This window comes from Phytopseudomonas daroniae (genome assembly GCF_004327285.1).
GTDB classification, from domain to species: domain Bacteria; phylum Pseudomonadota; class Gammaproteobacteria; order Pseudomonadales; family Pseudomonadaceae; genus Aquipseudomonas; species Aquipseudomonas daroniae.
On the sequence record NZ_QJUI01000007.1, the window covers coordinates 1 to 57,671 of the forward strand.

A 57,671-nucleotide genomic window follows, 5' to 3' on the forward strand; every position below is an offset into this window, starting at 1 on the left:
ACGGCAGTGTTCCGGCGTTGGTTACCCTGGATGACAAGGTCAAGGTCGGCGACACCCTGTTGGTGACCGATAAGGATGGCAACACCCTTCTCGAACGTCCGGTAACCCAGGGCGACCTGGACAATGGCGTGATCGTAGAGGTGCCGGTGGCACCGGGTGATACCGATGTCAGCGTCACTGCCAAGGTTACCGACCCGGCAGGTAACAGCGGCACCGACGATGACGAAAAACCGGTGGACAACGACGTCCCTGGCGTCACCGTCGAATTGCAGGGCGCCGGCCCGGACGGGGTGTACAACGAAGTTGAGATCGGCCCGGACGGCAGTGTTCCGGCGTTGGTTACCCTGGATGACAAGGTCAAGGTCGGCGACACCCTGTTGGTGACCGATAAGGATGGCAACACCCTTCTCGAACGTCCGGTAACCCAGGGCGACCTGGACAATGGTGTGATCGTAGAGGTGCCGGTGGCACCGGGTGATACCGATGTCAGCGTCACTGCCAAGGTTACCGATCCGGCGGGTAACAGCGGCACCGACGATGACGACAAACCGGTGGACAACGTGCTACCCATGGGTACGGTACCGAACCAGGTCGACGAGGATTCCGATGTCATCGACCTCGACCTGGCCGGGCAGATCAGCGACAACAGCGGCGGCCCGCTGACCTATAGCGCCAGCGGCCTGCCGGATGGCCTGAGCATCGACCCCTCTACTGGCAAGATCAGCGGCACCATCGACCGCTCGGCCAGCCAGAACGGCCCGAACGACGACGGTCTCTACCCGGTCATCGTCACCGTTACCGACCCAGCGGGCAACAGCACCGACATCACCTTCACCTGGACGGTGGCCAACCCCGTACCACTGGCCAATGACGACAACGCGACCACACCGGAAGACACTCCGGTAAGCGGCAACGTACTCACCGGCGCCGGTTCCTTCGATCCTGCCAGCGCTACCGACAGCGACCCGGATGGCGACCCGCTGACCGTGACCTCGTTCGTCGTCGCTGGAGATCCCGGCGTGCATCTGGCTGGCAGCACTGCGACGATTCCCGGCATCGGTACCCTTGAGCTGAACCACGATGGTTCCTACACCTTCACCCCGGATCAGGACTGGAACGGCACGGTGCCGGTCGTGACCTACAGTATCAGCGACGGCGAGGGCGGCACTGACACGGCAGAACTGGTCATCGTCGTCACTCCGGTCAACGACGCGCCGGTGGCAGAGCCTCCGGCAACCCCGCTGGATCAGACCAACCTGGATGCCGACAGTGTCACCACGGTGACCCTGGATCTGCCGAACCTGTTCAGCGATGTCGATGGCGACACGCTCATCTACAGCATCGCCGGCCTGCCGCCGGGGCTGAGTTTCGACCCGCTCACCGGCCAGGTTACCGGCACCATCGACCGTTCTGCCAGCCAGGGTGGCCCGGATAGCGACGGCGTCTACCACGTGACCCTGACCGCCACCGACCAGGATGGCGAAGAGGCGACGCAGACCTTCGCCTGGGCCGTGAGCAACCCGCCGCCGTTGGCCAACGACGACAACGTCGAGACCCTGGAAGACACCCCGGTCAGCGGTAACGTGCTCACCGGCGCCAGCTCCGACAATCCGGCCGGCTCCGCCGACAGCGACCCGGACGGCGACCCGCTGACGGTGACCACCTTCGTAGTTGCAGGCGACCCCACCGTGTATGACGCCGGCAGCACTGCGACGATTCCCGGCGTCGGCACCCTTGAGCTGAACCCCGATGGTGCCTATACCTTCACCCCGGAAGCCAACTGGAACGGCACGGTGCCGACCGTGACCTATACGATTTCCGACGGCGAGGGCGGCACTGATACGGCGGAGCTGGTGATCGTCGTCACGCCGGTGGATGACCCGATTCTCGTCGACGTGCCGACCGACCATACGGCCAGCACTCCAGACGGCAAGATTGACGATCAGGTGGTATTCGAAAGTGGTCTGGTGCACGGTTCCAACCCGGATGACGACGACATCACCGTTGATGCCAGCTTCACCATCAGCGCGCTGGACGGTCTGGCCAGCGTCACCATCGGCTACACCGACGCCAGCGGCGATCCAGCCAGCCTGGTGTTGAGCGCCACGCAAGTAGAGGCGCTGGGCACAGCGAACCAGACCATCGCCACCGAATATGGGAACCTGGTGCTCGACGGCTACAGCCTGGGCACCGATGGCATCATCACCATCGACTACACCTATACTCTGGTCAGCGCCCCGCAAGTCAGCGGCACTCACACCAGCGACAATTTCACCATCACCGCCGAAGATGCGGACGGCGATGAGGAAAGCGCAACTCTGGTGATCCGCATCGTCGACGACGCGCCATTGGCGGTGAGCGACATCAACGCCATCAGCGAGGACGCCACTGCGCCGGTGATTGGCGAACTGATCGGTGGCACCGCCGGCGCCGGCCAGGACACCGAGGGCGCCGACGGCGCGACGGTGAGCAAGATCGTCGCGGGCACTGACAACACCCAGATGGGCAGTACACCGACCGTGGCGGGCATCTTCGTCACTGGCCAGTACGGCAGTCTGACTCTCCATGCCGATGGCAGCTACAGCTACCAACTGGACAACGTCAATCTCGATGTTCAGGGGCTGATCGTGGGCGAGCAACTGGAGGAGGTATTCACCTATACCCTGACCGACGCCGATGGCGACTCCAGCGTGGCCACACTGACCATCATCGTCAATGGCACAAATGATGGTGTGACGGTCGACGTGCCGAACGACAATACTGTCACCACCCCGGACGGCAACACCGGCGACCAGGTGGTGTTCGAGAGCGGTCTGGGCAACGGCTCCAATCCGGATGACGACGACATCACCGTCGATGCCAGTTTCACCATCAGTGCGTTGGATGGACTGGCCCCGAACGGCGCGGTGACCATTGACTATATCGACGTCAACGGCGATCCGGCCAGCCTGGTACTGAGCAAGGCGCAAGTCGAGGCGCTGGGCACAGCGAACCAGACCATCACCACCGAATATGGCAACCTGGTGCTCGACGGTTACAGTCTGGGCATCGATGGCATCATCACCATCGACTACACCTACACTCTGGTTAACGCCCCGCAAGTCAGTGGCACCCACGTCAACGATGTCTTCACCATCGGCGCCAGCGACCGTGACGGTGACAGCAGTATCACCCAGAACCTCACGATCAAGATCGTTGACGATTCCCCGCAGGCGGTGAGCGACATCAACAGTGTCAGCGAAGATGCCACTGCGCCGGTGACCGGCGAACTGATTGGTGGAGCCAGCGGCGGCGCCGGTCAGGATACCGAAGGCGCCGATGGCGCGACGGTGGGCAAAGTCGTTGCCGGTACCGACAACACCCAGGCGGGCACTGCGCCGACCGTGGCAGGTGTCAATGTCACCGGACAGTACGGCACCCTGACCCTCCATGCCGACGGCAGCTACAGCTACCAGTTGGACAACGCTAACCTCGATGTCCAGGGCCTGATCGTGGGCGAGGAACTGGAAGAGGTATTCACTTACACCCTGACCGATGCCGACGGCGACGACAGCGTGGCCACCCTGACCATCACTGTCAACGGCACAAATGATGGTGTGGAGGTCGACGTGCCGACCGATCATACGGCCAGTACACCGGACGGCAAGATTGACGACCAGGTGGTGTTCGAGAGCGGGCTGAGCAATGGCTCCAACCCGAGCTTCAATGACACCGTGGTCGATGCCAGCTTCACCGTTTCTGCACTGGACGGTCTGGCCAGCGTCACCATCGGCTACACCGACGCCAGCGGAGATCCAGCCAGCCTGGTGTTGAGCGCCACGCAAGTAGAGGCGCTGGGCACAGCGAACCAGACCGTCACCACCGAGTACGGTACCCTGGTACTCGACGGCTACAGCCTGGGCACCGATGGCATCATCACCATCGACTACACCTACACTCTGGTCAACGCGCCGACGGTGGCGGGTGACGACACCAGCGATAGTTTCGCGATCACTGCCCAGGATCGTGACGGCGACGACAACAGCCAGGCCCTCAACATCAAGATCGTCGACGACGCCCCGGTCGCATCCGACCAGAACCCGATAATCCTGGGCGAAGGTGGGCAGACAGTGGGCACCGCCACCGGCGAGGCCAATCTGCGGGACAACGACACTCTGGGGGCGGATGGTGCCCGCGTGCACAGGTTCAAGTATATAGACGTCGATGGTGTCGAGCAGGAGTCCGGGCCCATCGCCGCCGGCGACTTTATCACCGTCATCACCCTGGACGGTGGCTCGCTGACCGTGCACAGCGACGGCGACTGGAGCTACACCAGCCCGCCGGCGAGCGACACCGGCGCTTCCGCCGGCCATGGCGCGCCAGGCAGTGCGACCGACGATAATCTCGCCGCGGATTTCCAGTATCAGTTGATCGATGGTGATGGCGATGTCAGCGGCTGGGCCACCCAGCCGATCACGGTCACCGACACCGAGCCGAATGTCGCCGGTACGCCGCCAGCGGGCATCGTCGAGGAAAAGTATCTGCCCAATGGTTCGACGCCGGATGCTGGCAATCACGCGCTCGGCGCCAGCGGGGCACTCGGCGTGGTGAAGGGCGCCGATGCCATCGACGTGACCTTCCCGGGTACGCTGGTCGCTCCGGCCGGCCTGAGCTCGGGCGGCGTGCAGGTGGTCTACGTCGTCAGTGCGGACGGCCATACGCTGAGCGCGACGGCCGGTAGCGGCGGGCCAGAGGTATTCACCGTCACCATCACCGATCCACACAGCGAAGCCGCGGCCTATGAGTTCATCCTGGCCGGGGCACTGGATCATGTGGTCGATGACGATGAGATCGAGCTGTCCTTCCCCTTCGTGGTAACCGATGCCGACGGCGATACCGCACCCGGCTCGTTCAGCGTGACCGTGGTCGACGATGCGCCGGTAACCGCCAAGGCCATCGAGGTCGACGAGGACGCTTCCGTCAGCTTCACCACCAGTGCGGACGCAACAGGCAACAACATCAGTATCGAGTCTGGCGATGGGCCGCAGCACGGCACGGTCACGGTCAACCCCGACGGCAGCATCACCTACGTGCCTGCCCCGGATTACAGCGGTGCCGACAGTTTCACCTACACCACCAGAACCGACCACGACAGCGTGGGCCAGCAGGTCACCGTGACTGTGACCGTCAACCCGCTTGCCGATGCGCCCGCCCTGGCCCACGACGCCTCGACTGACGGTGGGGCCAGTGCCAGCGTCTCTACCCCAGAAGACAACGATGTCACCCTGGGCCTGAAACTGCCGGTGATCACCGATAACGCCGACCAGAACGGCAGCGCTACTCTGGGCGATCACCCCGAACGTCTGGGCGCCATCACCCTGACTCTGTCCGGCGACGGCGCGATGGCGGGGGCGATCCTGACCAAGGCCGATGGCACACCGCTGGTCGCCAGCGGCGGCAGCTATACCATTGTCATCGTCGAGACCAGTGGTGACAGCGACGTGGATACCGACTTGCACGTCAGCGATGGCCTACTGACGGGGGCGGGCGTCAACTACCTGACCGCAGCCGAGTACGAGGCCCTGAAGGCCACTCCAGCCGAGCACCACCATGAGAACTTCACGGTCGGCGTCAGCGTCACCAGCTACGAAGTCGACGACAGCGGCGTGAAACTGGTGGATGTGGAGGGTGCCACCAGCACCCAGACCATCACCGTCTACGTTCAGGCGGTGACCGACGATGCGCAACTGCTGTTCGACACCAGCGTGACCACCGGCACCAACATCGACGGCGTAAGTTATACCGGCAACACCGAGGCCACTGTCACCCTCAAGGAAGACACCGACTTCAACGTGAAGGATATCCTCAGCGCGTCGTTTCAGGATCTGGACGGCTCCGAGGTGCGCTCGATAACCGTCACCAATAACACCGGGCAGGCCATCCTGGTCAATGGCACGCAGTTGGCGGTAGGCGCAAGCCGCGATATCCCCGCACAAACTGGCAGCGATGGTCAGACCGGTGATATCGCCAGCTTCCCGGCTATCAACATCGGCGCGGTCGGCGACTACAGTGGCGATCTCAACGGCATCGGCATCCGTATCAACGCCCAGGACAAGGACGCAGACGGCTTCCAGGGCACGCCGGGCAATTCGGGCAATCCGCCGAATGGCGTTGTCGAGGCCGATACCAGCAACAACAGTGTGATCCTGAACCTGCACATCACCCCGGTTGCCGGCGATGTGGCGGCGGGGAACGTGACCACCGAGGAAGATACCGCGGTAGCCTTCCTGCAGCATGTGCAGGTCACCGACACCGGCACCGGCACCGAGGTCATCGACAAGGTGGCTTTCGAAATCCCGAGTGGCTGGCAGGTGACCGAACCAACCAACAACGGTGGCTGGAGTGTTTCCGGCGACGGTTCGACCGGCGACCCCTACACCATCACCTTCGACGGCAGCCTGAGCGAAGCTCAACGTGAGGCCGTGCTGGATGGCTTCATGATCAAGCCGCCGGCACACAGTAGCAAGGATGCGGAGATCATATTGAAGGTCACCTCGACCGATACCAATGGCACCGACAGCCATCAGGTCGAGGATCAGGAACTGAGCGTCCGGATCACCGTCACCCCGCTCGGCGAGCGTGTCGACAGCGACTCGAATGGCCAGAACGGCAACGACGTGACCATGAGCGGCGACCACCTCTATACCGACCATGGCAAGGAAGACGAGTGGTTCGAGTTGAACTCGGAAGGCTTCGACCTCAAGACGCCCTGGAGCAACGAGGACGGCAATGGCACCGTCAATGGCGGCCCCGTTGGCGGCAGCGAGGAAACCTTCGCCCGCTTCACGCCTTACACGAATGCCGACGAGGAACTGGATGGCTCGTACTTCCAGTACAGCGATGGTGCCGATTGGATCACCGTGCCCTACAACGGCTCGCCGGTGGACATCCCGATCGAATACCTGGACACCGTGCAGTTCAAGGGGCCGCACAACTTCAAGGGCGTGGTCAAGATCAAGGTCGAAGCCGTCACCATCGACCATGATGAAGACGACAACAACGCTACCAATACCCAGGTCTCGGGCGAGTCCTGGCTGACCAACCTGATCCTCGATCCGGTGGCCGACCAGGTGACCCTGAAGGTGGATGCGCGAATTACCGCCTACGAGGATGCCGGTCGCGATGGCAGCGCCCCGATTCAACTGAACATCCGTCCGACCAGCGATGACCCGAGCGAGACCTTCAACATCACCATCAAGGGGATCCCGGACGGCGCCAGCATCACTTACGACGGTGTTACCTACGCAGTGGGCAGCGGGCTGACGCCGGACGGCAATGGCAGCTACCAACTGGAGCTGATCGACTTCGACAATAGCAAGCAGCCAACGCTGATCCCGCCGAAGGACAGCAACCAGACCATCAATCTGTCGGTCGAGGCGGTCTCCGTCGATACGCTGACCTATATCGATAAAGATGGAATAGAGCAGACGATCACTTCGTCGCCGAGTGCTGCGCACATCCTGCCGATCACCGTCACCCTGCTGGGCGTACCGGACGAGCCGTCGATGACCATCGACAACGATCAGGTCTATGTCGAGGACAACCTCGACAACAACGGTAACCAGGTGGAGCTGCGTGAGCTGATTACCTCGCTGGCCTCCGGCGAGACCTCAAACGACGGTTCGGAAACCATCACCCTGCGCATCAGTGGCCTGGCCGATGGCTTCAGCGTGGTGGGCGCCGGCCCGGTGGTCGGCAATGCCAGCGGCACCGACCGGGTCTGGGTGGTGACGCCCGCGCAGATCGCCGATGGCTCGGTGAAGATCCAGGTGCCGGCCAACTATAGCGGCACGGTGCAATTGACCGCGCAGCCGGTAGTGACGGAGAGCGACAACCCGTCGGAGACCTTCTTCGCGCCGCAGAACGTCGAGTTTCAGGTCACGTCGTCACCGGAGGCGCAGCTCAACATGAGTTCCAGCATGATCGAGGATCAGCTCGGCCGGCTCGACCTGTCGCCCGACTACAAGAATGGTGATACCGACGAAGAGATCAGCGCGGTGCGCATCGAGGCAGTGGATGGCGTCACCTTCTACAGTGATGCCGCCGGCACCCAGCCACTGGTCGCGGTGGGTGGCTGGTACGAGATCAGCGGTGTGGATGCGGTGAAGAGCATCCATGCCAAGGCGGGTGCCAACTTCAGCGGCGATATCGTGCTGAACGTGCAATACAAGGTCACCGATACTGCCCAGGACGGCACCACCGGGCCGGTGGAAAGCGGCTGGCAGAACACCAGCCATACCCTTGAAGTGCAGCCGGTGACCGACCCGGTCGACCTGGCCCTGACAGCGATCAACGGCCAGCCGGGTGCTGCCTATCTGCTGACGGCAGAAGGCACGGTCACCGTCAGCCTGGACATCGCCAAGGAGCCCGATGCCAACGCCGGCAACGCCAGAGACTACGATGGCAGCGAGCGACTGACCCATATCCTCATCCAGGGTGTGCCGAACGGTATGGCGGTGCAGGGCGGGATATTCACCGGTGCTGGCCAGTGGTTGCTACCGGTCGGCGAGCAGTTCAACGGAGATATCGCCAAGAGCATCGTGTTCAGTGTCAACGGTAATAGCGGCGCGCTCGACAACGTGCCGATCACCATCACTGTGGTGACCCGCGATGGCAATGCCGAGAGTACCGAGGAGGCCAGCATTACCTGGTACCTGAGCACCGACTTCGCCCTGGGCGAGGAAGGCAAGCTGCCGACGGTGACCCTGGGCGAGATCATCGCTCCGCAGAGCGAGGATGGCCCGTTCACCCTGGATCAGGTGGTATCCGCCACAGTGGATACCAGCGGCGCCGATCAGGCCAGCTTCGATATGACCATTACCCTGCGCACTGCGCCAGGCGACGGCACCACGTTCCCTGGCATGACCCAAACGGAAGCGGTCGAGAACGGCCAGCCGGTGGTGCTGTGGACCACCACAGTGACGGGCGTGACCAACGCCACCGTCCAGGATGTGCTGAACAATGCGCTGGCGGGCATTACCGTCATCCCGCCGACGAATGCCAATGGCAACGCCAACAACCTCGGCGGCGACCTGCCGCTGGATGTCACCGTGACCCTCCACAACAACGGCGTGCATAGCGAAGGCCACGTCGAGCCGCAGGTCGAGCTGGCGCCGGTCACCGACAAGGCGACAGTGTCGATCGTCGCCGCGCCGGTAACCGAGGGCGAGCCGATCGATATCGCTATCACGGTTTCCAACCCGGCCGATCAGGGCGGCGACTGGAGCGTCGTCGACGGCAAGCTCTATCTGCAACTGGATGGCACGGGTATCCCAGGCGAGCTCAGCCAGGGTGCTGCGCCGCTGGCCCTGCAGGATGTGAGTGGCGTACCGGGGCTGAGCGATGGCCAGTACTACGTCATCGACGGCGTCACCCCGGACACCGTGCTGAACCTGACCTATACCCCGGCCGGTACGCATGACAGCGGCAGCGTCCAGCTCCAGGCCTGGGTGCAGAATCAGGAGAACGGCGGCGCGGCGATGATTTCCGCAGGCCAGGGCAACCTGACGGTCAATCCGACCAACACCGCCCCGGAAGTGACGATAGCGGCCACTGGCACCGAGCATGACGGTGTGACCAAGACGCAGGCGCAGTTGAACATCACCGGTACGCTCCTGCCGGACAGCGGTGAGACCCTGCAATCGGCCTTCATCGAGGGGCTGCCCAAGGACTTTACGGTCTGGTATGGCAACAACGCGGATGGTTCGGGTGCCGTGCTGGCCAGCAACGCCGGAGGCAGTACGACCAACACCTGGTCCATCCCCGTCTCGGGCAATGCCCTGCCGGCCTATATCGGCATCCAGGCTCCGGCCCACTGGAGCGGCACGCTGGAAGACCTCAGGTTGTACCTGGTCAGCGGCGAGCCAGGTAACGAGCCGACTGCCTGGCCGGTCGAGTTCGACCTGAGCGTGGCACCGCAGGCGGACGGTATCGAACTGCGACCGACTCTCAGTTTTGGTACGGCGGGCGAGGTGATCGCCCTGAACCTGAACGCAGAGATGAAGGATCCGGTGGCGGTCAACGCCAACGATAGCCATCACGAGCTGACTACCCTGGAACTGAGCGGCTTCCCGGATGGTAGCAAGGTGGTGTTCTATGCCGACGGTGTCGAGCTGGTATCCACGTATGACGCAGACACCAATCAGCACACTCTCGCGGGCCTGACACAGGAGCAGTTGAATGGGCTGGGCTTCCTCCATCTGGGCACTGGCGGTGTGAAGGACATCACCGTCACGGCCTGGACCCAGGAGGTGGATGCCAGTGGCAACCCGGTGGGCGTGGTCAGCAGCGAAGCGTCGACGACGCTGCAGATCAACGTCGCCGACAAGCTGCCGACCAACAACGCTGACAATCTGCTATGGAGCGGCGAGGCGATCGACGGTCGTGGCGGCGAGGACACCATCCAGCTGCGCTACGGCGAAAGCCTGAGCGGCACCGAGCTGGCCAGCAACCTCAGGAGCATCGAGGTGCTGGATCTGTCGGCCAAGGGCGCCAACGCGATCACCGGACTGACCGCCCAGGACGTGCTGGATATCGCCGGCGGTAACCTGCTGACGATTTTGGGTGACGACGAGGACTCGGTGGCGCTGGGCAGTGGTTGGATGCCAGGTGCCGATGTGAACGTGGGCGGCGATCTCTATCATGCCTACACCAACGGTGCCGCTACCCTGTACGTTCAGGAGCACGTACAGGTCATCGATTAGCCGCGGTGGGTTAGACGCACACCATCAGGGCTTGCCGTTCGACGAGTGACAGACGCTGTAAACCCACTGAGCGGGGCGCTGGACTCCGCTTGGCGCTCGGTGGGTTACGCATCGCTGTAGGGGTGGTAGGTTTGTGGTCTGGTCATTTGCGGATTCGCCGCTAATCCACCTTACGGGCTATTGGTCGTATTGAGTAATTCTCATTGCCGACGATCGAGGCTCGCTATCGTCGCCATGCGGTGGGCAATGGTTGTCCTACCTCGACCGAAGTAGGACAATTGGCGGCTTCCACCCCCTGTCAGCGACGTGCATGGCCTTTATCGCCCTCGGTATCAACCACAAGACCGCTTCGGTGGATGTCCGCGAGCGCGTGGCTTTTACTCCAGAGCAGCTGGTAGAGGCGTTGCAGCTGCTTTGCCGGCATACGCCAAGCCGTGAGGCGGCGATTCTGTCGACCTGCAATCGCAGTGAGTTGTACCTGGAACAGGACGGCCCGGGCGTCGATGCCGTACTCGGCTGGCTGGCCGATTATCACCATTTGAGCGTCGACGAGCTGCGTGCCTGCGCTTACGTCCACGAAGACGATGCGGCAGTTCGTCACATGATGCGCGTGGCCTCCGGCCTCGATTCCATGGTGCTGGGCGAGCCGCAGATTCTCGGCCAGATGAAGTCCGCCTTTGCCGTTGCCCGCGAGGCCGGCACCCTGGGCCCGTTGCTCGGGCGTTTGTTCCAGGCCACCTTCAGCACCGCCAAGCAGGTGCGTACCGACACCGCCATCGGCGAGAATCCGGTATCGGTAGCGTTCGCTGCCGTGAGCCTGGCCAAGCAGATATTCTCCGACCTGCATCGCAGCCAGGCGCTGCTGATCGGCGCGGGCGAGACCATCAGCCTGGTCGCCCGTCACCTTCACGATCAAGGAATCAAGCGAATCGTCGTGGCCAACCGTACCCTCGAGCGTGCCAGCAGCCTGGCCGAACAGTTCGGCGCGCACGCCGTGCTGCTTTCCGATATCCCGCAGGAGCTGGCGCACAGCGATATCGTCATCAGTTCCACCGCCAGTCAGCTGCCGATTCTCGGCAAGGGCGCGGTGGAAAGTGCCCTGAAGCAACGCAAGCACAAGCCGATCTTCATGGTCGATATCGCCGTGCCGCGGGACATCGAGCCCCAGGTTGGCGAGCTGGACGACGTCTATCTGTATACCGTCGACGACCTGCACGAAGTCATCGAAGAAAACCTCAAGAGTCGCCAGGGGGCTGCCCAGGCCGCAGAGGAACTGGTCTCCGTCGGCGCCGACGACTTCATGGTGCGCCTGCGCGAACTGGCCGCAGTGGATGTACTTCGGGCATACCGGCAGCAGGCCGAGCGCCTGCGTGACGATGAACTGGCCCGCGCCCAGCGCATGCTCGCCAATGGCGCCGCTGCCGAAGACGTACTGGCACAGTTGGCCCGCGGCCTGACCAACAAGCTGCTGCACGCGCCCAGCGTGCAACTGAAAAAATTCTCCGCCGACGGGCGCGTCGATGCGCTCGGTGTGGCCCAGGAGCTCTTCGCCCTCGAAGAAGGCGCGTCGTCCAATAAAGGCATGCAATGAAAGCTTCGTTGATCAACAAACTCGACATGCTGCAGGATCGTTTCGAAGAGGTCACGGCCCTGCTCGGCGATGCCGAAGTGATCGGCAACCAGAACCAGTTTCGCGCCTACTCCAAGGAATACGCCGAGATCGAACCGGTGATCATGGCGTTCCGCGAGTTCCGCAAGGTGCAGGCCGATCTGGAGGGCGCCCAGGCGCTGCTCAAGGATAGCGACCCGGACATGCGCGAAATGGCCGAGGAAGAGGTCGACACGGCGAAGGCCCGCCTGGTCGAGCTGGAAGACAGCCTGCAGCGGATGTTGCTGCCCAAGGATCCCAACGACGGTCGCAACGTGTTTCTCGAAGTGCGTGCCGGTACTGGCGGCGACGAGGCGGCGATCTTCTCCGGCGACCTGTTTCGCATGTACTCGCGCTATGCCGAGAGGCAGGGCTGGCGCGTCGAAGTACTGTCGGCCAACGAAGGCGAGCACGGCGGCTTCAAGGAAGTGATCGCCAGGGTCGAGGGCGACAACGTGTTCGCCAAGCTCAAGTTCGAATCCGGCGCGCACCGCGTGCAGCGTGTGCCGGAAACCGAATCCCAGGGGCGCATCCATACCTCGGCCTGTACTGTGGCCGTGTTGCCCGAACCGGACGAGCAGATGGCCATCGAGATCAACCCGGCCGATCTGCGCGTCGATACCTATCGCTCCTCGGGTGCCGGTGGCCAGCACGTCAACACCACCGATTCGGCGATCCGCATCACCCACATTCCCACCGGTACCGTGGTCGAGTGCCAGGAAGAGCGCTCGCAGCACAAGAACCGCGCCAAGGCCATGGCCTGGCTGGCGGCCAAGCTCAAGGATCAGCAGGATGCCGCCGCGCACAAGGAAATTTCCGACACGCGCAAGCTGCTGGTCGGTTCCGGTGACCGCTCCGAACGCATCCGCACCTACAATTTTCCTCAGGGCCGGGTCACCGATCACCGTATCAACCTGACCCTGTATTCGCTCAATGAAGTGATCGCCGGTGGCGTCGACGCGGTGATCGAACCGCTGCTCGCCGAATACCAGGCCGATCAGCTGGCCGCGCTCAGCGATTGACCACCGTAGCGGCAAGCTGCAAGCCACAAGCCGCAAGTGGGTGCGCGGGAGCTTGTAGCTTGAGGCTTGCAGCTTGAGGCTTATAGTGATGGCGACCATCGAATTTCTGCTCAATGCCGCTGAACTGCCGGACTCGCCCAGTGCCCGCCTGGATGCCGAGCTGCTGCTGGCCCATGCCCTTGGCAAGCCGCGCAGCTATCTGCGCACCTGGGCGGATCGTGAGGTCGAGGCCGACGCGGCTGTGCGATTCGCGGCCAGCCTGGCGCGCCGACGTAACGGCGAGCCGGTGGCGTACATTCTCGGCCGGCAGGGTTTCTGGAGCCTGGATCTGGATGTCGCGCCGCATACCCTGATCCCGCGGCCGGATACCGAGCTGCTGGTGGAGACCGCGCTGGCGTTATTGCCTGGCGGCCCGGCGCGGGTACTCGACCTCGGTACCGGTACGGGCGCTATCGCCCTGGCGCTGGCAAGTGAACGCCCGGCCTGGCAGGTGACCGGGGTCGATCGGGTCGACGAAGCCATTGCCCTGGCGGAAGGCAATCGGGCACGCCTGGGTCTGGCGAACGCCGCGTTCGGGTCGAGCCACTGGTTCGACGGGCAGTGCGGCGAGCGCTATGGACTGATTGTCAGCAACCCGCCCTATATCGCCAGTGACGACCGCCATCTGGACGAGGGCGATGTGCGTTTCGAGCCGAGCAGCGCGCTGGTTTCGGGCCTCGACGGCCTGGACGATATCCGTCTGATCATCAGGCAGGCGCCCGATTATCTGGCGGCTCCCGGCTGGCTGTTGCTCGAGCATGGTTTCGATCAGGCCGAGGCGGTGCGTGATCTGCTGAGCCAACGCGGTTTCGCCGAGGTTCACAGTCGGCGCGACCTGGCCAATCATGAGCGCATCAGCCTGGGGCGGTGGCCGCATGAATGAACACTTGAACGATGAGGAGCTGCTGCGTTACAGCCGGCAGATTCTGCTGTCGCAGATCGATATCGATGGCCAGTTGCGACTCAAGAGCAGCCGCGCACTGATCGTCGGCCTCGGTGGGCTCGGCTCGCCGGTAGCGCTGTATCTGGCGGCGGCCGGAGTCGGTGAGCTGCACCTGGCGGATTTCGATACTGTCGACCTGAGCAACCTGCAGCGGCAGATCGCTCACGACACCGCGAGCATCGGGCAGAGCAAAGTGGATTCGGCGTTGGCTCGGCTGGCGGCGCTCAACCCCGACATTCGTCTGCATGCCCATCGCCAGGTGCTGGACGCGGACTCCCTGGCAGCAGCGGTGGCGGCGGTCGATCTGGTGCTCGATTGCTCGGACAACTTCGCCACCCGCGAGGCGGTCAATGCCGCCTGTGTCGCCGCCCGCAGGCCGCTTATCAGTGGCGCGGCGATCCGTCTGGAAGGGCAGCTTTCGGTGTTCGATCCGCGTCGTGCCGACAGCCCCTGTTACCACTGCCTGTATGGCCATGGCAGCGAAGCCGAGCTGACCTGCAGCGAAGCGGGTGTGGCTGGGCCACTGGTCGGCCTGGTTGGCAGCCTGCAAGCGCTGGAGGCCCTGAAGCTGCTGGCCGGTTTCGGTGAACCGCTGGTGGGGCGGCTGCTGCTGATCGATGCTTTCGGCTCGCGCTTTCGTGAACTGCGGGTCAAGCGCGATCCGGGTTGTGCGGTCTGTGCGGGCAACGCCCATGAGTGAAGCGCCGATAGGGGTGTTCGATTCCGGCGTCGGTGGCCTCACGGTGTTGCGAGAGATCCGTGCGGTGCTACCGCACGAGTCGCTGCTTTATGTGGCCGATAGCGGTCACGTGCCCTATGGCGAAAAAAGCGCCGAGTACATCCGTGAGCGCTGCCGGGCAATCGCCGAATTCCTCCTCGTCCGGAATGCCAAGGCCCTGGTGCTGGCCTGCAATACCGCGACGGTGGCGGGTGTCGCCGAGCTGCGGGCGCTTTACCCACAGCTGCCTATCGTGGCCATGGAGCCTGCGGTCAAGCCTGCCGCCGCGGCGACCCGATCCGGCGTGGTCGGTGTGCTGGCTACCACCGGCACGCTGAAAAGCGCTCGTTTCGCCGCGCTGCTCGATCAGTTCGCCAGCGATGTGCGGGTGGTCACCCAGCCTTGTCCGGGGTTGGTCGAGTTGATCGAAGCGGGGGATCTGGACGATCCGGCGCTGCACGAGTTGCTGCGTGGCTACGTCGAACCACTGCTCGCCGAGGGCTGCGATACGTTGATTCTCGGCTGCACCCACTACCCCTTTCTCAAACCATTGCTGAGCCAGTGGCTGGATCCGTCGATCAGCCTGATCGACACCGGCGCTGCCGTAGCACGGCAGCTACAACGGCTGCTGAGTGAACGAGGGTTGCTGGCCGCAGGGCCGGCAGCGCCAGATCGCTTCTGGTGCAGTGGTGAACCATTGCTCATGCAAAGGATTCTGCCGCGGCTGTGGGGCAGCGCCGAGTATGTAAACAGTTTTACCCAAGAGCGTTAGTGGGCTATTGGCCATTAAATATTTTTAGAACAAATGGAACTCAGAGCAACTCTGTAACTATAGTTTTTCCGTGCTTCACTTAAACAGAATCCGTGATCCCTATAAAAAGGATGTTTCCAATGAAGAAGCTGGTTGGCTTGGCCGCTGCAGTTGCGTTGTCTCTTGGATCGGTAACAGCAGTTCAGGCCGCGGGAGTGACCTTTTCTGCAGGTCAGTCAGGTGATTCCACCATGGTTTACCGTCTCAGTGCTCAGTTCGATTTCAACAGCCGCTGGTTCGAAAGTAGTGTCGGCCACTTGGGCGGCTACTGGGATGCTGGTTACACCTATTGGGAGGGTGATGATACGTCCACCAACCACAGCATCTCCTTCGCGCCGGTATTCGTCTACGAATTCGCCGGGCAGAACGTCAAACCCTACCTGGAAGCCGGTATCGGTGTGGCAGCGTTTTCCAACACCAAACTCGAGTCCAACGATCTGGGTTCCTCGTTCCAGTTCGAGGATCGCATCGGCGCTGGCCTACGGTTCGCAGGCGGTCACGAAGTCGGTATTCGTGCGATTCACTATTCCAACGCCGGCCTCAAGAACCCCAACGATGGCGTCGAGGCTTATACCGTACATTACCGCCTGAATTTCTAAGTCGGTCGCGTTGCCACATCCTGAACCGGGCCTCACGCCCGGTTTTTTATGCCTGCAGTAAGTTCGTGGCGAGGCCGCGGAGAGCACTGTCAGCGATAGGCATCGCGGATGCCGCGGCGTTCCTCCAGGCATTCGGGAGCGCCCAGTTCGAACTCGCGGCAGATCAGTGGACGTACCGAATAGATGGTGCAGCGCATGGTGTCGCGATCCAGTGCGGCGCACCAGCCGTCATCCAGCCTGCGCATCACCTCGCCGCCCCAATCGTCGTTGTCGATAAAGCGCCGTGGCACGCCGGTATCGGTGATCAGCATCACTTCCAGCTGGCAGCAGCAGGCCGCGCAGGTGCTGCAACTGACCTCGGTGTTTTCGGCAATCTGGGTATGGGGGATGTAGTGGTTGGCGCTCATGGGGTTAGTTTACGCCAGGCGCCGTTGCTCTGAGAGGATTCAAGCCGGGCGGTCGTTCGCCGTGTGGAGCCTGGCGAAACCGTGCAACACCGGCAGCACTACCGCCCAGATCAGTGCCAGCAGGGCCAGCGTGACCTCGGCACCGTAAGGGAAACTCGCTCCGGTCAGAGCGGCGCTCGCATAGTAGGACAATGGCGCGAAGCAGGCGCCGAGCAGGCTGGCGCGCCACCAGGGCCGCGCTGTCCAGGCCAGACAGTGGCACAGCGTAGTGCCGAGCAGCAGCCATAGCAGCGCCAGCCACAAGGGGATGAGCTGGCGAGGTTCGCCGAAATAGAAGACGCCGAATTGCAGCAGAAAGCTGTCCACCGCGCTGCCGAACAGGAACACGCTCACCAGCAGTTTGCCTTCGCGCTGCCAACTGCCAATGTAAAACAGGTGCACCAGCATGATCACCGCCACCAGCCACAACCAAGGGCCGCCACCGAGTACACAGGTGAACCAGCCGATTTGAAAGAGGATGGCGTTGAGCAGGTTTTTAGGCACCGAATCGTCCGAGCAGCTGTTGGGGGGACGCTGCCGGTTTGGCCAGCAGCATTTGAGCGGTGTCGATGGTGCGCTCGATAAAGCCGCCTTCGCAATAGCCGCGGTAGAAGTCCCACAGTCTGAAGACGAAATTTGTCGGATCCTGGATGCGCCCGTAATGCAAACGATGTAGCCCGCCGAGACGATCCAGGTTGTGCTTGCCCAGACTGGTGAGGCGCTGCAGGAATTCGTTCACGAGGGCTCGTTTGCCGATGGCAGGTTCTTGAACGCGTCCAGAGCACGCTGGCGGCTGGCGCGTAGGTCGACGATTGGCAGTGGATAGTCCAGGCCTGCTGCAAACAGACCGTCCTGCCCTTTGCGGCCGGCATGAGGATCGTGAATCGCCTTGTCGCTGAGCGTGGCCAGTTCCGGCAGCCACTGACGGATGAAGCGACCATCCGGATCGAAGCGCTGGGACTGGCTGACCGGATTGAAGATGCGGAAGTAGGGCACCGAGTCGGTACCGGTCGAGGCGCTCCACTGCCAGCCGCCATTGTTGGCAGCCAGATCGCCGTCGATCAGGTGACGCATGAAGAAGCGCTCGCCTTCGCGCCAGTCGATCAGCAGGTTCTTGGTCAGGAACATCGCCACTACCATGCGCAAGCGGTTGTGCATCCAGCCGGTGGCCAGCAACTGGCGTATCGCTGCGTCGATGATCGGAATGCCGGTGCGTCCTTCCTGCCAGGCTTGCAGGTCGCTCCTGGCATCACGCCACGGCAGGGCTTCGGTTTCCGGGCGGAACGCGCGGTGCATGGACACGCGTGGGTAGCCGACCAGGATATGGGTGTAGAACTCGCGCCAGATCAGTTCATTGACCCAGGTGACGGTGCCCTGATTGCCGCTTTCGAACTCGCCCTGATTGATGTTCAGCGCCGTGTGCAGGCACTGGCGTGGGGAAACCACGCCGGCGGCCAGGTAGGCCGACAACTGGCTGGTGCCGGGGCGAGCCGGGAAGTCGCGGTTGTCGTGATAGCCCTCGATCCCTTCACCGGCGAAGCGCTGCAGCCGCTCCCGAGCGGCTTGCTCGCCAGCCGGCCAGGCATCACGCAGCGCCTGGCTCGGCGGCTCGAAGCCGGAAACGCTATCCGGCACCTTGTCGCCGTTGATCTTCAGTCTGGCTTGCGCCTTTGGCAGTGCCACCAAGGGCGGCAGGGCGTTGTGCAGACGCTGGTAGCAGATCCCACGGAACTGGCTGTAGACCTTGAAGTAAGTGCCCGTGCGCGTCAGCACGCTGCCGGGCTTGAACAGCAGACGATCGAGGTGGCTGTGAAAGTTGATGCCGAGCCCATCCAGTACGGCTGCGACGCCATGGTCGCGCCGGGTTTCATTGACCCCATATTCCTCGTTGACGTGTAGCGCGCTGGCCTCCAACTCCTGAGCCAACGCGCCCAGGATTTTGGGGACAGCGCTCCACTCATCGGCTTCACGAATCAGCAGCGGTACGTTGAGGCGCTGCAGCTCCCGGCTCAGTTCAGCCAGGTTGCGCAGCCAGAAGTCCACCTTGCTTGGCGCATCGTCATGCCGTTGCCATTGACCGGGGCTGAGCAGAAATACGGCCACCGTCGGCCCGGCCCGCATGGCGGCGGTCAGCGCGCCGTTGTCGGTGACGCGCAGGTCGGTTCGGAACCACATCAGTTGCAGCATGGGGCGTCCTATTCGAGCAGATGGCGGTCGGCGAGTGTTTGCAGCGCGGCGAGGGGATCGGCCATGAAGGCGATATCCGCGCCTTTGGGGGCATTGGCGAGCAGTTGCCCGCCGCGGGCTTCGTCCTCGATGCCGACCAACAGGCAGGGCACGCCGTGGTCGCCCAACCAGTCATGCAGCGACGACTCGGCATCGGTATTGGAGTCCGCCTCGCAGAACAGCAACAGGGCACGGGGTTGCAGTCGGGCGATGGCCAGCGCTAGTTCGTTGGCGGGGATTGGCCCATCGAAGGCATCCACCGGGCAACCGGCGGTGCCGATCAGCCAGGCGCACAGCCACAACTGCGGCGACATCGGCACCTGGCACAGGTTGATCAGCAGCAGCGGCTTGCCATTGTGCTGGCGGTTGTCGTGGTAAACCCGAGCGCCGAGCTTGCTGCGCAACCAGCTGTGCAGGAACAGCCGCTCGGTTTTCGCGCCGGGGCGTTGTGGCCAGCGTTCTTCCAGGGTTACCAACAGCGGCAATAGCAGGTGCTGGCAGAGAATCTGCGGAGGGTAGAGCGCCTGTTCGGCGTTGAAACGTTCGTCCAACTGGCGCTCGTCGAGCAAATGGATGGCGTGGCACATGCGCTCGCGTTTTTCCTGCCATTGTGAAGCCTGTTCGGCCGGCAGCGGCTGGTCGGCACGCAGCAGCCCCTTGACCTGACCGACCGATACACCGCGATTGAGCCAGCCGAGCACGGCGTGAATGGTCTGCACCTGTTCCGGGGAGTACAGGCGATGACCCTTGGCGGTGCGGTGCGGCACGATCAGGCCGTAACGCCGCTCCCAGGCGCGCAGGGTGACCGGATTCACGCCAGTGCGGCTGGCCACCTCGCGGATCGGCAGGTAGCCGTCGGCGATGGCGCCGCGGTAAGCCCCCGCGTTTGGCTCGGGTGAGGTTGGCTGGTTCATAGAGCGTTCCGCAGGCTGAGGTTTTCCGGGTGCGGTTGCAGGTAAATCTGCTGCGCGATGTAGCGATCGGGATGTTGGCGGAAGTGGTGCTTGAGCAGGGTCAGCGGCACCACCAGGGGCACGATGCCATGGCGGTATTGGCCAATGAGCTGCTGCATTTCCTGTTTTTCCGCCGTATTCAGGGCGCCCTTCAGGTAGCCACTCAGGTGCTGCAACACGTTGCTGTGGGTGCCGCGAGTCGCGCAGCGCTTCAGGGCCGTCATCAGTTCGCTGATGTAGTGCGCGGCCAGGCTGTGCAGATCCTGCCCGGACAGATCGCCGAGCAAACGGCCGAGACGCTTGTAGCGCAGCGGGTCGGTGGCCATCAGCAGGTATTTGTGACGTGCGTGAAACTCAATCAGCTTGCCGCGGCTCAGGCCGGTTCGGCACAGGGCCTGCCACTGCGCGTAGGTGAACACCCGCGTCAGGAAGTTCTCGCGCAGCACCGGGTCGTTGAGCCGGCCGTCTTCCTCGATGGGCAGGTTCGGGTGGCGTTCGCACAGCACACGGGCGTAGAGCCCGCGGCCCTTCGGCTCGCTGGGGTGACCATTGTCCTGATAGACCTTGACCCGCTCCAGGCCGCAGGACGGCGATTGCTGCATGACGATGTAGCCGCTGATGGGCGGCAGATCGGCAGCCACCTGCTCGCCATAGGCGGTCAGGGCGTCGGTGTGATCCTGGTCAGGATGTACGGTGCCCACGGCACGTGGCGCTGCCGGGTCACCGACCAGGCGAATCGGCTCGCGCGGCGTACCCAGACCGATGGCGACTTCTGGGCAGAACGGCACGAACTCGAAATAGTCGCTCAGTTGATCCAAGCACAGCCTGGAAGCCTTATGGCCGCCGTTGTAGCGCACTTCGGCGCCGAGCAGGCAGGCGCTGACGCCAAGCTTGGGTTTTTCGCAGTGGAGTGGGCTGACTGGCATGGCGAACCTTCGAGAATGTGCTTGTACAAGGATTTATTTTTGTACAAGTTTAATTTCATCTTAGGCGCGATCTTGTACAAGTCAAATGCTGTGTACAGCTATTGCCAGCAACAGGCGAGGCGGGCGGCGCTTCAACGCCAGCCCATCTGCCAGTGTTCGGTATCCTGCAGCAGCCGCCAGTCGAGGTACTGGGCGCGCTTGCTGAGTACGGCCTGAAGTTCCACTTCCTGCACCGTACCGTCTTCGTCGCAGAACAGTTCGGTGACCAGAAAGTGCTTTTCGCGGTTCTGCGGCGTGGCCGCCGTCCATTTGCACAGCAGCAGCTTGCGCGGGGTCAGGCGATGCCTTGAGGCATTCACTGATTGTGCGCGATCAGTTTGCGAGCCGCTTCCTGGCCGCTTAGCCAGGCGCCTTCGACACGGCCTGACAGACACCAGTCACCACAGGCGTAGAGACCCAGGTCGGCATCGGCCAGGGCGCCCAGTTGATGCGCCGCCGAAGGGCGGGCGTACAGCCAGCGATGGGCCAGGCTGAATACCGGCTCCGGCACGGCGCAACCGATCATTTCAGCGAAGGCGCCATGCAGGTGCTCGATCACCTGCTCCTTGGGCAGATCCAGATGCTGGCGACTCCAGTTGCTGCTGGCGTGTAGCACCCAGGTGTCCAGCTTGGCATCTCGTCCGGGTTTGCTGCGGTTGCGTGCCGTCCAGTCCAGCGGATAGTCCTGTACGAAACAACCTTCCAGCGGTGTCTGTAGATGCTCTTCGAAAGCCAGCGCCACCGCCCAGGTCGGCTCCATGCTCACGCTGGCAACCGTGCCGGCGAGCTTGGGCGCCGCTGCCAGCAGAGCACTGGCCTGGGGCGCCGGTATGGCGATGATGACGTGGCTGAAAGGGCCGTGGCTATCGCCGTCGGCATCGAGCAGATGCCAGTGCAGCTCACCGCGGAATACCTCGGTGATACGGCAGGAAAACTTCACCGGCAGGGCCCCGAGTATGGCGCGGGTGATGGCGCTCATGCGTGGCTTGCCGACCCAGCGCACCTGCTCGTCGGCCGATGGGCTGAGCGTGCCGTTGGCGAACTGGTAGAGGCTGGGCGTCCATTCCTCGACCCAGCCACGGGCCTGCCATTGCTGGACAGCAGCGGCGAAGCGGCGGTCGCGTGCGGTGAAATATTGAGCGCCCAGATCCAGGGCGCCAGCGTCGCTGCGTTTGCTGGCCATGCGGCCGCCGCTGCCGCGACTCTTGTCGAACAATTGCACCGGATATCCGGCGGCATGCAGTGCCTCGGCCGCGGACAGCCCGGCGATACCGGTGCCGATGATGGCGATGGGAACTGTATTGGTCATGTTTACCTCATGTGCTGTCGGGCTGCCGCAACCGCAGGATCGACAACCCGCTGGGCCCCAAAACTACACCTTGGACATAGCTCATACAATGTACAGTTCATGTATAAGCTTATGTCCATGTCGGCCAGTGCCTGCAGCCAGGGCATCTATTCTTCAGAATAGGTGCGGGCGGCAATAGTTTCCCCGTTTATGTCGGCTGACTGCTCCAGCGGGTAATTGTTCTTGAGCATCGCCCCGCAAGTGGCGTCGAACCTTGTGAGCACACCATAGTGAGGAACCTGCCATGCATATCCTGATCACCGGCGGTACTGGTCTGATTGGTCGCGCGCTCTGTCACCACTGGCTCGAGCAGGGGTACCAACTGACGGTGTGGAGTCGCCGCCCGGAGCAGGTGGCGGTGCTCTGTGGTACTCGCGTGCGCGGCGTCGGGCGCCTGGAGGACATCGGCGACGAGCCGCTGGATGCAGTCGTTAACCTGGCCGGCGCCCCCATCGCCGACCGTCCCTGGAGCAAGGCGCGCAAGCAGCTGTTGTGGGAAAGTCGCGTTCACTTGACGGAGCAGTTGCTGGCCTGGCTGCAGAGCCGTGAACGGAAGCCTGCCGTGTTGCTATCCGGTTCGGCGGTCGGTTGGTATGGCGATAGTGGCGAGCGCATCGTCGATGAGCAGGCTGCCTCCGGCGCGGATTTCGCCGCGCAACTGTGCGTCGCCTGGGAAGATACCGCGCAGCAGGCCGAAGCACTGGGCATTCGCGTGGTTCTGCTGCGTACCGGCCTGGTGCTGGCGAAGGAGGGCGGCATCCTCAAACGCATGGTCACGCCGTTTCGCTTCGGGTTGGGCGGTCGCATCGGCGATGGACGCCAGTGGATGCCTTGGATTCATATCGCCGACCAAATCGCCCTGATTGATTTTCTCTTGCAGCACGAGCAGGCGCGCGGTCCTTATAATGCGTGTTCGCCGCATCCGGTACGCAACAGCGAATTCGCCAGCGAACTTGGCCACGCCGTGCACCGGCCCGCCATCGTGCCGCTACCGGCCTTCGCACTGCGCGCAGGCCTGGGCGAGATGTCACTGCTCCTGCTGGGCGGCCAACATGCTTTGCCTGTCAGGGCGCAGGAGGCCGGCTTCGAATTCCGTTTCACTCATCTGGACGTGGCTCTGGTGGATTTGTTGAGCCTTCATTAACAGGATGACATTGCATGACCGATCACGCTTTACTACTGGTCAACCTCGGCTCACCGGCCTCCACGGAAGTCGCCGATGTGCGGAGTTATCTCAACCAGTTTCTGATGGATCCCTATGTTGTCGATCTGCCCTGGCCGCTGCGACGGCTGTTGGTGTCGTTGATCCTGATCCGCCGCCCTGCGCAATCGGCCCACGCCTACGCGTCGATCTGGTGGCCGGACGGCTCACCGCTGATCGTGCTCAGCAAGCGTTTGCAGGAGGCGATGAAAGCGCAGTGGACGCAGGGGCCGGTGGAGCTGGCCATGCGCTACGGCGAGCCGTCGCTGGAAACCGTACTGACCCGCCTCGCCGGCCAAGGCATCGAGCAGGTCACGCTGGCACCGCTGTATCCGCAGTTCGCCGACAGCACCACCACCACGGTGATCGAAGAGGCCAAGCGGGTGGTGCGTGAGCGCAAGCTGCCGATTCGCTTCTCCATCCTCCAGCCGTTTTTCGATGATCCCGATTACCTCGATGCCCTGGCCGACAGCGCGCGCCCGTATCTGCAGAAGGATTTCGATCATCTGCTGCTGAGCTTCCACGGCTTGCCGGAGCGGCACATTCGCAAGCTGGTGAAAGGTATCGACGCGAAACACGACCTGCGCCGCCCCGATAGCGTGGGCGTCAGCGACGCAGTGCTGGCGCGCTGTTACCGTAGCCAGTGCCAGCGCACCGCCGAGGCGTTCGCGGCGCGCATGGGCTTGCGGCCCGAGCAATGGTCGGTGTCGTTCCAGTCGCGGCTGGGCAAGGACAAATGGATCGAGCCCTACACCGAGGCGCGCCTTGACGAGCTGGCCGTCCAGGGCGTGAAAAAGCTGCTGGTGATGTGTCCGGCCTTCGTTGCCGACTGCATCGAGACGCTGGAGGAAATCGGTGATCGCGGACGCGAACAGTTTCAGGAGGCGGGGGGCGAGAGCCTGGAGCTGGTGCCTTGCCTGAACGACCACCCAAGTTGGGCGGCAGCGCTCAAGCGGCTTTGCGAGCGAGCGCCGCAAAGCGTGGGGTAAGAGCGCGCCCTATCGCGAGTCCCACAGCTGTTCACGATCTTTCGACGAGACTCCGAGCGCAATGGCAGCAAAGAGGGGCGCAAGCGGACGTAGGGTGGATCGGGGCGCGTAGCTGACGCTCTTTTCATCCACCATTGCGATCGCTGGGTTGGTGGACGGATGAAGCGTCGTCCACCCTACGTCATGAAACCCACCAAATCGAATGTCCGCTTCCGCCTTATTGCCGCCGATCCAGGGGATACGGGTTCCTATTTGCCAAACACATGAAGATCGTGAACAGATTCTCAGATGTCCGGCGCTTCGTCTGCGTTCTTTTTCTTCCAGCCGTCGTTGCCCGGCAGGATCAGGTTCAGCGCGATGGCGACGATGGCGCACAGGGCGATGCCCTTGAGGCCGAAGTCGTCCGGGCCGTCGCCGGTGCCGATCAGTACGCCACCGATACCGAACACCAGGGTCACCGACACGATCACTAGATTGCGTGCTTCGCTGAGGTCGACGCTGTGGCGGATCATGGTGTTCATGCCCACTGCGGCGATGGAGCCGAATAGCAGGCACAGGATGCCGCCCATTACCGGTACCGGAATACTCTGCAGGATGGCGCCGAACTTGCCGATGAAGGCCAGGGTGATGGCGAAGATCGCCGCCCAGGTCATGATCTTCGGGTTGTAGGCCTTGGTCAGCATCACCGCACCGGTGACTTCCGCGTAGGTGGTGTTGGGCGGGCCGCCGAACAGACCGGCTGCCGAGGTGGCCACGCCGTCACCGAACAGGGTGCGGTGCAGGCCCGGCTTCTTCAGATAGTTCTTGCCGGTGACGCTGCCCACCGCGATGACGCCGCCGATGTGCTCGATGGCCGGAGCCAGAGCCACCGGCACGATGAACAGGATCGCCTGCCAGTTGAAGGCCGGCGCGGTGAAGGCCGGCACCGCCAGCCAGGGCGCGTCGGCAACATGGCCAAGGTCAAGGGCGCCGAAGTAGATCGACAGTGCGAAGCCCACCAGAATGCCGGAGATGATCGGCACCAGACGGAAGATGCCGCGGCCGAAAACGGCGACGATCAGGGTGGTCAGCAAGGTCGGCATGGAAATCCACATCGCCGTGCTGTAGGGCAGCAGCACGCTGCCGTCACCCGCTTTGCCCATCGCCATGTTGGCGGCGATCGGTGCCATGGCCAGGCCGATGGAAATGATCACCGGGCCGATCACCACCGGCGGCAGCAGGCGGTCGATGAAACCGGTGCCCTTGATCTTCACGGCCAGGCCGAGAAAGGTGTAGACGAAACCGGCAGCGACCACGCCGCCCATGGTTTCCGCCAGGCCGAACTGGCCCTTGGCGAGAATGATCGGGGTGATGAATGCGAAGCTCGAGGCCAGGAAAACCGGTACCTGGCGGCCCGTGACGATCTGGAACAGCAGGGTGCCCAGGCCGGCGGTGAACAACGCCACGTTGGGGTCGAGGCCGGTGATCAGCGGCATCAGCACCAAGGCGCCAAAGGCCACGAAGAGCATCTGCGCGCCGGACAGCACCTGACGCCACAACGGATCGTTGAATTCGTCGCGCATCAATCAGGCGTCCTTCTGCTTGGTGCCGAAGATCTTGTCGCCGGCATCACCCAGCCCGGGGATGATGTAGCCGTGTTCGTTGAGACGCTGGTCGATGGAGGCGGTGTAGATCCTCACGTCCGGATGGGCTTCGTTGACCGCCTTGATGCCCTCGGGCGCGGCGACCAGCACCATGGCGCGGATCTCCTTGCAGCCGGCCTTCTTCAGCAGGTCGATGGTGGCGACCATGGAGGCGCCGGTGGCCAGCATCGGATCGATGATCATCGCCAGGCGCTCGTTGATTTCCGGCACCAGTTTTTCCAGGTAGGTGTGCGCCTGCAGGGTTTCCTCGTTGCGGGCCACGCCGACGGCGCTGACCTTGGCACCCGGAATCAGGCTGAGCACGCCGTCGAGCATGCCGATGCCGGCGCGCAGGATAGGCACCACGGTGATCTTCTTGCCGGAGATCTTCTCGACCTGTACGGGGCCTGCCCAGCCCGCGATTTCGTAGCTTTCCAGCGGCAGATCCTTGGTCGCCTCGTAAGTGAGCAGGGCGCCCACTTCCTGGGCCAGTTCGCGGAAATTCTTGGTACTGATATCCGCGCGGCGCATGAGGCCGATCTTGTGGCGAATCAGCGGATGGCGGATCTCGAGGACTGGCATTGCGGGGTCTCCGGCAAAAGTGGGCAAAAAACACGCTAGATTAAAGCATTGCGTCGCAGTGTGGGCGCTGCGGATGTGGAACTTTTTACAATCGGCGGGCAACGGCCATGCCATTTGTCGAGCGCATTCGTGGATGCTTGCGCCACACCCGTCGGGTGCGTAACGTTGCCGCCTTTTTCTGACCCGGTGATCAGCTTGTGCGCCGGAGCCATCAATACAGCGTGATCGACGCTCGGCAGAGCCAGGCTTCTGCCCAACGTCGGCCACCAATGAGGACATGATATGCCCGCCGATCTCGCTCACATCCGTCAGATAATGGCCGAAGCCGACTGCCTGTACAGCGAAGCCGAAGTGGAAGCCGCCATCGAGCGCGTCGCCGTCGCCATCAACGCCGAACTGGCCGACCGCAACCCGGTGGTGTTCTGCGTGATGAATGGCGGGCTGATCTTTTCCGGCAAGCTGCTGACCAAGCTCGACTTCCCCCTGGAAGCCTCCTACCTGCACGCCAGTCGCTACCGCAACCAGACCAGCGGCGGCGAGCTGTTCTGGAAGGCCAAACCGGAAGTGTCGTTCATCGACCGCGATGTGCTGATCATCGACGACATCCTCGATGAAGGGCACACCCTGGGGGCGATCATCGATTTCTGCCACCACGCGGGCGCCAGCAACGTGCACACCGCCGTGCTGATCGACAAGGATCACGACCGCAAGGCCCGCCCGGATCTCAAGGCCGACTACGTGGGCCTGCCGTGCATCGACCGCTACATCTTCGGTTATGGCATGGACTACAAGGGCTACTGGCGTAATGCGCCGGGAATCTATGCGGTGAAGGGGCTCTAAGAGCCATGCCTTTCAACGTCTTTTCCCCTTCTCGGCTATAAGCCGAGCGGTGGAGGCGTGTGCCCTGGCAGTGGTGCCGTCGACATAGCCAGCATTGGCTCGACTTTTCTTGGGACCTCGCTTGCTGGTGGTCAGTTGCTTGGGGCTGAGCCTGCTGGCCAGTTGCAACAAGCGCTGCAGCAGATGCTGTGGATCGTCATCGGCACAGGGTAGGTGCTCGCTCGGCAGGAGCATGATCATCGACTCGTAGCTGCTGACGATCTCCACCGTCAGGTGGTAGGTGGATACGTCCAACTGCGGATGCGTCGCCCGATGCGCTTGCTCGGTGACCGCTTTGAGCAGCGACAGCACGTTGTAGGCCAGCACCGCCACGGCAAACCCCAGCAAAGCTGCACGCGGATGTCCCAGGGTCTTGATTTCACTGTGAAGCACCGACTCCAGACGGCCAAACATTCCCTCGATGCGCCAGCGCTTGCGGTACAAACGGGCGAGGGTCGCCGCCGTGATGTGCGCGGGCAGATTACTCCATAGCGCGATGGTCTTGTCGCCCGATTCGGTGGGCGTATCCAGTTCGATTTCGATGCGCCGCCAGCTCACGCATGGGCTCGACTCATGCTCGTCCAGGATCAGGTCGATGGACTGCTCGCGTACCTGCCCGGTCTCGATGGTGGACTGTGCACTCCAGGCACCCTGCGCCTTGAGCCGGGGATGCTTGGCGTGTTCACGCACGATGAAGCCTGCCCCGCCTGCGTGAAGCCCGCCCAACAGGGCAGCCGTACAGAAGTGCCTGTCCCCGATCCAGGCCTGGCCCGGTTGTGCGCTGTCGATTAACTGCGCGGCACCGACCCGTTCGCTCTCGTAAGCATCCTCGCAGGCCAGGATGTCGCAAACCAGGGTGCTATCTGGGTCGTAGACCACCAGTGTGTGCCCAGGCAGCGCTGCGCCACGCAAACCGCGTAGCTCGGCCAGACGCTTGTCGCTGGCCGGCAGATGGTTGCCATCGATGATGCGAACCTGCCAACCCGGCAGGCTCGGTTCGACATCCAGGCCCGCCATCACCGGCGCCAGGCGCTGCGCGCTACCGCGTACCAAGGCCCGCAGCAAGGCCGGCTCCGTGCGCTTGACCTTGGCATACAACGCCGCCAGCGACACCGGCAGACGATCAGCCATCTTGCGTGCAGCCGCATGTAATGACGGACGCAGACCCAAGGTCACGAGCGACATCAGCTCCACGACGCTGGAGAACAACAGTTCACGTGGATACTGACGCTGGCGGTTGTGCTCGAACACCTCGTCGATCCATTGCGCGGGCAGGGCACGATCGAGTGCCAGACGAGCCATCACCGCTGCAGGGGCCTGCTGCTCGTACTTCTCAACAATGACTTGCCAGATGATCCTTCTCCACCTGCTTGACGATGCCGCCAAGCATACAGGCTGGGCTGCTCAAAGATGTTGAAAGGCATGGCTCTAAGAGCCCGTCAGTTCGCGAGACCGTGATCAGGCGCTGACTGCCAGCTTTCGCAGATCGTCCGGGCGCGTGGTAGATCCCGGGCATAACTCAAGCGGCCATGAGCGTTTTGCAGACCGGCGCGGCGCAGCTTCAGGCGTAGTGAAGGCGAGGCGCCGCTGACGATCAGGGAGATATCGTGCTTGCGGTACTCCAGCACGATGCTGTGCAGCGCGGCGAGCGCCGTCATGTCGAGCATCGGCACGGCGCTGAGGTCGAGAATCACCACCCGGATGTCAGGATCGAGCCGGCGCAGCGCACTCAGCGTCCGTTCTGCCGCACCAAAGAACAGCGGGCCACGAATGGCGAAGGCCAGCACGTGCTCCGGCAGGTCACTCAGGGCCTGATGATTTTGCCGTGGCAGGCTGCGGGTATCGGTCAGTTCGCTCATGCGCTTGATGAACAGCCCTGCGGCCAGCAACAGGCCGACGCCGACGGCCAGCACCATATCGAACAGTACCGTGAGTAACAGACAGGTCAGCAGCACCAGCACATCGCTGCGTGGCGCGATGCGCAAGGTATGGGCCACGTGGTGGGCTTCGCTCATGTTCCACGCCACCATCAGCAACAGGGCGGCGAGCGCGGCCATCGGCAGGTAGCTGAACAGCGGGGCGAGAAACAGGATGGCGGCCAGCACCACGGCGGCATGGATGACTGCGGCCAGCGGCGAACAGGCGCCGGCGCGCACGTTGGCGGCGCTGCGGGCGATGGCGGCGGTGGCGGTGATGCCGCCGAACAGCGGCGCGACCAGATTGCCAATGCCCTGGCCGAGCAATTCGGCGTTGGGGTCGTGCTTGCTGCCGGTCATGCTGTCGGCGACCACGGCGCAGAGTAGCGATTCGATAGCGCCGAGCATGGCGATGGCGAAGGCCGGGGCCAGCAACTGGCGGATCAATTCGAAGGACAGAACCAGTGGCTGGCCATCTGCTCCAGGCAATTGCCACGGCCAGGCGAATGTTGGCAGAAAGGGTGGAATGCCTGGGTAGCTGACGCCCTCGACGCTGTAACTGAAGCGCTCACCCAGCGTCGCCACCGGCAGTCCGCCGCGCTCCAGCAACAGGCCCAGCAGTGCGCCGACCGCCAGCGCCACCAGATGCCCCGGAATGCGCGGCACCAGGCGCGGCCAGAGCAGCAATACGGCAAGGCAGGCCAGCGCCACCAGGCTGTCGCCGAGCCGGATGCCGGGCAGTGCCTGGAACAGCAACTGCAATTGCTGCACATAGTGGCTCGGCTGTTCGGCCAGTTGCAGGCCGAACAGATCCTTGATCTGCAGCGTGGCGATGACGATACCGATACCGGCGGTGAATCCCAGCGTGACCGGGTAGGGCACGAACTCGATCAGGCGACCGGCCTTGAGCAACCCCAGCATGATCAGAATCAGCCCGGCGAGCAGGGTGCACAACAGCAGACCGCCAATGCCGAATTTCTGGGTGATCGGCAGCAGAATCACCACGAAGGCGGCAGTGGGGCCGGAGATATTGAAGCGCGAGCCGCCGCACAGGGCGATCAGCGGGGCCGCCACCAGAACCGTGTAGAGACCATGCTGCGGCGCCACGCCGACGGCGATAGCCAGGGCCATGGCCAGGGGGATGGCGATGATGCCCACCGTGAGGCCGGCGGCCAGATCGCCACGCAGGCTGGCCCAGGAATAACCGCCGAGCAGGCTCTGGCGGCAAGCGGCGAACAGAGTGGGCATTGTGGTGTTTCCTAGGGTCTGTTGACGTTTCAACGCGAGCCGCGTTGCCGCGAGAAATCTCGCCATGTCGGGCGGCGATCCGCTAGGCGGAGGACGCCGGTAATGGTATTCCCTTGCCAAGCCCTCCAACAATGCATGGCGAAATTTCTCGCGCAACCTGGGCGGCCCCACCCGCAGGGCGGTCATGCTGAAACGTCCACGGATCCTGAGGTTGTCACCAGTATAAGAGTGACCAGAGCGCATCGGTATTGACTTAGGTCGCGTACCGCTCAGGGTTTGCCAGTGCTAGAAAGGTTGGCTGTACCTGCGACGAGTTCCCCGCGTTGAGCGGTTGCGGCGCCGGGGTTACACTGCCGGCCCCGTGTGGTCTGGTTAGCTGGAGTGAGCGATGCGTAAAGACAAGAAGCAGGTGATTGGCGACGAAGTGAGCGACGAGCAGATCAAGCTGTTTCTCGCCGTGGAACCGGCTGATGCCACGCCGCCCTCGCTGCACAAACTGGTCAAAGCCTACCGCGGCTTGCGTGACCACGATTTCGAGCGGTTCGTCGGGTTCTTCGTCGAAGCCGGCTACGACCTCGATGCCAAGGATGCTGACGGCAATGACTTCGTCGCGCTGATCAAGGATCAGCGTCAGGCCGAGCCTTACATCCAGGCGATCAACGCCGCTCGCGGCTGATCGCTGCCGGGTGACGGCGTTCTGCCGTCGCCCGCTCTGATCGACTAGCGGCTAATTGCCGCGTTTGCTGTCGATCCTGTTCAGGCGATTGCCCTCGAAACGCAGAAAGTAGTTCATGCCGTTGCGCGGGCCGTAATTCCACTCCTCTATCTGCACTTCATGGGTGAAGCCATAGCTGTCAGTCTGTTCCTTGTAGCCGATGAACGCGCGGTTGTTCGGTTCGCCGCATTTGGACTGGACTTCGGCGGTGCTGTCGCCGGTGCTGGCTAGAGCGCTGCCGCAACGCCAGGTCGCCGCGTTGGCGGTGCTCGCCAGCAGCATGAGCAGGGTGCAGGTGATGAGTGTTTTCATGGTCGTCAGCGGCTGCGTTTGCGTTCGATGCGCGTCAGCCGATTAGCCTCGAAAGTCAGAATGGTGAACATGCCGTTGCTGGGTTCGTAGGCCCATTCCTCGATATTCGTTTCGCGTCGATAGTGGGGGCCGAGCGTATAACCGACGGGGTCACGGAAAGCCGGTTCGCCACATTTCTGCATCACCTCGAAGGTGCGATCACCGAGGTTCACCAGCTTGCTGCCGCAGCGCAGGGTATCGGCCTGGCTCAGCAATGGGCTGGTGCAGAGCACCAGCAACAGGCTCAAACGCTTCATATCCCTATCACTCGCTATCCAGATGCAAGGGCGTAGCCACGCGGCCGTCGTTCTCGGCCTCGCCTAGGCTAACGTCGAGCAAGTAGATGCGTTCGTCCGCCAACTTGCCGCTATCCACCAGATACGCTTTGATCGCCGCGGCGCGATCCTGGGCCAGCTGGCGCTGCAGGCCACGACTGTCGCTCCAGGACTCCAGCACGGCATCGCGCAGGTGCGCCGTGCGCTCATCGCTGTCCAGCTCGGCCCACTCGGCAGGCGGCTGTTGTTTCAGGCGGGCGCGGTAGATGCCTTCCAGCAACGGGGCTTTTTCGTCCTCTGGCACCACCAGCAAGTCGGCGTTGGCCGGCACCTGATCACCACGGCGTTGCATGATGCGGTACAGATAGTCCTGATACTCGCGCTCCAGGCGCTGCTCGGCCAGCAATGGGCCGTCGCTGCTCTGGGCACTAAGACCCTCGATTTCCAGGCGCAGGGTCGGGCGTTCCTGCAGGGCGCTGGCAAGCATATCCAACGATTTTTGCGCCTGCTCATCCAGCTCGGCGTTGCCAGGTGCGAACACCACGGTGCTCAGATCCATGTCGGCACCACCGCTGACCAGGCCGCCGATGAACTTGAACGGTGCCTGGGCGGCACGCAGCACCAGGTTGCGCAGGGTTTGCCAGACGATTGGCATGACGCTGAACTGTGGGTTGTTGAGGTCGCCCTGCAGAGGTAGCTCCAGGGAAATCCGCCCCTGAGTATCCTTGAGCAGAGCTACGGCCAGGCGAATCGGCAGATCCACGGCGTCCGGGCTGTCGACTTTTTCGCCGAGCTGCAATTGCTCGACCAGTACCTTGTTCTGTGCGTTCAGCTTGCCGTTGTTGATGCGGTAATGCAGATCCAGGTTCAGGCGGCCCTTGCGGATGCGGTAGCCGGCGAATTTGCCGGAGTAGGGGGTCAGGGTGGTCAGCTCGACCTGTTTGAACTGGGTGGCGATGTCCAGGCTCTGCAGCGGATCGAAGGGCGTCAGGCTGCCCTTGATGCTGACCGGCGCGTAACGGTCGACCTTGCCGCTGATATCCACGGGGGCTGGTTTGCTGCTGGTGCTGTCGAGGGTGCCGATACGACCATTGAGTTGCTGTATCGCGGTGGCGAAGTTGGGCCTGAGGCTGAAGTCGGCGAAGTTGGCCGAGCCATCTTTCAGGCTGACCTCGCCGATACGGATGGCCAACGGCTTTTCAGCGGCGGCTGACGATTGCGCTTGAGCGGCGTTGCCAGCGGGCTGTTTGACGATCAGCTCGTTGAGGTTGGTGCTCAGGTCTTCGTTGATGATGAAGCGCGCATAGGGCTGTTCCAGGTCGACCCGCTCGATGCCCAGACGATCGCCATGGCGGTAGTCGAGGCCGCCCAGATCCAGTTGCTTCCAGCGCAGCAAGTCACGGTTCTTGAGGGTGTCGAGGGTGTGCAGCTGGGTGATCTGTGCCTTGCCCTGTACACGCAGGGCCAGGGGCTCGGTTGCCGTGAGCTCGACCCCAAGATCGCTGCTCAGCAGGCCGCTGCGCAGCTCCAGGTGCACGAAGGGGCTGATGTAGGCTTGTGCCACGCGCAGGTCGATATTGCGGGTGACCACTTTCAGGGTCGCGGTGGTCGGGCTCAGTTGCACCTGACCCTCGGCTTGCAGCTTGCCCTGTTTGCCGACACCGGTGTCGAGCTTGAGATCAAAGGGCGAGGTGCCGAGGCTATCGAAGTTCTGCACGTCGAGGTCGAGTGGGCCGAGTTCCACGGTGGTCGCCTTGCTCGGCACACGGTCGACGAGGTGGGCATGGTAGTCGCGTAACTGTACGTCCTTGACCAGAACGTGCCAGGGCTTTGCTGGCTCGCTCGGCGCGGCTTGCGAGCTGTGGTCTGCATCGTCGGCCGCCTCGGGTGTTTCGGAGGCATCCGCAGGCGCTTGCTTGGGCGCATCCTGCGGTTTGCCGGCCAGCAGCTTCTGCCAGTCGAGCTCTCCGTCGGCTTCGCGGGTGGCCCAGGCTTCCAGTTTTTGGCCGCGGATCTTGCCGATAACCACCTGTTGCCTGGCCAGATCCAGAGAGGTTTCGCTGACCTCGAGTGCATCCAGCTTGAGCAATGGCTTGCCGTCCGGCGCCTGCATGGCGAATGGCGCTACTTTTATGCGGGCGTTGTTCAGCAACAGCTCGGTGCTGTCACGCAGGCTCAAGCGGTAATCGGTCGACAGGCTCACTACACCGTTTTCGAGCACCAGCGGGACGGCGTCACGCACGTAGGGCCAGAACGCCTTCATCGGCTCGTCGGTGATCTTCAGGGTGCCACTGGAACTGATCGGGCTCAGACTCAGTTCACCGCTCCAGTCGATACGGCCGCCAGCCGGGCCGGTGGCCACCAGGGTCATGTCGGCGTTGTCGTCGGGCAGGGTGCTGAGGTTATGCAGTTCCAGGTTGAGATCGTCGTAGTGGATGTCGATCGGCTCCTGCGGGCGCAGATCCTGGAAATGCAGGTTACCGCCCAGCAGTTCGATGCGGTCGATGCGCAGGGCAAATGGCTCGCCGGGTTCTTCCGTCTGCTCCTCACTGGCCGGGAGCTTGAACAGCTGGGCCAGGTTGAGGTTGCCATCCTTGTCGAAACGCACCTCGGTGTGAGGCTTCACCAATCTCACGTCAGCCAGGTGCAGGGCGCCGCTCCACAGGCTGTCCAGCTGCAGATTCACGGCCAGGTGCTCGAAGGCCACCTGCTCTTTGCCAGGCTCACCGAGGTGCAGACCCCAGAGATCCAGCTCCAGAGTGAAGGGGTTGAGTTGCAGGCGATCCAGCCGGGCAGGCTGAGTCGCATAATTTTCCAACTGCTGGTTGGCGATGCGCAGTGCAATGCCGGGCAAGATGAGAAAGCCGATCAGGCTGTACAGGCCGATGGCGATCAGTAGGGCAGTGGCGGCGCGTCGCAATCCTTTGGGCATGGTCTTGCTCATCTTCCTGGCGAGAGTGTCTTGGATTATGGCATGAGCCCTGGGTTCCGCGGGATGGTGCGAGTCTTCAAAAATGTAGAACGAGGGTTTTCAGCGGTGGGTTGCCGTCCGCGGAGGGGAAGTCCGCAGCCGGCAGCAGCTGTTCATGCGCGCGTACCGGACGCCCCAATTTGCTGGCGCAGCGCAGCACCTGTTCGCGCCAGTCGGTCATGGCCACCTTCGCCAGGTTGTTGCAGCACACCAGGGTACCGTTATCGGCGGTAGCGAGAATCGCTGGTTTCAGCAGGCTCTGGTAATCGCGCAGCAGGTCGACGGTGCCGAAGGCGCTCTTGGCCCAGGCCGGCGGATCGAGGAACACCAGGTCGAACTGACGCTGTGCGAGGCGTGGATAACTCGGCAGCTTCTGCCCGCGTCGCTGGGCGATAGGCAGCCCGGCCCACTGACGGATCGCCGGGAAATAGTCCGACTGCACGAACTGCATGGGCAGCAGATCCGGATTGAGCGCGCCATTTTCGCGACCGACCGCGAGGTTGCCCTCGGCGAAGTCGAGGTTGACCACTTCGTGTGCGCCACCAGCCGCCGCATTGAGGCCAACGCCGCAGGTGTAGGCGAACAGGTTGAGCACGCTTTTCCCGGCGCTGTGGCGCTGGATCCAGCCGCGGGCGTTGCGCAGGTCGAGAAACAGCAGCGGATCCTGGCCGGGATGGCGACCACGCACGCGGTAATCGAGGCCCCATTCCCGGCCAACCTGATCGGCCAGGGCCTCTTCGCTCGAGGCATACACCGGGTCGCTGCGGTCGATACGCGAGTTGCCTCTGGAGCGGTCGTTGTAGACCAGCAGCGTGTGCAGCCCGAGAACCTCGTTGACCTGTTGGTGCAGGGCGAGCAGCTCGTCATGGGTCAGCGTCTGGTGAAAACTCTGCACCATCAACTGTTGGCCGTAACGGTCGAGGGTCAGGCCGCCGGCACCTTCCTGGCTGCCGTGGAACAGGCGATAGCAATCGGTGTTCTGTGCATGCAGCTCGGCGATCAGGGCTTGGCGATTGGCAAGCGCGGCGCGCACTGCCTGGTCGAGAGACGGCATGTGCGGCGACTCGTGAATAAGGGGGCACGCAGTTTATCACCCTCAGTAGGGCGGCAGGCCCATGCGTATCCGCGACTTATGCAGTGAGCCGCTGTGTACCGCCCAGCGTATGACCGGGGCAATGGCATGTACGCCACCGCGGGTCAGGCGGCTGCGCAGCGGCGTCATCCGTTGTTCGAGCATCGTCTGGGCCCAGTCCGGCAGCAGGTCGATGCCCGCCTGCAGGAACAACTGGCCCACGGGAACCGCAAGCCTGCTGGGGGCTGGTGCGGCAAGCAGGATGCGCAGAATCTCCCGGGAGCGCTCGTCGCACAGCAACTGCCCGCGCATCGCCGCAAGATAAGCGTCGATTTCGGCTCGGTTACGTGGCACGTCGCGTGCGCCCAGGCGTTCGGCGACCAGGGCGATTTCCCCGTAATAGCGATCCTGATCGGCCGCGCTCAGGCGTGGATCGAGATACCGCAAATGGGCCTGCAGAAAGCTGTGCACTTCGGCGACATGCACCCAGGTCAGCAGAGCCGGATCACTGGCTGCGTAGGGTCTGCCATCCGGCGCAGTGCCGGTTACCTGCAGATGGACGCGTTTGACCTTGTCGATCAGCCACTCGGCATCTTTGCTGCTGGCGAAGGTGGTGCCGGAGACGAACTGGCCAGTACGGCGCAGGCGGCCAAGCAGGTCATCGCGGAAATTGGAGTGATCCCACACCCCGGCCAGTGCCAGGGGGTGTAAAGCCTGCAGCAGCAGGGCGCTGACCCCGCCAATCAGCATGCTGGTGAAATCGCCATGGATACGCCAGCTCACCGAATCCGGGCCGAACAGGCCGGGATCGCCCTTGGGGTTCTCGAAATCGATCTGCCCCAGGGCGATGCCACTGAGGCTGAGCACCTGGCTTTCGATACGGCGGCGGATGAATTCCATGGCGGGGCGGTTTTCCTGGCTAGAACGACGCCCCATTGTAACGATCGAGGGTGGATCGGGGCGTTCCCCAATCCACCCTTGTGGCTAACCGTTCAGCCGTTCGGCGACCAGGCTGTCGACCACTGCCGGGTCGGCCAGGGTCGAGGTGTCGCCCAGGCTGTCCAGCTCGTTGCAGGCGATCTTGCGCAGGATGCGCCGCATGATCTTGCCCGAGCGGGTCTTGGGCAGGCCCGGCGCCCACTGGATCAGCTCGGGTTTGGCGAAGCTGCCGATTTCCTTGCCGACCAGACTGAGCAACTCTTTCTTCAACTCGTCGTTTGCTTCGACACCGTTCATGGTGGTGACGAAGGCGTAGATACCCTGGCCCTTGAGGTCATGGGGGTAGCCGACCACGGCCGCCTCGGCTACGGCATCGTGCAGCACCAGCGCGCTTTCCACCTCGGCGGTGCCGATGCGATGGCCGGAAACGTTGATCACATCGTCGATACGCCCGGTAATCCACCAGTAGCCATCCTCGTCGCGGCGCGCACCGTCACCGCTGAAATAGTAACCGGGGTAGGCGGTGAAATAGGTCTCGAGCATGCGCTTGTGGTCGCCGTAGACGCTGCGAATCTGACTCGGCCAACTTGCTTTGATGGCGAGCACGCCAGCGCCGGCACCATCGATTTCCTTGCCTTGCTCGTCCAGCAACACCGGTTGCACGCCAAAGAACGGCCGCGTCGCCGAGCCGGGCTTGAGGTCGGTGGCGCCGGGCAGCGGCGTGATCATGATGGCGCCGGTCTCGGTCTGCCACCAGGTATCGACAATGGGGCAGCGCTTTTCGCCAACCACGTTGAAATACCACTCCCAGGCTTCCGGGTTGATCGGTTCACCGACGCTGCCGAGCAGGCGCAGGCTGCTGCGCGAAGTTTTCTTCACCGGGGCTTCGCCTTCGCGCATCAGCGCGCGCAACGCTGTCGGTGCGGTGTAGAAAATGTTCACTTGATGCTTGTCGATCACCTGCCAGAATCGCGAGATATCGGGATAGTTGGGCACGCCCTCGAAGATCAGGCTGGTGGCGCCATTGGCCAGCGGGCCGTAGACGATGTAACTGTGTCCGGTAACCCAGCCGACATCGGCGGTACACCAGTAGATGTCGCCGTCGTGGTAGTCGAACACGTACTTGTGGGTCATCGCCGCCTGCAGCAGGTAACCCGCGGTGCTGTGCAGCACGCCCTTGGGTTTGCCGGTACTGCCGGAGGTGTAGAGGATGAACAGCGGGTCTTCGGCATCCATGGGCTCGGCGGGGCATTCGGCGTCCACCTGCTGCACGGCCTGGTGGTACCAGAGGTCGCGTTCCGGCACCCAGTCGACGCTGTTCCTGGTGCGCTCGACCACCAGTACGGTGGAGACGTTGGGGCAGCTTTTCAGGGCCTTGTCGACATTGCTCTTGAGCGGGATGAGCTTGCCGCCGCGTACCGCTTCATCGGCGGTGATCACGGTGCGGCAATCGGCATCGAGAATCCGATCACGCATGGCATCCGGCGAGAAGCCGCCGAATACCACCGAGTGCACGGCGCCGATGCGGGTGCAGGCGAGCATCGCGTAGGCCGCCTCCGGGATCATTGGCATGTAGATACACACGCGGTCGCCTTTCTTCACACCGCGGCGTTTGAGCACGTTGGCCAGGCGGCAGACCTGCTCGTGCAGTTGCCTGTAGGTGATGTTGGCCGAATCTTTTGGATCGTCGCCTTCCCAGATCAGTGCCACCTGATCGCCACGTTTGGCCAGGTGACGGTCGATGCAGTTATGGCTGATGTTCAACTGGCCACCGGAGAACCAGCGAATGTCGCCCTTGCTCAGGCTGCCGCTGGAAACTTCGTCCCAGGGTTTGAACCAGTCGAGAAAGGCTTTGGCCTGTTCGCCCCAGAATGTCTGGGGATCGTCGACCGACTGGCGGTAGAGGCGCTGATAAGCGGCTTCATCGAGGTAGGCACGCTGGCGTACTTCGTCGCTGACGGGGTGGCGGCTGATCGTGAACATGGTGGGTTACCCTTGTTGTTATATGTCCGCAATAGACACTAGGGTCTGTTGACGTTTCAGCGCAAGCCGCGTTGCCGCGAGAAATCTCGCCAGGCGAGGCGGAGGACGCAGGGAATGGCGTTCCCTTTTCAAGTCCTCCAACGACGCATGGCGAGATTTCCCGCGCAACCCGCAGGGCCGGGCCCGTTTTGCCGCGATGCTGCGTTTCTCGCCGGCTCATTTAGCCAGCTAAACTTCGCGGCTCGTGCCTTGCCTCGCGGCAAAATGGGCTCCGGCGCGGTCGTGCTGAAGCGTCAACAAACCCTAAGGGTAGCAGCCAAGTTTTCAAGAGTGATCGAGGAGTGACGCAAAGTATTGCGGGCGCCCGCCGCTAAGCGAGCGCCTGCAAATGGATCAACCGCGATGGCGTCCGCGGAAGTAGTTGATCAGCCCCTGGGTGGAGCCATCTTCGGCACAGCTTTCTTCGCTGCCGACCATGCGCGAGTAGACGCCCTTGCCCAACTCCTTGCCCAGCTCCACGCCCCATTGATCGAAGGCGTTGATGCCCCAGATGGCGCTCTGGGCGAATACCTTGTGCTCGTACAACGCCACCAGCGCGCCAAGGCGGCGTGGGCTGATGCGTTCGAGCACCAGGGTGTTGCTCGGACGGTTGCCGGGGATCACCTTGTGTGGCGCCAGGCACTGCACTTCCTCCTCGCTCAGGCCCTTGGCGCGTAGTTCGGCCTCGGCCTCCTCGCGGGACTTGCCGAGCATCAGCGCCTGGCTCTGCGACAGGCAGTTGGCGTACAGCCACTGGTGGTGGTCGGACACCGGGTTGTAGCTGACCACCGGGACGATGAAGTCCGCCGGAATCAGTTGGGTGCCCTGGTGTAGCAACTGGTGATAGGCGTGTTGACCGTTACAGCCGACACCACCCCAGATCACCGGGCCGGTTGCACCGCTGACCGGGCTGCCATCCTGGCGCACGCTCTTGCCGTTGGACTCCATGTCCAATTGCTGCAGGTGCTTGGTGATGTTGCGCAGGTAATGGTCGTACGGCAGGATCGCCTGGCTCTGGGCATCCCAGAAGTTGCCGTACCAGACGCCGAGCAACGCCAGCAGCACCGGCATGTTCTCTTCGAATGGCGCGGTCTTGAAATGCGTGTCCATGCTGTAGGCACCGGCCAGCAGTTCCTTGAAGTTGGACATGCCGATGGACAACGCGATGGGCAGGCCGATGGCCGACCACAGCGAGTAGCGCCCGCCGACCCAGTCCCACATCGGGAAGATGTTCTCTTCACGAATACCAAAGCCCACCGCCGCTTCGCGGTTGCTCGACACGGCGATGAAGTGCCGGTACAGCTCGGCCTCGGAGCCGCCCTGAGCCAGGTACCAGCCACGAGCGGCCTGGGCGTTCTTCAGGGTTTCCAGGGTGCCGAAGGACTTCGACGAGACGATGAACAGCGTGGTCTCGGCGCGCAACTTGGCCGACAGCTCATGGAACTCGCTGCCGTCGATATTGGCCAGGTAGTGGCAGCGTACGCCGCGCTGGGCAAAGGGCAGCAGCGCCTCGGAAACCAGTTGCGGGCCGAGGAAGGAACCGCCAATGCCGATGTTCACCACGTCGGTGATGGGCTTTTCGGTGTAACCGCGCCACAGGCCATCGTGAATACGCCCGACCAGCTCGGTCATCTGTTGCAGCACATGCTGCACATGGGGCATCACATCGATGCCGTCGACCAGCACCTTGTCACCCAACGGCCGGCGCAGCGCGGTGTGCAGAGCCGGGCGACCTTCGGAGGTATTGAGCTTCTCACCGTCGAACATGGCGCGAATCGATTGCTCCAGGCCAACTTCGCGGGCCAGCGCCATCAGCAGCGCTATGGTCTCGCCACTGGCCAGGTTCTTCGAATAGTCGAGGAACAGGCCACAGCTACTCAGGGAAAATTGTTCGAAACGCTGTGGGTTGCCGACGAAGGCATCACGCATGCTGAAGTGCTGCATGGCCTGGCGATGCTGCTGCAGCGCCTGCCAGGTGGGAAGGGCGAGAACATCGAGCGGCTGTCGGTAATACGCCATGGGGCTTCCTTGTTGAGGCATTCGGTTGGCAGGCTTCGGCGATAGATCTACATACCAAAAAGCCCGGCTAATCGTCCGGGCTTTTCAGTGTATCCGGGTTCTTGTACCCGGTGGAGATGGTCGTCAGTAGCCCTGATCCAGAATGAAACTCAAGTTATCGATCAGCCGGGTGTTACCCAGGTAGGCCGCCACCAGCACCACCAGTTCACGGTCGCCAGGGCTGATCGTACGCAGGCTCTGCGCCTCGCGTACTTCCAGGTAGTCGGCCCGCAGGCCGGCATCGGCGTGCTGGCGCTGCGCCTGTTCGATCAGCGCGGGCAGGTTGCGCTCGCCGGCCTGGATGGCCTGGGCGATTTCCTGCAGCGAGCGGTAGAGAACGGTGGCGGTATCGCGCTGTTCATCGCTCAGGTAACCATTACGCGAGGACAGCGCCAGGCCGCTCTCGGCGCGTACGGTTGGCTCGCCAATGATCTGGATCGGCATGTTCAGGTCGCGCACCAGGGTGCGGATCACCGCCAGTTGCTGGAAGTCCTTCTGACCGAACACCGCCAGGTCTGGCTGCACCATGTTGAACAGCTTGGCGACCACGGTGGCGACACCTTCGAAATGACCGGGGCGGCTGGCACCGCACAGGCCTTCGGATACACCGGGTACGCTGATGCGGGTCTGCTCGCCCATGCCGTTCGGGTACATCTCCTCGACATCCGGGTGGAACAGCAGGTGGCAACCGGCGTTGACCAGACGCTGCTGGTCGGCCTGCAGGGTGCGCGGGTACTTGTCGAGATCCTCGGCAGGGCCGAATTGCATGGGATTGACGAAGATGCTGGCGACGACGAAGTCGGTGCGTTGCGCGGCTTTTTCCACCAGTGCGGCGTGGCCGGCGTGCAGGTTGCCCATGGTCGGTACCAGGCCGATCTGCTTGCCTTCGGCACGTGCCTGGGCAACAGCAGCGCGCAGTTCGCGCACTGTCTTGACGGTATTCATGCGGAGAACCCGTGTTCGGCAGCCGGGAAGCTGACGTCCTTCACCGCCTTCACATAGGCCGCGAGAGCGTCTTCGATGCTGGCCTGACCAGTCATGAAATTCTTCACGAACTTGGCCACGCGGCCGCTCAGGGAAAGTCCGAGCATGTCGTGCAGTACCAGCACTTGGCCGTCGGTCTGCGGGCCGGCACCGATACCGATTACCGGTATCTTGACGGCGCGGCTGATCTCACCGGCCAGATCGACCGGTACGCACTCGAGTAGCAGCATGGCTGCGCCGGCCTGCTCCAGGGCGATGGCGTCGGCGACCATCTGCCGGGCTTGCGCTTCCTGGCGGCCCTGCACCTTGTAACCGCCCAGGATATTCACGGTTTGCGGTGTCAGGCCCAGGTGCGCGCACACCGGCACGCCGCGTTCGGCCAGGCGGGTGATGGATTCGGCCAGCCAGGCTGCGCCTTCGATCTTGACCATATGAGCGCCTGCCTGCATCAGTGCACCCGCATTCTGCAGGGTCTGCTCCAGGGTGGCGTAGGCCATGAAGGGCAGGTCGGCGACGATCAGCGCGCCCCGGTTACCGCGTTTGACACTGGCAGTGTGGTAGGCCATGTCGGTAACGCTGACCGGCAGGGTACTGTCATGTCCCTGCAGCACCATTCCCAGGGAATCCCCGATCAGCAGCACTTCTACCCCGGCCTGCGAGCTGGCCTTGGCGAAAGTGGCGTCGTAGCAGGTCAGCATGGTGATCTTTTCACCCTTCTGCTTGAGCGCTTGCAGGGTGGTCAGGGTTACATCAGGCATGAACGTATCCTCACTCGGAACCTGTGCGGGGCCTGCTGCTTGCAGGCTCTCGTGGAGCAGATTCTCTCTGGCATCGAAAGGGCAGCCGGGCTGCTTCAATGTGGCCTGTATCGGCCTTTTTGCTCCGGTACGGGGCAATGGGTGGCTATAGTCCCGATGGCAGGGGCCCAAGTCAATCGAATGTGTTACCGCGCTGTTACGACGTTACCGCAGTCGGCAGCGTCAGGGCGCCAGGCGTTCCAGACCCTCGAAGGGGCAGGCCGCCAGCAGCTCGTCGAGGGCACGGCCGTCGGGCAGCTTCAGGCCCGCGGCGATCTCCGCGAGGGGATAGAGAACGAAAGCGCGTGCGTGCATGTGGTAGTGCGGTACGTGCAGACGTGGTTCGTCGATCAGCCGCTCGCCGAATAGCAGGATGTCCAGATCCAGCGTGCGCGGGCCCCAACGCTCATGACGCTCGCGGCCCTGACCAAGCTCGATACCTTGCAGCGCATCGAGCAGTTGCAGCGGCTGTAGGTCACTGTCCAGCGCCGCCACGGCATTGGTGTAACGCGGCTGGCCAGGTAACAGCGAATCGCTGGTATAGAAGGAGGAGACTGCCACCAGGTGTGTGTGTGGCAGTTGTTCGAGCGCGGCGAGTGCCTGGCGCAGTTGTTCGGCTGGTGCGGCGAGGTTGCTGCCCAGGCCGATGTAGATGCGTTCCATGGGGTTACTCGCTGGCGGTGCCGCTCTGGGGGCTACGCTTGCGCTTGCCGCCACTGCGCCGTCGCTTGCGGGGAGCGCCGGGCGTATCGTCCTTGCTGGACAGGTTGCGAATCATCACCCGACGGTCGCTGTCGCTGGCATCCTGATAGTCCGTCCACCAGTCGCCGAGGCCGTCGGTTTCCTCGCCAGCGCTTTCGCGCAGCAGCAGGAAATCGTAACCAGCACGGAAGCGCGGGTTTTCCAGCAGCAGGTCGGCACGTTTGCCGCTGCGTCGTGGCAGGCGCTCCTGCATGTCCCAGATCTCGCGGATCGGCAGGGTGAAGCGCTTCGGCACGGCGATGCGCTGGCACTGTTCGCTGATCAGCTCGTGGGCCGCTTCCTGCATCGCCGGAATCGCCGGCATGCCGCGCTCCTGCAGGCGAACCACCCGCGCCGGCAGTGCCGGCCAGAGCAGGGCGGCGAACAGGAAGGCCGGGGTGACCGGTTTGCCCTGTTGCACGCGCAGATCGGTGTTGTCCAGTGCGTTGCGGATCAGCGTGTCGGTGTATTCGGGGTTGTGCTTCAGCGCAGCGGCACTGGCGGGGAACAGCTGGCCGAACAGGCCGTAATCCACCAGCAGGTCATAGGTATAGATGGCGTAACCGCTGAGAAACAGCTTGAGCACTTCGTCGAACAGGCGGGCCGCAGGAATGCCGCCCAGCAGAGGGGCCAGGTCATAGATCGGATCGGCGCTGTGTTTCTCGATGTCGAAGTCCAGCTTGGCGGCGAAGCGCACGGCGCGCAGCATGCGCACCGGGTCTTCCTGATAACGCTGTGTCGGGTCGCCGATCAGCCGCACCAGGTTGTTGCGGATGTCGTGCATGCCATTGGCGTAGTCGAGAATCCGCTCGGAAACCGGATCGTAGTACAGCGCGTTGATGGTGAAGTCGCGGCGTTGGGCGTCGTCTTCCAGCGTGCCGTAAACATTGTCACGCAGGATGCGGCCACTCTCGTTACGCGATGCCTGATTGCTGTCTTCTTCCTCGTCACCTTGCGGGTGATTGGCGCGGAAGGTGGCGGTTTCGATGATCTCGCGGCCGAAGTGCACGTGTACCAGCTTGAAGCGGCGGCCAATCACCCGGGCGTTACGAAACTCGGCTCTGACCTGCTCCGGAGTGGCGCTGGTGGCGACGTCGAAGTCCTTGGGCTCGATACCCAGCAGCAGGTCGCGTACGCAACCACCGACCAGATAGGCCTCGTAGCCTGCGTTCTGCAGACGCTCGACCACGCTGATGGCGTAGCGGCTGATCTGCCCGCGCTGGATCGGGTGCTGGTTGTTGTTCAGCACGTGCGGCGTACTGTGAGGCTTGTGAGCGCGGCGCAGCGGCGAACGGAGGGACTTGAACAGCTTTTTCAGCATGGAGGGCACTGTATGACGAAATGAGCGGCCAGAATAATGTAAAGGCGCAGAAATAGCGCGGATTCTAGCATTGAGTCGTATGAGGGTGTAAGCGGGGGAGGAAGGCAGGACGGGGCGGAAGCTACTGGGGGAGCCGAAGCTCCCCCATAAATGTTGCTGCGTGTTTTTTCTTGTTATGCGGGCTTGTTGTTTTTGTTCGATCGCCCGTTCCGGAGTCCATGCTGTCCAGAAAGCCTCCCGATACCGGGAGCAAGAGCAAACGGATTGCTTTGGATGCTGACGCTACCTCGGGTCTTCGACCCAACCAGAACCGGTGCTGTCTATCGACAGTTTTATTGTTCTCTATCTGGTTACGGGGCAGGGCCCCATAAGGAAATCCTCTCCAAAAGAATCAGTTAGCTTCGTCTCCTGCCGTCTTGTTCTTATTGTGCTGGAGTCGTTACGTCTTATTTTTATTGTCGTGGGTCATGCTTGTTATTGTTGTTGTGCCAGAGATAGAGCACGTGGCGTGCCAGGTTTTATTTTCCCTTTAAAAACAATGGTTTGTTGTTTTGTTGCTTTTTCGTGAGCAGAAAAAAGCCGGGGTTCCGTTACCGTAAACCCCGGCTTTGTTACGTCTTGTCATCACTGCGGTAACAGCCGGCCTAGAGCCTTCGCACATTCAGGTGCGGATTACTCGCTGGTGACGCTCGATTTGCGCCGTGGAATGCCCAGGCGCTGGCGGCGTTCCCACAGGCATTTGCGGCTGATACCCAGCTTGCGGGCCAGCTCGGTCTCGGTCATATGATCCTGGTGCTCGAGCACGAAGTGCTGGAAGTAGTCCTCCAGCGACAGATCTTCACTCGGATCCTGAGTGGTGGCGTTGACCGCCCCGCTTTGCGGCGGCAGGCCAATGAAGGCGTCGTCGTCCAGGTCTTCCAGCTCGATGTCGATGCCCAGCAGATCGGCGTTGATGGTGCTGCCTTCGCACAGGATCACCGAGCGCTCGATGGCGTTCTCCAGCTCCCGCACGTTACCTGGCCAGCTGTAATGATGGATGGCCTGTTCGGCGTCCGGGCCGAAGTGCAGGTCGCTGCGGCCCATGCGCGTGGATTGACGCAGGAGGAAAGAGCGGGCTATTTCCAGGACGTCGCTGCCACGCTCACGCAGCGGCGGCAATTTCAGGGCGATGACGTGCAGGCGGTAGTATAGGTCTTCGCGGAACTGGCCGGTTTTCGACAGGGTTTTCAGGTCGCGGTGGGTTGCCGCGATCAGGCGTACGTCGACCTTCTGTGACTGTACCGACCCGACCCGGCGGATTTCGCCTTCCTGCAGTACCCGCAGCAGACGCGCCTGGGCTTCGAGCGGCAGCTCGCCGATTTCATCGAGAAACAGGGTGCCGCCGTCGGCCGCTTCTACCAGGCCGGCGCGGCTGGCGCTGGCGCCGGTGAACGCGCCCTTTTCATGGCCGAACAGTTCCGACTCGATCAGGGTTTCCGGGATCGCTGCACAGTTGACCGAAATCAGCGGTGCCTTGGCGCGCTTCGACAGGTTGTGCAGCGCGCGGGCGACCAGTTCCTTGCCGGTGCCGGATTCGCCCTGTACCAGTACATTGGAATCGGTAGGGGCGACTTTGCGGATCTTGCTGTACAACTCCAGCATCGCCGGGCTGGAGCCGATGATGCCAATTTCGCCATTGGCCGCCTTGTCGCCTTTTTCCACCGCGCGGCCCGCGGCAGGGGCGCCGCCTGACGTGCTGCGGGCAGCTTGGCGATCACGCAGGATGCGCGCCACGGCTTGCAACATTTCGTCATGGTCGAAAGGTTTGGCGATGTAATCGACGGCACCCATTTTCATCGAGTCGACCGCCGAGCGCAGGCTCGCGTAGCTGGTCATGATCAGCACCGGAGCGCCCTGGGCCAGCTTGATCAGCTCGGTACCCGGCGCGCCAGGCAGGCGTAGGTCGCTGACTACCAGATCGAACCCCGGGATATCGAAGCGCTCCTGGGCTTCCTGTACCGAACCGGCTTCGCTGACCTGGTACTGGTTACGTTCAAGCAGGCGACGCAGGGCAGTGCGGATGATGGTTTCGTCTTCGACGATCAGGATATGAGGCATTTAAACGAATTCTCTCGACGGTCTCGGAACCTGCTTCCACGGTGCCTGCAGCCAAGCCGGGCCACACGCGTCGCCGGGAATGCGGTTCTTCGGTGTTTAGGTTGCCAGTGGCATTGCCTCGAAATGCCGAGGCAGCGTCACCCTGATACGGGTGCCACGTTGCTGCTCGGGGTCAATCGGGCTGTCGATTGTTATCTGGCCATAATGCTCTTCCACGATGGAATAGACCAGCGCGAGGCCGAGTCCGGTTCCTTTGCCAGGATCCTTGGTGGTGAAGAACGGCTCGAACAGCCGATCTATCACGCCCTTGGGAATCCCGCTGCCTTCGTCCTCTACGATCAGGTCGATGGTGTGTTCCGACGCTTCGCTGCGCACGCGGATGGCGCCGCCGGCTGGCGAGGCGTCGCGGGCGTTGCTCAGCAGGTTGATCAGTACCTGGGCAAGGCGCTGAGGGTCGCCCTCCGCCCAATGTTCGGGTTTGCACAGGTTGAAGAATTGCACGTCCACACTGCGCCGGTTAAGGGCCAGCAGACCGATGGCTTCCTGGGCGATTTCAGCCAGGCAGACCGGCTCGTCGGCCCGTTGATGATTGCCGGAGTGGGCGAAGTTCATCAGTGAGTGGACGATGCGCGTCACCCGCTTGGTCTGTTCCAGAATCTGCCCGCTGATTTCGGTCAGTTCGGTGTCGTCTTCGCGTTCTTCGCGCAGGTTCTGCGCCAGGCAGGCGATACCGGTGATCGGGTTGCCGATTTCGTGAGCGACACCGGCAGCGAGGCGACCGATGCTGGCCAGGCGCTCGGAGTGCACCAGCTTGTCTTCGAGCATCTGGGTTTCGGTCAGATCCTCGACCAGCAACACCAGGCCGCTATTGCCGGGCGCCAGCGGTTCGTCGATCGCGGCTTTGTGCAGGTTGAGCCAGCGGATCTGGCCGTCCAGGGCCAGGCGCTGCTTGTGCAGGTGTTCGTCGGGTATCTCGATGAAGCGCTGCAGCAGATCGCGCCAGGGCTCGCCGAGGGTCGACAGGCGCGAGCCGACGATGCGCTGTGCGGGAATCTCGGTGAGTTCTTCCATGGCTTTGTTCCACATCAGGATCTCGTGATCCTTGGCCAGGGAGCAGACGCCCATGGGCAGTTCCTGCAGGGTCTGGCGGTGGTAGCGGCGCAGGGCATCGAGTTCGGCGGCAAGGCCGGTGAGGCGCGAGTGATAATCCTCCAGGCGGCTCTCGATGAAGTGGATGTCCTCGGTAACGTAGCTCTCGCTGCCGGATTTGTAGGGCAGGAAGGATTCGATGATGTCCTGGGCCACGCTCGGGCCCATCAGCCCGGACAGGTTGGCTTCCAGGCGGTCGCGCAAGCGGCGCAGCGCATAGGGGCGGCTCTCGTCGAACGGCAGGTGCAGGTCGCGCAGGGCCTGCTCGACTTCGCGCTGGGCGGTCTTGGCGCCCAGTGGCTTGGCCAGTTGAGTGGCGAATTCCTGGGGCGACAGGGCCAGCAGCTCACGGCGCTGCGGACGGCGCACGTTGTCCACGGCGCAGGCTTCGGCGGCACTGTCCTCTTCCGGGCTCGAGTCGGTGAAGACCGAGACCAGCGTGAACACCAGCACGTTGGTCGCCAGGGAGGCGATGGCCGCCAGGTGCCAGCTGCTGTCATCCAGTACGTAGACCAGATCCAGGATCGGCACATAAAGGCCGGGCAGGGTGCCCAGCAGCGGCATCAGCATGCTCACTGCCCACACCGCGATGCCCGCCAGCAGGCCGGCGATGAAGCCGCGACGGTTGGCGGTCGGCCAGTACAGCACCGAGAGCACGCCCGGCAGGAATTGCAGGGTGGCGACGAAGGAGACGATGCCCAGGTTGGCCAGCTCCTGCTGGGCGTCGAGCAGGTTATAGAACGCGTAGCTGGCGAGGATGATGGCGACGATCAGGGCGCGGCGCGTCCATTTCAGCCAGCGGTAGATGTTGCCCTCGGCCGGTGGCTGGTACAGCGGCAGCACCACGTGGTTGAGCAGCATGCCCGACAGCGCCAGGGTGGTAACGATGATCAGGCCACTGGAGGCCGACAGGCCGCCGATGTAGGCGATCAGCGCCAGCGTCGGGCTGTCCACGGCGATGCCCAGACCCAGGGTGAAGTACTCCGGGCTGGTGGTCGAGCCCAGGCGCAGGCCGGCCCAGAGGATCAGCGGCACAGCCAGGCTCATCAACAGCAGGAACAGCGGCAGGCCCCAGCTGGCGCTGACCAGGGCACGCGGGTTGAGGTTCTCGGTAAAGGTCATGTGGTACATGTGCGGCATGACGATGGCCGAGGCGAAGAACACCAGCAACAGGGTGCGCCACGGGCCTTCCTGCAGCGGCGTATGCAGGCTGGCCAGGGCCGCCTGGTTGAGCACCAGCCACTGTTCCAGCTCGCGTGGGCCGTCGAATACCGCATACAGCGCGTACAGGCCGATGGCGCCCATGGCCAGCAATTTGACGATCGACTCAAAGGCGATGGCCAATACCAGGCCCTCGTGCTTCTCTCGGGTTGCCAGGTGGCGGGCGCCAAAGAGAATGGTGACCAGGATGAACAGGCCACAGAACGCCAGGGCGATCTGCGGTTGCACCGGCTCGCGGGTGAGGATGCTGATGGCATCGGTTACCGCCTGGATCTGCAGTGCCAGCAGCGGCAGCACGGCAACCAGCATGCAGATGGTACTCAGCGCACCGGCCCAGGTGCTACGAAAGCGAAAGGCGAACAGGTCGGCCAGGGACGACAGTTGATAAGTGCGGGTGATGCGCAGAATGGGGTAGAGCAGCACCGGCGCCAGGAGAAACGCACCCGTCACGCCCAGGTAGCTGGCGAGAAAGCCATAGCCGTATTGGTAGGCCAGGCCGACGGTGCCGTAGAAGGCCCAGGCGCTGGCATACACGCCCAGCGACAGGGTGTAGGTCAGCGGGTGCCGAATGAGTCGGCGTGGAATCAGGCCACGGTCAGCACACCAGGCAACACTGAACAGCACGAGCAGGTAGGCGGCGCTGACCAGCATCAGCTGGCTAAGGCTAAAGCTCATCGGCATCACGTTGGCTCTGCGAGTGAAGGTGAACGGGCAGTAGGCGGGTTACACCGCATCAGGTCAGAGCTCGTCTGCATCGCGCTGACTCTGTAGGATGAAAGTCACCACGATGAGGATCAGCCACAGCATATAAGGCCGGTACCAGGCGCCATTGGGGTCGATCCACCAGTCCATGATGGCGGGCGAGAACAGGTAGATGCCCACTACCAGGATCAGAACCAATCGATAGATATACATGCCGCGTCTCGCTACTGAATATGCCGATGGTAACGGAAGCGCACTGCGCTGGCTAAGGTGCTGTTATGGTGCGTAGTGTTCGTCATGGGGCGTGGTCTGCCCCATGTTGGGGCCAGGTCTTCGTCAAGGCGTTCACCCCGCCGCCGCAAGCTGGCGCTGGCACAAGTCTTGCGCCGTTATCGTTATCGCCCAGGCTTGCAGGAGGCCCGCCGTGTCCATTCATGTCGCGCTGCACCACATCACCCATTATCGCTATGACCGTGCCATCAACCTGGGGCCGCAGATCATTCGATTGCGCCCGGCACCTCATAGCCGCACGCGCATTCTCTCCTACTCCCTGAGCGTCGAGCCGGGCGATCACTTCATCAACTGGCAGCAGGATCCCCAGGGCAATTACCTGGCGCGCCTGGTGTTTCCGGAGAAGACCCGCGAACTGCGTGTCGAGGTGGATCTGGTCGCCGAAATGGCGGTGTTCAACCCCTTCGATTTCTTCCTCGAACCTTATGCCGAACAGATTCCCCTGACCTATACGGCAGGCGAGCAGCGCGAACTGGCGCCCTATCTGGTCAAGCTGCCGGGCGAAGCCCGCTTCGCCGAGTACCTGGCGAGCATCGACCGCACGCCAAGGCCCAGCGTGGATTTCCTGGTAGCCCTGAATCAGCGTCTGGCCGCCGACATCGATTACCTGATCCGCATGGAGCCGGGCGTGCAAACGCCCGAACAGACCCTGCTCAATGCATCCGGTTCGTGCCGCGATTCATCCTGGCTACTGGTGCAATTGTTCCGTCACCTGGGCCTGGCTGCGCGTTTCGTCTCCGGTTATCTGATTCAGCTCAGCGCCGACGTCAAATCCCTGGATGGCCCGTCGGGCACCGAGGTGGATTTCACCGATCTGCACGCCTGGTGCGAGGTATACCTGCCGGGCGCAGGCTGGATCGGCCTCGATCCCACCAGCGGGTTGTTCGCCGGTGAGGGCCACATCCCGTTGGCGTGCAGCCCGGAGCCCTCATCGGCGGCACCGATCAGTGGGGCGGTGGACGAGTGCGAAAGCGAATTCAGCCATGAGATGCGCGTGGAGCGCATCTGGGAAGCGCCGCGGGTGACAAAACCCTATAGCGACAACCAGTGGCGTGACATCGTCGAGCTGGGCCGCCGTGTCGACGAAGACCTGCAGGCCGGCGACGTGCGCCTGACCATGGGCGGCGAGCCGACTTTCGTCGCCCTCGATTACCCGGATGACGCTGAATGGAATACCGCGGCCCTGGGGCCGAACAAGCGCCGTCTGGCTACGGATCTGTTCCTGCGCCTGCGTGAGCACTACGCGCCGGCCGCCCTGGTGCACTTCGGGCAGGGCAAGTGGTACCCGGGCGAGCAGTTGCCGCGCTGGTCGCTGAATGCCTTCTGGCGCCGTGACGGTCAGCCGGTCTGGCAGAACGCCGAGCTGCTGGCCGACGAAGGGCGCGACTATGGCGCCGACGCAGAGCTGGCCGCGCGCTTTCTCGCCAACCTGGCCGAGCGCCTGGGTGTCGATGCCGCGCACAGCTTTCCGGCTTTTGAGGATGGCCTCTACTACCTGTGGCGCGAGGGGCGTTTGCCCGACAACGTCTCGCCCGAGGATTCCCGACTGAGCGACCCGCTTGAGCGTGAGCGCCTGCGTCAGGTGTTCGAACAGGGGCTGGATCGGGTGATCGGTCATGTCCTGCCGTTGGCGCGTGATACCCGCAGGGCCGGCTGGCGCAGCGGTTGCTGGTATCTGCGCGATGAATATTGCCGCCTGGTACCTGGCGATTCGGCCCTGGGCTACCGCCTGCCACTGGATTCGCTGCCCTGGGTCAAAGCCGAGGAATACCCCTACGTGACACCGGCCGACCCTTCCCAGGTGTTCGCGCCGCTGCCGGCCGCTGCCGAGCTGCAGTACCAGCAGCGCGGGGTCTGGAATGGCGGCCGAGGCAATGCGCCAGGCAAACCCAAGCGCGGTCAGTCGGCAGCGGATGTCGTGCGCACCGCACTGTGCGCCGAACCCCGCGATGGCCGCCTGTACCTGTTCATGCCACCGCTGAGCGATCTCGAAGACTATCTGGAGCTGGCTGCCGCCATCGAGCAAACCGCTGCCGAACTGGATTGCCCGGTGCTGCTCGAAGGCTATGAGCCGCCGAACGATCCACGGCTGCAATTCTTCCGGGTTACGCCAGACCCTGGCGTGATCGAGGTGAACATCCATCCGGCGGCCAGCTGGGACGAACTGGTCGAGCGCACCGAGTTCCTTTACGAGCAGGCGCGTCAGTGTCGCCTGAGCAGCGAGAAATTCATGATCGACGGCCGCCACACCGGCACAGGAGGCGGTAACCACTTCGTCCTGGGTGGCGCCACGCCAGCGGATTCACCGTTCCTGCGCCGCCCCGATCTGCTGCGTAGCCTGATCAGCTATTGGCACAATCACCCGTCGCTGTCCTATCTGTTCTCCGGGCTGTTCATCGGCCCGACATCCCAGGCTCCGCGGGTCGACGAGGCGCGTAACGACGCCCTCTACGAGCTGGAGATCGCCTTTGCACAAATGCCCGAAGCGGGCCGCGAGTGTCCGCCCTGGCTGGTCGACCGCCTGCTGCGCAACCTGCTGGTAGATGTCACCGGCAACACCCACCGTGCCGAGTTCTGCATCGACAAGCTGTATTCGCCGGACTCGGCCTCCGGTCGCCTCGGCCTGCTCGAACTGCGTGCTTTCGAAATGCCGCCCCACGCGCAGATGAGCCTGGCGCAGCAACTGCTGCTGCGGGCGCTGATCGCGCGGTTCTGGAAGGAGCCCTACCGGCCCGCGCGCCTGGTGCGTTGGGGAACCGAGCTGCATGACCGCTTCTTGCTGGCGCACTTCGTCGAGCAGGATTTCGCCGATGTGCTGCAGGAGTTGACCACCTTCGGTTATCGCCTGCGCGCCGACTGGTTCGCCGCGCATTTCGAGTTCCGTTTCCCCAAGGCTGGCGACTTCAACGTCAAGGGCATCGACCTGGAACTGCGCCAGGCGCTGGAGCCCTGGCATGTGCTGGGCGAGGAGGGTGCAGTGGGCGGCACGGTGCGCTATGTCGACTCGTCCCTCGAACGGCTGCAGGTCAAGGTCAATGGCCTGACCCCGGATCGCTACGTGCTCACCTGCAATGGCGTGCCGGTGCCGTTGCACGCGACGGGCAAGGTCGGCGAATTCGTCGCCGGAGTGCGCTTCCGCGCCTGGCAGCCAGCGGCCTGCCTGCAGCCGACCATCGGTGTGCATGCGCCTTTGATTTTCGACCTGGTGGACACCTGGATGAACCGCTCCATCGGTGGATGCCAGTATCATGTCGCCCATCCGGGCGGGCGCACCTATGAAAGCCTGCCAGTGAATGCCTATGAAGCCGAAAGCCGGCGCCTGGCGCGCTTCTTCCGCCTGGGGCACAGCCCCGGCAAACGCGCGCCGCTGACGCCAATCAGTAACCAGGAACTGCCGATGACCCTGGATCTGCGCCGTATCTAAGAACCTGTTTAAAGTCTGCTGCGCGTCGGCACTGCCGCGCGCTCGGCAAGCCGCTTGCGGCTAACGTACGTTTAGTGGGCCCCGAAGGGGCGAGCGAAGCGAGTCATGCTCATTTACACGTAAACTCGAATGCGAGCCCAGTCCGCTTCCTCGCCTGTTTTGACCAGCCGGAGGCTGTTACTACGTAGCGCCTTGCATTGCTCTAGCTCGCGAGACTTTAAACGGGTTCTGATGGCGCAGGTTCCGCTTTTATCTCGCAACGCCTACGCTAAGCCCACGAAAGACAGCACCGAGATCTTGATGCCTGACCTGCTCGCCGATTACCCACCCAACGATGCGGCTTATGATGAACTGCTCGACGCCAGCGGGCAGGTACGCCCGCACTGGCGCAGGCTGCTGAGCCAGCTACAGCGCAGCCGCCCGGCGCAGTTGCAGCAGCGTCAGGCCATGCTGAGCCGGCAGATCCAGGAGAACGGCGTTACCTATAACGTCTACGCCGATCCTGATGGTGCGGATCGCCCCTGGGAGCTGGATCTGCTGCCCAACCTGATTCCTGCAGCCGAGTGGCAGACCATCGCCGCTGGCGTGGCGCAACGTGCGGCGCTGCTCGACAAGGTACTGGCCGACCTCTACGGCCCGCAGCAGTTACTGGCCGACGGCCTGCTGCCGCCGGAGCTGGTCTTCGGTCACGAGAATTTCCTCTGGCCATGCCAGGGGCTGCAGCCACCGGGCGGCACCTTTCTGCATGTATATGCCGTGGATCTGGCGCGGGCGCCCGATGGCCGCTGGTGGGTAACGGCGGATCGTACCCAGGCGCCTTCCGGTGCGGGTTACGCCCTGGAAAACCGGCAGATCGTTTCCCGCGCCTTTCCCGAGCTGTACCGGGATCTCGGTGTGCAGTACCTGGCCGGGTTCTTCCGTACCCTGCAGGACACCCTGGCACGCCAGGCACCGGCCGATGGCGAGACGCCGCTGGTGGTGGTGCTGACGCCTGGGCGTTTCAACGAGAGCTATTTCGAGCACCTGTACCTGGCTCGTCAGCTCGGCTATCCGCTGGTCGAGGGCAGTGACCTGACCGTGCGTGACGCCACCCTCTATCTCAAGACCCTCGCCGGGTTACGCCGCGTGCATGCGGTTCTGCGTCGGCTCGATGACGACTTCTGTGATCCCCTGGAGCTGCGCACCGATTCCGCACTGGGCGTACCCGGCCTGCTGGAGGCGGTTCGTCAGGGCCGGGTGCTGGTGGCCAATGCCCTGGGCAGTGGCGTGCTGGAAGCGCCTGGGCTGCCGGGCTTCCTGCCGGCGATCAGCGAGAAACTACTGGGTGAGCCGCTGTTGCTGCCCAGCATCGCCAGTTGGTGGTGCGGCGAACCACCGGTACTGGAGGAAGCGCTGGAGAAACTGCCAGAGCTGCTGATCCGGCCGAGTTTCCCGTCGCAGAGTTTCACCCCGGTGTTTGGCCGTGATCTGGATGCCGCGCAGCGTACCGAACTGGCCGCGCGTTTGCGTTTGCGCCCCTACGCCTATGTCGCTCAGGCGCTGGCGCAACTGTCCCAGGCGCCGGTCTGGCAGGCCGAAGAGGGCAAGCTGCAAGCACGGGCCATCGGCATGCGCGTGTTCGCCGTGGCCAGTGCCGACGGTTACCGGGTGATGGCGGGCGGCCTGACCCGAGTGGCCGCGGAAGCCGATGCCGAGGTGGTGTCGATGCAGCGTGGCGGTGCCAGCAAGGACACCTGGGTGCTCGGCGAGCGCCACGGCCCTGGTGAGCCGTGGCATGGTATGCGCCCGTTGGGCGCCGCCGACCTGGTGCGCAGCGACCCCTATCTGCCGTCGCGGGTGGTGGAAAACCTGTTCTGGTTCGGTCGCTACAGCGAGCGCTGCGAGGACAACGCGCGACTGCTGCGCATCATGCTTGGCCGCTACGTCGACGACGATGACGACCCGCAGGCTCTGGAGGCTGCGCTGGATCTGGGCGAAAGTCTTGGCCTGCTACCGGACGAAGAGCACGGCGCGCTGGATGCACGGCTGCTGGAAGCGGTGCTCGGCGCCGAATGGCCAGCCAGCCTGCGTACCAACTTGCAGCGCCTGCAATGGACCGCCGGCAGCGTGCGCGGCAAGCTGTCCCAGGCCAACTGGCAGGCGCTGGTGGAGCTGCAGCGCGACGCGCAGAACCTGGAGGTTCGTGGCGGCGATTTCGGTCAGTTGCTGGATTTCCTCAACCGTCTGCTGATGTCCCTGGCGGCGCTCTCCGGCTTTGCGCTGGACGACATGACGCGCGACGACGGCTGGCGCTTTCTGATGATCGGTCGCTGCATCGAACGCCTGCAGTTTCTCTGCGACAGCGTCGGTGGCTTCCTGCGTGGCAGCACGCCCGATGATCAATCGGCTCTGGAGTGGTTGCTGGAACTGGGTAACAGCAGCATCACCTATCGCACCCGCTACATGGCTTCGGCACAACTCATTCCGGTACTCGATCTGTTGCTGCTCGACGAGCAGAATCCCCACGCGGTGCTGTTCCAGGTACGCATGCTGTTGCGCTCCCTGGAACGCCTGGCCGAGCGCTTTCACTTGCCCGAGGCACCGGCGCTGGCGCAGCTCGAACGGCAGTTGAGCGCTGTCGATCTGCGCAGTCTGGAAAACCCGCTGTTCGGCGCGCGAGGGATTCGCGCGGTGCTCGATGGCCTGGCCGATCTGCTCGAAGCCGTTGCTCAGGCGTCCAGCAAGGTGTCGGATGAACTGGGCCTGCGCTTTTTCGTGCATGTCGCCGCCAGCCAGGGAACCCGGTCGTCATGAGTGCTCGTTATCAGGTGTTGCACGACACCCATTATCGCTATGCCTCGCCGGTATCCCTGGCTCAGCAACTGGTGCACCTGTGGCCGCGTGACTGCGCCTGGCAACGCTGCGAGGAGCGCCACCTGCAGATCACCCCGCAGCCCTGCCAGCGTCACGATAGCGTCGATGTATTCGGCAATCCGCTGACCCGCCTGGCCTTCGAACGCCCCCATGACGCCTTGAAGGTCTGCGCAAAGCTGAACGTCGAAGTGCTGCCGCGGGCCTATCTCGATCTGCAGGATTCGCCGTCCTGGGAGTCCACCTGTGACGCCCTGGGGTATCAGGGCCGGCCCTGGGAGCCGGAGCTGCTGGATGCCACGCGCTATCGCTTCCAGTCACCTTACGTGCGTTTGAAGCGCGCCTTCAGCCTGTTCGCCGACGACTGTTTTCTGCCCGAACAGCCGCTACTGTTATCGGCGCGCGCGCTGATGCAGAAAATATTCGACGAGTTCACCTTCGACGCCGAAGCCACCCAGGTGGCGACGCCCTTGCTCAAGGTGCTCGAGGAGCGCCGCGGGGTCTGTCAGGACTTCGCCCACCTGATGCTCGCCTGTCTGCGTTCCCGTGGTCTGGCGGCGCGTTATGTCAGCGGCTATCTGCTCACCCAGCCGCCCCCCGGGCAGCCGCGGTTGATTGGCGCCGATGCGTCCCACGCCTGGGTGTCGGTGTATTGCCCGCGCAATGGCTGGGTGGACTTCGATCCGACCAACAATATCCTGCCGGCGCTGGAGCACATCACCCTGGCCTGGGGCCGCGACTTTTCCGATGTTTCACCCTTGCGTGGGGTGATCCTCGGCGGCGGCGATCACGAT

At 63.1% G+C, this 57,671-nt stretch carries 39 protein-coding genes and 1 pseudogene (1 of these 40 running past the window's edge); 14 read left to right on the forward strand and 26 right to left on the reverse strand.

Annotated features, from left to right (window positions below; all coding sequences use genetic code 11):
• The first annotated feature begins 17 nt into the window (after positions 1-17).
• The 7 genes from DNK06_RS09070 to DNK06_RS09100 all read left to right on the forward strand — a co-directional run bounded on the left by DNK06_RS09070 (position 18) and on the right by DNK06_RS09100 (position 16,522).
• On the forward strand, positions 18-10,742 hold the full coding sequence (locus DNK06_RS09070; RefSeq protein WP_207391059.1) for a T1SS-143 repeat domain-containing protein: 10,725 nt from the start codon (positions 18-20) through the stop codon (positions 10,740-10,742).
• 310 nt (positions 10,743-11,052) lie between these two features.
• On the forward strand, positions 11,053-12,333 hold the full coding sequence (hemA, locus tag DNK06_RS09075) for a glutamyl-tRNA reductase (protein ID WP_131179705.1): 1,281 nt from the start codon (positions 11,053-11,055) through the stop codon (positions 12,331-12,333).
• Positions 12,330-13,412: a peptide chain release factor 1 gene (gene prfA / locus DNK06_RS09080; protein WP_131179706.1), complete on the forward strand. Its 1,083-nt coding sequence runs from the start codon at positions 12,330-12,332 to the stop codon at positions 13,410-13,412. Before hemA ends, prfA begins: the two co-directional genes overlap by 4 nt.
• Positions 13,413-13,500: 88 nt before the next feature.
• Positions 13,501-14,334, forward strand: a complete 834-nt coding sequence (prmC, locus tag DNK06_RS09085; protein ID WP_131179707.1) for a peptide chain release factor N(5)-glutamine methyltransferase — start codon at positions 13,501-13,503, stop codon at positions 14,332-14,334.
• A complete protein-coding gene (locus DNK06_RS09090; RefSeq protein ID WP_131179708.1) occupies positions 14,327-15,094 on the forward strand; it encodes a molybdopterin-synthase adenylyltransferase MoeB in 768 nt (255 codons plus the stop codon). Before prmC ends, DNK06_RS09090 begins: the two co-directional genes overlap by 8 nt.
• Positions 15,087-15,884: a glutamate racemase gene (murI, locus tag DNK06_RS09095; RefSeq protein WP_131179709.1), complete on the forward strand. Its 798-nt coding sequence runs from the start codon at positions 15,087-15,089 to the stop codon at positions 15,882-15,884. Before DNK06_RS09090 ends, murI begins: the two co-directional genes overlap by 8 nt.
• A 119-nt stretch (positions 15,885-16,003) precedes the next feature.
• Positions 16,004-16,522 (forward strand): acyloxyacyl hydrolase, encoded by a 519-nt coding sequence (locus DNK06_RS09100; RefSeq protein ID WP_131179710.1) that lies wholly within the window; start codon positions 16,004-16,006, stop codon positions 16,520-16,522.
• 89 nt (positions 16,523-16,611) lie between these two features.
• On the opposite strand, the gene DNK06_RS09105 is transcribed toward DNK06_RS09100, so the two are convergent.
• The 8 genes and pseudogenes from DNK06_RS09105 to DNK06_RS09140 all read right to left on the reverse strand — a co-directional run bounded on the left by DNK06_RS09105 (position 16,612) and on the right by DNK06_RS09140 (position 22,421).
• Complete coding sequence (locus DNK06_RS09105; RefSeq protein ID WP_131179711.1) at positions 16,612-16,929, reverse strand: YkgJ family cysteine cluster protein; 318 nt, start codon at positions 16,927-16,929, stop codon at positions 16,612-16,614.
• 39 nt (positions 16,930-16,968) lie between these two features.
• Positions 16,969-17,472 (reverse strand): DUF2878 domain-containing protein, encoded by a 504-nt coding sequence (locus DNK06_RS09110; RefSeq protein ID WP_131179712.1) that lies wholly within the window; start codon positions 17,470-17,472, stop codon positions 16,969-16,971.
• Positions 17,465-17,602 (reverse strand): annotated as a pseudogene (locus tag DNK06_RS09115) (SAM-dependent methyltransferase); the annotation flags it as partial. The pseudogene DNK06_RS09115 and the gene DNK06_RS09110, both read right to left, overlap by 8 nt.
• 101 nt (positions 17,603-17,703) lie before the next feature.
• Positions 17,704-19,152, reverse strand: coding sequence for a deoxyribodipyrimidine photo-lyase (phrB, locus tag DNK06_RS09120; RefSeq protein ID WP_165493698.1), 1,449 nt, complete (start codon positions 19,150-19,152; stop codon positions 17,704-17,706).
• Positions 19,153-19,163: 11 nt separating this feature from the next.
• Positions 19,164-20,108 carry a MerR family transcriptional regulator gene (locus tag DNK06_RS09125; protein WP_131179714.1) on the reverse strand — a complete coding sequence of 315 codons (945 nt, stop codon included), beginning with the start codon at positions 20,106-20,108 and terminating at the stop codon, positions 19,164-19,166.
• Positions 20,105-21,073, reverse strand: a complete 969-nt coding sequence (locus tag DNK06_RS09130; protein WP_131179715.1) for a YbgA family protein — start codon at positions 21,071-21,073, stop codon at positions 20,105-20,107. Before DNK06_RS09130 ends, DNK06_RS09125 begins: the two co-directional genes overlap by 4 nt.
• 131 nt (positions 21,074-21,204) lie before the next feature.
• Entirely contained in the window at positions 21,205-21,432 is a 228-nt protein-coding gene (locus tag DNK06_RS09135; protein ID WP_131179716.1) for a TIGR02450 family Trp-rich protein, read from the reverse strand.
• Positions 21,429-22,421, reverse strand: coding sequence for an NAD(P)/FAD-dependent oxidoreductase (locus DNK06_RS09140; protein ID WP_131179717.1), 993 nt, complete (start codon positions 22,419-22,421; stop codon positions 21,429-21,431). Before DNK06_RS09140 ends, DNK06_RS09135 begins: the two co-directional genes overlap by 4 nt.
• Positions 22,422-22,704: 283 nt before the next feature.
• Here DNK06_RS09140 and DNK06_RS09145 point away from each other — a divergent pair, with 283 nt between their 5' ends.
• Together DNK06_RS09145 and hemH are read left to right on the forward strand one after the other, a co-directional pair.
• Positions 22,705-23,604 carry a TIGR01777 family oxidoreductase gene (locus DNK06_RS09145; RefSeq protein ID WP_131179718.1) on the forward strand — a complete coding sequence of 300 codons (900 nt, stop codon included), beginning with the start codon at positions 22,705-22,707 and terminating at the stop codon, positions 23,602-23,604.
• A 14-nt stretch (positions 23,605-23,618) separates the two neighbouring features.
• Positions 23,619-24,650 (forward strand): ferrochelatase, encoded by a 1,032-nt coding sequence (hemH, locus tag DNK06_RS09150; RefSeq protein ID WP_131179719.1) that lies wholly within the window; start codon positions 23,619-23,621, stop codon positions 24,648-24,650.
• Between the two features lie 284 nt (positions 24,651-24,934).
• Here hemH and DNK06_RS09155 read toward each other — a convergent pair whose 3' ends face one another.
• Positions 24,935-26,212, reverse strand: coding sequence for a uracil-xanthine permease family protein (locus tag DNK06_RS09155; protein ID WP_131179720.1), 1,278 nt, complete (start codon positions 26,210-26,212; stop codon positions 24,935-24,937).
• A 3-nt stretch (positions 26,213-26,215) separates the two neighbouring features.
• Positions 26,216-26,854, reverse strand: coding sequence for a uracil phosphoribosyltransferase (upp, locus tag DNK06_RS09160; protein ID WP_131179721.1), 639 nt, complete (start codon positions 26,852-26,854; stop codon positions 26,216-26,218).
• A 282-nt stretch (positions 26,855-27,136) separates the two neighbouring features.
• Here upp and DNK06_RS09165 point away from each other — a divergent pair, with 282 nt between their 5' ends.
• Positions 27,137-27,694 (forward strand): hypoxanthine-guanine phosphoribosyltransferase, encoded by a 558-nt coding sequence (locus tag DNK06_RS09165; RefSeq protein WP_131179722.1) that lies wholly within the window; start codon positions 27,137-27,139, stop codon positions 27,692-27,694.
• A 12-nt stretch (positions 27,695-27,706) separates the two neighbouring features.
• On the opposite strand, the gene DNK06_RS09170 is transcribed toward DNK06_RS09165, so the two are convergent.
• Together DNK06_RS09170 and dauA are read right to left on the reverse strand one after the other, a co-directional pair.
• The gene (locus DNK06_RS09170) at positions 27,707-29,035 is read right to left on the reverse strand and encodes an IS4 family transposase (RefSeq protein WP_131179723.1); all 1,329 of its coding nucleotides are present in this window, start codon (positions 29,033-29,035) and stop codon (positions 27,707-27,709) included.
• Between the two features lie 137 nt (positions 29,036-29,172).
• Positions 29,173-30,897 carry a C4-dicarboxylic acid transporter DauA gene (gene dauA / locus DNK06_RS09175; RefSeq protein WP_131179724.1) on the reverse strand — a complete coding sequence of 575 codons (1,725 nt, stop codon included), beginning with the start codon at positions 30,895-30,897 and terminating at the stop codon, positions 29,173-29,175.
• A gap of 388 nt (positions 30,898-31,285) precedes the next feature.
• Here dauA and DNK06_RS09180 point away from each other — a divergent pair, with 388 nt between their 5' ends.
• On the forward strand, positions 31,286-31,573 hold the full coding sequence (locus DNK06_RS09180; protein WP_131179725.1) for a PA4642 family protein: 288 nt from the start codon (positions 31,286-31,288) through the stop codon (positions 31,571-31,573).
• Positions 31,574-31,624: 51 nt separating this feature from the next.
• Here the strand turns inward: DNK06_RS09180 and DNK06_RS09185 are convergent, their stop codons facing one another.
• The 14 genes from DNK06_RS09185 to DNK06_RS09255 all read right to left on the reverse strand — a co-directional run bounded on the left by DNK06_RS09185 (position 31,625) and on the right by DNK06_RS09255 (position 50,525).
• Positions 31,625-31,924, reverse strand: a complete 300-nt coding sequence (locus DNK06_RS09185; RefSeq protein WP_131179726.1) for a DUF2845 domain-containing protein — start codon at positions 31,922-31,924, stop codon at positions 31,625-31,627.
• Between the two features lie 5 nt (positions 31,925-31,929).
• Entirely contained in the window at positions 31,930-32,220 is a 291-nt protein-coding gene (locus DNK06_RS09190; protein WP_131179727.1) for a DUF2845 domain-containing protein, read from the reverse strand.
• Between the two features lie 7 nt (positions 32,221-32,227).
• Positions 32,228-35,170 (reverse strand): DUF748 domain-containing protein, encoded by a 2,943-nt coding sequence (locus DNK06_RS09195; RefSeq protein WP_131179728.1) that lies wholly within the window; start codon positions 35,168-35,170, stop codon positions 32,228-32,230.
• A 76-nt stretch (positions 35,171-35,246) separates the two neighbouring features.
• A complete protein-coding gene (locus DNK06_RS09200; RefSeq protein ID WP_131179729.1) occupies positions 35,247-36,263 on the reverse strand; it encodes a class I SAM-dependent rRNA methyltransferase in 1,017 nt (338 codons plus the stop codon).
• A 42-nt stretch (positions 36,264-36,305) separates the two neighbouring features.
• Positions 36,306-37,181: an oxygenase MpaB family protein gene (locus DNK06_RS09205; RefSeq protein ID WP_131179730.1), complete on the reverse strand. Its 876-nt coding sequence runs from the start codon at positions 37,179-37,181 to the stop codon at positions 36,306-36,308.
• A gap of 84 nt (positions 37,182-37,265) precedes the next feature.
• The gene (gene acs / locus DNK06_RS09210; RefSeq protein ID WP_131179731.1) at positions 37,266-39,203 is read right to left on the reverse strand and encodes an acetate--CoA ligase; all 1,938 of its coding nucleotides are present in this window, start codon (positions 39,201-39,203) and stop codon (positions 37,266-37,268) included.
• 393 nt (positions 39,204-39,596) lie between these two features.
• Complete coding sequence (gene pgi, locus DNK06_RS09220) at positions 39,597-41,261, reverse strand: glucose-6-phosphate isomerase (protein WP_131179733.1); 1,665 nt, start codon at positions 41,259-41,261, stop codon at positions 39,597-39,599.
• A gap of 123 nt (positions 41,262-41,384) precedes the next feature.
• Entirely contained in the window at positions 41,385-42,245 is an 861-nt protein-coding gene (gene panC / locus DNK06_RS09225; RefSeq protein ID WP_131179734.1) for a pantoate--beta-alanine ligase, read from the reverse strand.
• Positions 42,242-43,042 (reverse strand): 3-methyl-2-oxobutanoate hydroxymethyltransferase, encoded by an 801-nt coding sequence (gene panB, locus DNK06_RS09230; RefSeq protein WP_131179735.1) that lies wholly within the window; start codon positions 43,040-43,042, stop codon positions 42,242-42,244. Before panB ends, panC begins: the two co-directional genes overlap by 4 nt.
• Positions 43,043-43,264: 222 nt before the next feature.
• The gene (gene folK / locus DNK06_RS09235) at positions 43,265-43,744 is read right to left on the reverse strand and encodes a 2-amino-4-hydroxy-6-hydroxymethyldihydropteridine diphosphokinase (RefSeq protein WP_131179736.1); all 480 of its coding nucleotides are present in this window, start codon (positions 43,742-43,744) and stop codon (positions 43,265-43,267) included.
• Between the two features lie 4 nt (positions 43,745-43,748).
• Entirely contained in the window at positions 43,749-45,143 is a 1,395-nt protein-coding gene (locus DNK06_RS09240) for a polynucleotide adenylyltransferase PcnB (RefSeq protein WP_131179737.1), read from the reverse strand.
• Between the two features lie 672 nt (positions 45,144-45,815).
• Positions 45,816-47,240: a sigma-54-dependent transcriptional regulator gene (locus tag DNK06_RS09245; RefSeq protein WP_131179738.1), complete on the reverse strand. Its 1,425-nt coding sequence runs from the start codon at positions 47,238-47,240 to the stop codon at positions 45,816-45,818.
• A gap of 96 nt (positions 47,241-47,336) precedes the next feature.
• Positions 47,337-50,291 carry a sensor histidine kinase gene (locus tag DNK06_RS09250; RefSeq protein ID WP_165493639.1) on the reverse strand — a complete coding sequence of 985 codons (2,955 nt, stop codon included), beginning with the start codon at positions 50,289-50,291 and terminating at the stop codon, positions 47,337-47,339.
• A gap of 57 nt (positions 50,292-50,348) precedes the next feature.
• Positions 50,349-50,525: a hypothetical protein gene (locus DNK06_RS09255; RefSeq protein ID WP_042556252.1), complete on the reverse strand. Its 177-nt coding sequence runs from the start codon at positions 50,523-50,525 to the stop codon at positions 50,349-50,351.
• Between the two features lie 211 nt (positions 50,526-50,736).
• On the opposite strand from DNK06_RS09255, the gene DNK06_RS09260 reads away from it, so the two are divergent.
• The 3 genes from DNK06_RS09260 to DNK06_RS09270 form a co-directional block, all read left to right on the forward strand.
• Positions 50,737-54,027 carry a transglutaminase family protein gene (locus DNK06_RS09260; protein ID WP_131179740.1) on the forward strand — a complete coding sequence of 1,097 codons (3,291 nt, stop codon included), beginning with the start codon at positions 50,737-50,739 and terminating at the stop codon, positions 54,025-54,027.
• A 300-nt stretch (positions 54,028-54,327) separates the two neighbouring features.
• On the forward strand, positions 54,328-56,820 hold the full coding sequence (locus DNK06_RS09265) for a circularly permuted type 2 ATP-grasp protein (protein ID WP_131179741.1): 2,493 nt from the start codon (positions 54,328-54,330) through the stop codon (positions 56,818-56,820).
• Positions 56,817-57,671 carry the 5' portion of a transglutaminase family protein gene (locus DNK06_RS09270; RefSeq protein WP_131179742.1) on the forward strand. Its footprint extends 42 nt past the window's final position, so the window shows 855 of its 897 coding nt (coding positions 1-855); its start codon is at positions 56,817-56,819; its stop codon lies off the right edge, out of view. The genes DNK06_RS09265 and DNK06_RS09270 overlap by 4 nt, the downstream gene beginning before the upstream one ends.

Excerpts from the sequence above, each read along its gene's own strand:
- acs (WP_131179731.1), bottom strand. The coding sequence starts at position 39,203 with ATGTTCACGATCAGCCGCCACCCCGTCAGCGACGAAGTACGCCAGCGT.
- pgi (WP_131179733.1), bottom strand. The coding sequence starts at position 41,261 with ATGGCGTATTACCGACAGCCGCTCGATGTTCTCGCCCTTCCCACCTGG.
- panC (WP_131179734.1), bottom strand. The coding sequence starts at position 42,245 with ATGAATACCGTCAAGACAGTGCGCGAACTGCGCGCTGCTGTTGCCCAG.
- panB (WP_131179735.1), bottom strand. The coding sequence starts at position 43,042 with ATGCCTGATGTAACCCTGACCACCCTGCAAGCGCTCAAGCAGAAGGGT.
- DNK06_RS09200 (WP_131179729.1), bottom strand. The coding sequence starts at position 36,263 with ATGCCGTCTCTCGACCAGGCAGTGCGCGCCGCGCTTGCCAATCGCCAA.
- DNK06_RS09100 (WP_131179710.1), top strand. The coding sequence starts at position 16,004 with ATGAAGAAGCTGGTTGGCTTGGCCGCTGCAGTTGCGTTGTCTCTTGGA.
- DNK06_RS09255 (WP_042556252.1), bottom strand. The coding sequence starts at position 50,525 with ATGTATATCTATCGATTGGTTCTGATCCTGGTAGTGGGCATCTACCTG.
- DNK06_RS09250 (WP_165493639.1), bottom strand. The coding sequence starts at position 50,291 with ATGCCGATGAGCTTTAGCCTTAGCCAGCTGATGCTGGTCAGCGCCGCC.
- DNK06_RS09145 (WP_131179718.1), top strand. The coding sequence starts at position 22,705 with ATGCATATCCTGATCACCGGCGGTACTGGTCTGATTGGTCGCGCGCTC.
- DNK06_RS09130 (WP_131179715.1), bottom strand. The coding sequence starts at position 21,073 with ATGCCAGTCAGCCCACTCCACTGCGAAAAACCCAAGCTTGGCGTCAGC.
- DNK06_RS09195 (WP_131179728.1), bottom strand. The coding sequence starts at position 35,170 with ATGCCCAAAGGATTGCGACGCGCCGCCACTGCCCTACTGATCGCCATC.
- DNK06_RS09265 (WP_131179741.1), top strand. The coding sequence starts at position 54,328 with ATGCCTGACCTGCTCGCCGATTACCCACCCAACGATGCGGCTTATGAT.
- DNK06_RS09090 (WP_131179708.1), top strand. The coding sequence starts at position 14,327 with ATGAATGAACACTTGAACGATGAGGAGCTGCTGCGTTACAGCCGGCAG.
- folK (WP_131179736.1), bottom strand. The coding sequence starts at position 43,744 with ATGGAACGCATCTACATCGGCCTGGGCAGCAACCTCGCCGCACCAGCC.
- DNK06_RS09165 (WP_131179722.1), top strand. The coding sequence starts at position 27,137 with ATGCCCGCCGATCTCGCTCACATCCGTCAGATAATGGCCGAAGCCGAC.
- prfA (WP_131179706.1), top strand. The coding sequence starts at position 12,330 with ATGAAAGCTTCGTTGATCAACAAACTCGACATGCTGCAGGATCGTTTC.
- dauA (WP_131179724.1), bottom strand. The coding sequence starts at position 30,897 with ATGCCCACTCTGTTCGCCGCTTGCCGCCAGAGCCTGCTCGGCGGTTAT.
- hemA (WP_131179705.1), top strand. The coding sequence starts at position 11,053 with ATGGCCTTTATCGCCCTCGGTATCAACCACAAGACCGCTTCGGTGGAT.
- murI (WP_131179709.1), top strand. The coding sequence starts at position 15,087 with ATGAGTGAAGCGCCGATAGGGGTGTTCGATTCCGGCGTCGGTGGCCTC.
- DNK06_RS09240 (WP_131179737.1), bottom strand. The coding sequence starts at position 45,143 with ATGCTGAAAAAGCTGTTCAAGTCCCTCCGTTCGCCGCTGCGCCGCGCT.
- upp (WP_131179721.1), bottom strand. The coding sequence starts at position 26,854 with ATGCCAGTCCTCGAGATCCGCCATCCGCTGATTCGCCACAAGATCGGC.
- DNK06_RS09205 (WP_131179730.1), bottom strand. The coding sequence starts at position 37,181 with ATGGAATTCATCCGCCGCCGTATCGAAAGCCAGGTGCTCAGCCTCAGT.
- DNK06_RS09245 (WP_131179738.1), bottom strand. The coding sequence starts at position 47,240 with ATGCCTCATATCCTGATCGTCGAAGACGAAACCATCATCCGCACTGCC.
- DNK06_RS09185 (WP_131179726.1), bottom strand. The coding sequence starts at position 31,924 with ATGAAAACACTCATCACCTGCACCCTGCTCATGCTGCTGGCGAGCACC.
- DNK06_RS09155 (WP_131179720.1), bottom strand. The coding sequence starts at position 26,212 with ATGCGCGACGAATTCAACGATCCGTTGTGGCGTCAGGTGCTGTCCGGC.
- DNK06_RS09190 (WP_131179727.1), bottom strand. The coding sequence starts at position 32,220 with ATGAAGCGTTTGAGCCTGTTGCTGGTGCTCTGCACCAGCCCATTGCTG.
- prmC (WP_131179707.1), top strand. The coding sequence starts at position 13,501 with ATGGCGACCATCGAATTTCTGCTCAATGCCGCTGAACTGCCGGACTCG.
- DNK06_RS09105 (WP_131179711.1), bottom strand. The coding sequence starts at position 16,929 with ATGAGCGCCAACCACTACATCCCCCATACCCAGATTGCCGAAAACACC.
- hemH (WP_131179719.1), top strand. The coding sequence starts at position 23,619 with ATGACCGATCACGCTTTACTACTGGTCAACCTCGGCTCACCGGCCTCC.
- DNK06_RS09125 (WP_131179714.1), bottom strand. The coding sequence starts at position 20,108 with ATGAACCAGCCAACCTCACCCGAGCCAAACGCGGGGGCTTACCGCGGC.
- DNK06_RS09180 (WP_131179725.1), top strand. The coding sequence starts at position 31,286 with ATGCGTAAAGACAAGAAGCAGGTGATTGGCGACGAAGTGAGCGACGAG.
- DNK06_RS09170 (WP_131179723.1), bottom strand. The coding sequence starts at position 29,035 with ATGGCTCGTCTGGCACTCGATCGTGCCCTGCCCGCGCAATGGATCGAC.
- DNK06_RS09140 (WP_131179717.1), bottom strand. The coding sequence starts at position 22,421 with ATGACCAATACAGTTCCCATCGCCATCATCGGCACCGGTATCGCCGGG.